Source organism: Bradyrhizobium sp. PSBB068, from assembly GCA_016839165.1.
In the GTDB taxonomy this organism is placed as follows: Bacteria; Pseudomonadota; Alphaproteobacteria; order Rhizobiales; family Xanthobacteraceae; genus Bradyrhizobium.
Map to the genome: position 1 here is coordinate 1878426 of CP069300.1, position 57671 is coordinate 1936096.

Consider the following 57671-nt stretch of genomic DNA (forward strand, 5'->3'; position numbering starts at 1 on the left):
GGACATGCTCGAACGGAGGGGGCCAATATCCGCCGAGCACTGGCTCGGCACCGACGGCCTCGGCCGTGACGAGCTGTCGCGGTTGATCTACGGCGCACGGATCTCGCTGATCGTCGGCCTCTGCGCGCCGATGATCGGGGTCACCATCGGCGGCGCGCTCGGCATCCTCGCCGGCTATTTCCGCGGCCGTTTCGAATCCATCGTGGTCGGCAGCATGGACGTGCTGCTGGCATTCCCGCCGCTGATCCTGGCGCTTGCGGTCACCGCCTATCTCGGCCAGTCGATCTTCAACCTGACCTGCATCCTCGGCGTGCTCGGCATTCCCGCCTTCATGCGGGTGGCGCGGGCAGCGACGCTGACGCTGGCGCGGCGTGAATTCGTCATCGCGGCACAGGCGCTCGGCGCCACGCATGCGCGCATCCTGCTGCGTGAGTTGCTGCCCAATGTGTTGCTGCCGCTGCTTGCCTTCTTCTTGCTCGGCGTCGCCGTCACCATCGTGGTCGAAGGCTCGCTGTCCTTCCTCGGCCTCGGTGTGCCGCCGCCGATCTCGAGTTGGGGCAGCATGATCGGGGAGGGGCGTGAGAGCCTCGATGTGGCGCCAATGCTTGCCTTCATTCCGGCGATCGCGATGTTCCTCACCGTGCTCTCGTTCAACCTGATCGGCGACACCATCCGCGCGTTGACCGACCCCCGGCAAGGTGCACTATGAGCGGCGCGTTGCTGTCGGTCGAGAATGCGGTGGTCGACCTGCCGACGCCGCGCGGCAATTTGCGGGCGGTGGATCATGTCGATCTCACCGTCGGCGCCGGCAGGACGCTCGGCATTGTCGGCGAATCCGGCTGCGGCAAGACCATGCTGTCGCGCGCCGTCCTGCAACTGCTGCCCAAGAAGGCGAAACTGTCCGGCCGGGTGATGTTCGGCGGACAGGATCTGACCAAGCTGTCGGCGGAGAAATTGCGCAAGCTGCGCGGCCGCTCGCTGGCGGTGGTGTTTCAGGATCCGATGACCTCGCTCAACCCGGTGCTGACCATCGGCACCCAGTTGATCGAGACCATTCAGGAACATCTCGAGTTCGATCTCGCCCGGGCGCGGCAGCGCAGCATCGAACTGCTGGCGGCAGTCGGCATTCCCGCGCCCGAGCAGCGGCTGACACAATATCCGCACCAGCTTTCCGGCGGCATGCGCCAGCGCGTCGCGATCGCGGTGGCGCTGTCCTGCGAGCCGCAGCTGCTGATCGCGGACGAGCCGACCACCGCGCTCGATGTCACGATCCAGGCCCAGATCCTCGATCTGCTGGCCCGCGAGCAGCAGCGCCGCCACATGGCGATGATCATCATCACCCATGACCTCGGCGTGGTCGCCGGCCGCACCGACGAGGTCGCGGTGATGTATGCCGGCCGCGTCGTCGAGCGCGCACCGACGCCCGCCTTGTTCAAGCAGATGCGGATGCCCTACACCGAGGCGCTGCTCGCCGCGCTGCCGAAGCTCGACGTCGCGCCGCATACGCCGCTGCCGGCGATCTCGGGGCGGCCGCCCGATCCGACCCGGCCGCTCAAGGGCTGTTCGTTTGCGCCGCGCTGCCGCTATTCGGCCGAGCGCTGCGGCGCGGAGAAGCCGCAGCTGAGCCCGGCGGAGACATCGGAACATCTCTACGCCTGCTTCCATCCGATCACCGCGAGGGTCGGCGCATGATGCTGCAGGCTGCACCCAATCCGCTGATGAAGGTGGAGAACCTCGTCGTCGAATATTCGGTGGGCGGGAAGACCATCCATGCCGTCTCCGACGTCAGCCTCGACATCGCGCGCGGCGAGACGCTGGGGCTGGTCGGCGAATCCGGCTGCGGCAAGTCCACGCTCGGCCGCGCGGTCCTGCAGTTGCGCCAGGCGGTTTCCGGCAAGGTGCTGTTCGACGGCCACGACCTCACCACTTTGAAGGGCGAGGCGCTGCGCCGGATGCGCCGGCGCGTGCAGCTGATCTTTCAGGATCCGATCGCCTCGCTCAATCCGCGGCGGCGGATCGGCGACATCGTCGCCGAGCCGCTGGTGATCGCGGGCGTCAAGGACCCCGAGGAGCGCAAGCGGCGGGTAGCCGAGGTGCTGGCGGCGGTCGGCCTCGATCCTGCGCTGGTGAGCGGACGGCTGCCGCACGAATTCTCCGGCGGACAATGCCAACGCATCTGCATCGCCCGCTCGCTGGTGCTCAATCCGGAATTCGTGATCTGCGACGAGCCGGTGTCCGCGCTCGACGTTTCAATTCGTGCCCAGATCCTCAATCTGCTGGAGGAGATGAAGGCGCGCTACGGCCTGACTCTGCTGTTCATCGCGCACGACCTTGCGGTGGTGAAGGCAGTCTCGGATCGCGTCGCGGTGATGTATCTCGGCCGGCTCTGCGAGGTCGCTCCGTCGGAGCAGCTGTTCGCGCGGCCGGCGCATCCCTATACCGCGCTGCTGATCGAGGCGATCCCGGTGCCTGATCCGGACGTCCGCCCGACCCGGAGCATCCCGGTCGGCGAGCCGCCGTCGCCGATCGCGCCGCCCTCCGGCTGCCGCTTCCGCACCCGCTGCCCGCGCGCCGATGCGCGCTGTGCCAGCGAGGTGCCGGAACTGCGTCTGGTCGCGACCGGCCAATTCGCGGCCTGCCATCATCCACTGATCTGAAGAGTGACGCCCACAGATGGTGCGTCTTGGCCTTCGAGCGGGCTGCATGGCGGCTTGCTCGAAAATGCGGTCATCAGCGTTTGTCCCGGGCGGGCAGGCGTGGCAAGGTCCGCCGCAACAACAAGCTTCGGGAGAACAGCGATGAAGAGTTTCCAGGTCGTCGATTTCAATGCCCCCTTGAAGGAGGTCGACCAGCCGACACCGCAGCCGTCGGGCACGCAGGTGCTGATCAAGGTCAAGGCCGCCGGCGTCTGCCACAGCGACCTGCACATCTGGGAGGGCGGCTATGATCTCGGCCATGGCCGCAAGCCGCTGTCGCTGAAAGATCGCGGCGTCTCGCTGCCGCGCACGATGGGGCATGAGACGGTCGGCGAGATCGTGGCCTTCGGCCCCGACGTCAAGGACGCCGACAAAGGCGGCCTCAAGGTCGGTGATGTCGCGCTGGCCTATCCCTGGCTCGGCTGCGGAAAATGCCCGACCTGCCTCGGCGGCGACGAGAACATGTGCGCGATCAAGCCGAATGCGCTCGGCGTCTATTGTGACGGCGGCTATGCCGATCACATGACCGTGCCGCATCCGAAATATCTGCTCAACCTCAACGGGCTCGATCCGGTCACGGCCGCGCCCTACGCCTGCTCTGGAGTCACCACCTACAGCGCGCTGAAGAAGGTCGAGAAGGACCTCGACACGCCGATCGTAATCTTCGGCGCCGGTGGCCTCGGCCTGATGGCGCTGTCGCTGCTGAAGGCGATGGGCGGCAAGGGCGCGATCGTGGTCGATATCGATGCCAGGAAGCGCGAGGCGGCGGAGGCTGCCGGTGCGCTCGCGACCGTCGACGGCAAGGCCCCCGACGCGCTGGAGCAGCTTATCAAGAAGGCCGGCCAGCCGATCCGCGCCGCGATCGACCTGGTCGGAAACGCGCAGACCTCGCAGCTCGGCTTCGACTGCCTGACCAAGGGCGGCAAGCTCGTGATCGTCGGCCTGTTCGGCGGCGGCGCGACCTGGGCGCTGCCGCTGATCCCGATCAAGGCGGTCACCATCCAGGGCAGCTATGTCGGCAATCTGCGCGAGACCCAGGAGCTGCTCGACCTCGTGCGCGATAAGAAGATTCCAGCGATCCCGGTGACGCCGATGCCGCTCGCGAAGGCGAACGAGGCGCTGACCAATCTGCAGAAGGGCCAGCTCGTCGGACGTGCGGTATTGACGCCGCAATAAACGCCTCCGTCATTGCGAGCAAAGCGTACCAATCCATCTCTCCGATTGCAGCGACGTGGATTGCTTCGTCGCTTCGCTCCTCGCAATGACCGGTCTTCTCTCATTGTCTTGAGGAATCCCCATGTCCGCCAACGACGCCCTTCACATCGCAGTCCTCGGCGGCGACGGCATCGGCCCCGAGGTGATGGCGCCGGCGCTCGAGGTGCTGCGCAAGATCGAGGCCTCGGTGGGCCTCAAATTCCGCTTCACTGAGGCGCCTGCGGGCGCTGGCCATTACAAGGAGACCGGCAGGTCGATGCCGGAAAGCACGATCCGGCTGTGCGAGGAGGCCGATGCGATCCTGCTCGGCGCCTGTGGCCTGCCGTCGGTGCGCTATCCCGACAACACCGAGATCGCGCCGCAGATCGAACTGCGGGTGATCTTCGATCTCTATGCCGGCGTTCGGCCCGCGCGATTGATTCCGGGCGTAAGGAGCACGATCGTCGGCGCAGATCAAAAGGGCATCGACCTCGTCGTGATCAGGGAATCGACCGAGGGCCTGTTCGCCTCGATGGGCAAGGGGGTGGTCACCGACAGCGAGGCGCGCGAGACCATGGTGATCACGCGCCGCACCTCCGAGCGGCTGTTCGAGTTCTCGTTCCGGCTCGCCGAACGTCGCAAGGCGCGCGGCCGCGTCGGAGGCGGGCTGACCTGTGTCGACAAGGCGAACGTGTTCAAGGCGTTCGCGTTCTTCCGCGGCATTTTTGACGAGACCGCCAAGCGCCATCCCGATGTCAGGGCCGATCACCTCTACATCGACGCGACCGCGGCGGCGCTGGTGAAGCGCCCCTGGGACTTCGACGTCATGGTGACCGAGAACATGTTCGGCGACATCCTGTCGGATCTCACAGCCGGCCTGATCGGCGGCATGGGCATGGCGCCGTCAGCCGACATCGGCGACCGCTACGCTGTGTTTCAGCCATGTCACGGCACCGCGCCCGACATCATGGGGCAGGGCAAGGCCAACCCGACCGCGATGATCCTGTCTGCCGCGATGATGCTGGACTGGTTAGCCGACAAGCATGGTCTCGATGGCGCCGCTGAAGCTGCCGAGAACATCGAGCGCGCGGTCGACAAGGTCTATGCCGGCGGTATCAAGCCGTTCGAGTTTGGTGGCAGCAACGGCACCGCCGATGTCGCGCGGGCAGTTCTGGCGTCGCTCTAGAGCATGATCCTTTCGGAAACCGGGTTTCCACTTTTCCGGGTCATGCTCTAGGTCCGGACACCAAGAGCAGACAGTGCTCTCCTCAATCGAATTTGCGTCACGTGCGGATAGGGGCGGTCGGCCGAAATGCTGATGGTCTGTTTGGCCACTCGTTCCAACCCGTCGATGTCCTTGACGCGATATGAAGGATACCGCTCGCGGACTGCGGCCGCCAGTTCAAGCGGTATGTACTTTGCCTCTATTGTTCCGTCTCGCGCTTCGGTGAAGGTGAATGCCTTCTTCAGTATCTGATAATACGGGTCGGACTCCGCCTGGCTCATGTAGCGACTGAGCGAGAACCTTGGATCCACTGCTGATCCCGGCATATCGCCGAGCTCTATCCGCAACTGGATCACAAGAGCTCCGAAGATATGGGTTGATATCACCGATTGGGTGTCAGACTCGGCAAGGGTCAATGCGATCAGGAAGGCGTCGATGCAGATCAGGCGGCGCTGCGGATCGGAAAAGAAGTCCAGCGACGTGCGAATATGATCTACGGCGATCAGCCCGACACGCGTTTCGCCGGCACCGTCGCCTCTGACCGAGGTGAGGAATTGCAGGACGATATCCCACGGACACTGCACCCGTTGTCGTTGTGCTGCTCGCTCGACGGCGGATTTGGCAATGTCGATCAGGAGATGCAGCGGCATTGCGCCGGAGAAGTGAAGCAGGGCTTCGTGCCAGAGTTTGAAAGTCGCCGAACTGTCCGGTGACTCGGCAATGAACTTCAGGACGTCCCGGGTGACTGCGGTCGCCACCAGGTTCATGTCGTCAATCTTGTTCGTGACAACGTAACTTGCGACTAGAAACTCCTGGAATGATCTGTGGGGAAAGAACAAGGTCTTGTTGCCCTTCCGATCCAGGAAGCACGCCGAAACAAGGTCGCGCCTCACGGCATCCAGATCGGCGTCGGACGCCGGCATGAACGGGCGCACGATCTCATCGGGGATGTCGCCCTCATCGACACTCATGGTTTGGGCTGTCATCCAGAGCCACCAGGCGATCGCTTCGGCGAACTTCCGCCGGTCAGCGTAGTCGAATGGCGATCTGGTGCGCTTGTCGATTTCGCGCTCGATGATCCGCGTGACGAATACTTCGTACAGCTCTCCGGTCAAATAGGGCTTTGGTTCGACGAACCGGTCGAGAAACATCTCGCAGAACATTTTGGCTTGGACTGGCCGCGAAAGCAGATCGCCGAAGTCGTTGAGCTCGAGTATCTTGGTGCGTCTTTCCAGCTCAGCACGGTCCACGATGTATTCGTCCGTCGCGCTGTTTTCGGTGCGATACATCGAGTAGCTCTTCACGAACATGATCGACTGCTCGGGGGAGAACGGCAGCAGCCTGGTGGTCTCGTAGGCCGGCCAATCCGGCTCTCGAACCTGACGGCCGGCGAGCGTGCGCACTCCCTTCAACACAAACGTCTCTTCGTCGTCGGACAGGAAGGCGGTCGGTCTGCCGAGAAGCAGCACCTTGGCGTTGGGTGTGACGAGCCGGTTCAGTTCCTTGAAGGTCGCGCGAAAGTCGTCCCAGGTCATCGCATGCTTCATCTCGTCGAAGCCATCGAGGATCACCAGGAAACGCCCGGCTTTGTTGAGCGTCATGAATGTGTCGAAGTGGTAACCTTCGATGGGTGCGCGCGCTGCGAGGACCTTGCCGAGCAGGCCCTCCAGACTTTGCTCTCCAACGATCTCCTGAAGCTGCACATAGATGGGAATTCGAACCTGCTCGCCTTCCAGGTGTGCATTGGCCAGCTCTGCGGCTACTTTTCTGGCTGTCGTCGTCTTCCCCATGCCGTAACTGGCGAGCACGGCCAGGGTCGGGCGTCCTTCGGCGGTCATCCAATCCGATATGTGCGTGACGACCTCGACACCGGCATCGCAGTGCGAGGCTATATAGTAATTCTCGATTCCTTCCTCCGAATAGGAGGCTTCGAGGCTGCGCAGGTAGGCACGGACATTGAGGGTGGCGTCCTGCAACTGTGAGAACGTCATGTACGAAAGAGCACGCATGCCGTTCGCGTAGCCCTTTGCGGTCGCGCTGATATCCTGACTTGTGATCAGCAGGACTTCGTCGATGAGATGTTGATCATAGAGCGCGCTGTAGTCGGCCCAGATGCCGCTAACCTGTTCAAGGCTCAGGGCGCGCGAATACTTTTTGCACTCGATGGCGACGACCCGCGCCTTGTTGCCGAATTCCTGCCTGCGCCAGACGATGTCGACCCGCTTGTGGCCGAGCAGAACTTCGACATCGACGTCTTTTCTGACCGCGCGCAGGAACGCTGCGACCTGATCGCGGAAGCGATCGCCCTCATTGGCTGCCATCTTGCCGCTCCTCAGTTCGTCCGGCGTCGGTAGACGTGGGTCATCGGAGGTTGCGACAAGCTACGCCGCTATCGCTCCGCGATGCAACGCCCTGTTTGGTCGATTTGGCTAGATGACGATGCAGTGACGCCCAGCCTTGTGGCCGGAGATGGACTGGCCGGCCGTCGAACACGCGGTCCATGCCGAAGGTGTCACGCTGCTCGTTTTGACGGCAGCAACGGTACCGGCGAATGTCGGAGGCTGCGCTGGCGGCGCCCTGCTGCAAAAAAGGTGAGGGGGCCGAAGCCCCCTCGCATAATCAGCGGCGGTGTCCGCCGTGATGTCCGTCGCCGCGATGTCTGCCGTGATGACCGCCACCGTGATGACCGCCATGAGGGCGGTATCCGTGGCGATGGTGGAAGTGCGGACGATGATGCCATCCGTGATGGCGCGGTCCGTAGCCGTAACCCGGTTGCCAATAGCAGCGGCCCCAGCGATCGCAGACCTGGCGCACCTTGTCGATATTGGACGTTTCGCCTGCGATGTGGCTGGCCTGCGGAAGCCCGTTCGGCAGCGCCGACGCCGCACCGGACATCAACGTCGCGCTCCCGAGCGCGACCAATCCAATAACGGCAAGCTTGATATTCATCGAAATCTCCTTGGTTGAAGCCTGAAAACGTTCATGCGGCCGCCTGGTTGCTGCGACAAAAAAGACAGGCACGTGCACTTGGTCCTGGCGATGCCGGTTCAACGCAGGAAATGCGGGAGTTGTGAGGTCGCGCGATGCGCGGGCGACAATTGGCCGCGCGACACAATGGCGGGCGGACTCGCGATGTCGCGCTCCGTTCGGAAGCGCGCTACTGCGTGGTCAGCGGATGTTCGGCGGCCTTGTTGAAAAACGCAGCTTCCTCTGCAGTGGCTTCGAGGAGTTGCTGGTCCTGGTCGTAGACGTCGTTGCGGAACTGGATGGTCCGGTCTTTCGTCATCCAGGCCGTGAGGTAGATCCAGGCCACCGGGACCTTCTTGAGCATGCGGATGTCCTGACGCTGCCCGGTGATGATCGCGGCATCGATGGCGGCGCGGGTCCACTGCGGCTGGTCCTTCAGCAGCCATGCCGCGAGATCGCGGACATTGTCGACGCGCGAGCAGCCATGCGAGTCGAAGCGATAGTCGTCGCTGAACAGGCTGTGCTGATTGGTGTCGTGCATGTAGACCGAATAGGCGTTCGGCATGTCGATCTTGACCGCGCCGAGCGCATTCCACGCGCCGCTCTGCTGACGCACCGTGACGTCGGGCACGTGATTGCCCGACCAGTCGACCGCATGCGGATCGATCGGGTTGTCGTGGGCGTCGAGCACGTCCATGTGCATGCGCGACAGATAGGTCGGATCCTTGCGCATATGAGCCGTGATCTCCGTCTTCACGATCGAAGACGGCACCGTCCAGGTCGGATTGAGAATGACGTCGGTGATCTCCGACGTCAGCGTCGGCGAGGGCTTCTCGGTCTTGCCGACGATCACGCGGTAGCGCCGCACGACCTTGTCGTCCTCGACGGCCTCGGCGAAGGTCGCGGGAATGTTGACGACCACGTAGCGCTGCCCGAACTGGAAGTCCATCTGGTCCAGCCGCTCCAGCGAGGCCTCGAGCTGCTTGAGACGCTTCTGCACGGGAACGTTGAGCGCAGCCAGCGTCCGTGGCGTCACCGTGCCGGTTGCCGCGAGCCCGTGGCGTGCCTGGAAGTGCTTCACCGCCTCGGCTACCACCTCATCATAGGCGCCGGTGGTCTTGTCGGCGGCAAGGTCGCCGGTGATGATCAGACGCTTGCGCAACAGCTCGTCATTGGCGCCCTGGACGCCCAACGCGAATTTCGCGTCCGCGGGAATCGTGGGCCAGCCACCGTGGGCGGCGAGATCGGAATAGCTCTTCACCACCTCGCGAATGCGCTGCGCGCTGCCCTGATCGTAGGTCGGTTCGTGCGACAACGCGAGCGCTGCAGCCGATCGCGTTTCCGCGACCGTGGCCGACGCAGCCGGCTTGGCCGAGCTCGGCTGGGTGGCCGCTGGTATCGCAGCCGGCACAGCATGATGAGGTGGGACCGCGGCAGCCGGACCGGGCGCGCCGGCGGTTTGGGCGAATGCCGGCAGCGCCGCAAGCATCGTGGCGACGACGACGAGTGTCTGTCTCTGCATATCGCGTTTCTCCGGACTGCGCCGCTTGCGCGAAAGATCGGAAAACTCGGCCCCGCCGCACGAATCAAAGGGGGCGGTGCGCTTATTCGGAGGTGATGATCTACGCCGAGACCGTTGCGTCTTGATTAAGTTTTGGTTGCCGCCGCTGCATGACCGCGGCCGTCTTGCCGGTATCGCAACGGCCTTACCGTACACATCAGCGCGGAACTCGCTCTCGCGTGGTGCCGAAGAGACAAAAAAGAAAAAGCGCTGCCATCGCGGATGGCAGCGCTTCGACATCTTCCTGGCCCGACCGTGGTGGTCCGATGACCGGCCGCCGGCCAATCCGCTCGCCCTGGTCGATCGCGTTCGCGGCGTCGCGACCGTACCTGCGCAGCCGCTCAGTCTTCGTTGGCGGCGATCGATTCCATCAGCGACACCAGCTGGCGCTGCACGGTCTGATCCTTGATCTTGCTATAGGCGCGCAGCAACCGGAGGCTGAACGCACTGTCGAGGAACAGCAGGCTCTCGACTTCGCGGGCCTTGTTGTCGCCGTCGTAGAAGAAGGTGACCGGCACGTCCAGCGCGCTCGCGATCTGCTGAAGGCGAGCGGCGCCGACGCGGTTCACACCCTTCTCGTACTTCTGAACCTGCTGGAAGCTGACGCCCAGCTTGTCGCCGAGCTCGGCCTGCGAGATCTTCTGCTCGACCCGGCGCAGGCGAATCCGCTTGCCCAACTCAATGTCCGGCTTGCCGGCACTGCGTTGCTTCATCTTCTTTGCTGCTGATCTGTTCATTCTTGTGACCCGTCCTTCAAATCGAGAATCCCTGGCCCGGTCGGGTCAGGGACACATTCATGATGTACCGCGTTAAGCTCGAGTGGATCGTCAGTTCGTCCGAACTACGAAATCCAAGAAGATCGCGGGATGGTATCCAAACGCATTTGCGCGTTGGAAGCACCCTAGTACCGACTCGGCCGACGACCTTAAGTCGACCGCGCCAAGGTGTCTGTCGACACCCCGCCCTCTACATTTGGCAAAATATTGACCAAACCACAACTAGCGCGAGTTTGATCGACACAGATTTTGCGCGCATGCTTACTGGGCGGCAATGCACTGCGCCCGTAGTTCTACGGGCAACTATATTGTACGGGCGTCTTGATATGGATGCAACCCCAGCTAGTGCATCCAGAGGTCGCGGCGAGCTGCTCAGGTTGCTTGACTGAAACGTCGCCAATGCGAAAACTTGACGTAAGTCCAAGTCGGGCTTTCGGAATGTTGCTGGACAATTGCCCAAAAGTTCTGAATCATCTGGAACAATTGTGCGCCTACGAAACGCCGGCGAACTCTGGCAGGAGAGGCCAAATGAAGCGGAAGAGGGGAACACCTCGACTCTACCTCGCGGCTTCGGGAGTGGAAGATATGCCGGTCGCAAATGCGGAAGAACGGTTGCTGGCGCTGCTTGCAACCCTGGAGGAATGTCAGGGGTTCCTGACTGACCGGGCGAATACGGAGACGGCGCGGCTATTGTCCCTTGCGATCCTCGAGCTTCGGATGGAGCTCCACAAGGTGACGGATTCCGAATTGAAGGCGCTGTGCGATATCATCGCGTCGGACGAGCCGGTGCAGGAACCGGCGACCAGGCAGTTGCCGCCGTATCTGCGGCTGATCAAGTAAGCCCGCTCGTGTCCCGCGCGATGCGCGGGACACCGCCGGTCCTCTGCCGTGCGGTTCAGCCCGCGGTCACGTCCACCGCATCGGTGCCTTCGAGCACACGGCGGGCCTTGTCCCGATCCAGGTCGCCTTCCCATGCCGCGACCACGACGGTGGCGACGCAGTTGCCGATCAAATTGCCGACTGCGCGCGCCATGCCGATGAACCAGTCGACCGAAAGCACCAGCACGAGGCCGATCGCCGGGATGCTCGGCACGGCATTGAGCGTCGCCGCCAGGATGACGATCGCGGAACCCGGCACGCCATGCGCGCCCTTCGAGGTGATCAGCGACACGCCGAGCACGAGCAGCAGGTCGCCGAACGAGAGCGGCGTGTTGGTCGCCTGTGCGATGAAGACGACCGCCAGCGTCAGATAGATCGAGAACGCGTCGAGGTTGAAGGAATAGCCGGTCGGAATCACGAGGCCGACCACCGAATCCTTGACGCCGAAACGCTCCAGCTTGCGCATCACCTGCGGCAGCACCGCGTCCGACGAGGCGGTGGCGACCACGATCATCAGTTCCTCGCGCAGGTAGCCGAGGAATTTGAGGATGTTGATGCCGGCGAGCGCCATCACGGCGCCGAGCACGCCGAGCACGAACACGGCGACCGAGACGTAGAACAGCGCCACCAGCGACAGCAGCTGCTTCAGCGAGCCGACGCCGTATTTGCCGACCGTGTAGGCGACGGCGCCGAGCACGCCGATCGGCGCGAAGCGCACGATCAGGCCCATGGCGCGGAACAGCACGGTGGAGACCGCATCGATGAAGGACGAGATCCGCTCGCCCTTCTCGCCGCCGACCAGCGCCAGGCTGACGCCGAAGATGATGGCGAAGAACAGCACCTGGAGTACGTCGTTGCGCGACAGCGCGTCGAATGAGGTGCTCGGGATGATGTTGAGCAGGAAGCTGCCGATGCCTTCGCCCTTCAGCTTCTGCGCGTTGCTGGCGTAGTTGCCGAGCGCCTTGGCATCCAGTGTCGAGGTGTCGATGTTCATGCCGTGACCGGGCCCGAACAGATAGGCCAGGATCAAGCCGACCACGAGCGCCACCGTCGTCATCACCTCGAAATACACCAGCGCCTTGACGCCGACGCGTCCGACCTTCTTGAGGTCGCCGGCGCCCGCAATGCCGTGCACCACCACGCAGAACACGATCGGTGCCACGATCATCGAGATCAGCTTCAGGAAGGCATCGCTGAAGATCTTCAGCCCGATCGCGAAATCGGGCGCGGCCATGCCGATGACGATCCCGAGCAGCAGCGCGACAAGCACCTGCACGAACAGCGATGTGTAGAGCGGCTTGCGTGCCATGGTGGCTTCAGCTGCGATGGTCGACATCAATTCCCCCTGTTTCTTGCCGGTGTTCATGCCGGCCGAACCCGTCCTATCTTAGCAACTTGCGTGCCAAGTTGTCGCAGGTTTGGATGCCGTTGGCCCGGTCAATCGCCGGTTTCGAGGGAGCTGATCACCGTGTAGACGACGCCGTGGGGCAGGAAATCGACCGAGGCTTCGCCTCCTAACTGGTCGCGGGCGCTGCGCTCGATCAGGCGGGAGCCGAAGCCGCGCTGCACTGGCGCTACGACCTCCGGGCCGCCAGCCTCCGTCCAGATCATCCGGAGCTTCGGTGCTGCGCCTTCCTCGAGGATTTCCCAGTCCAGCGTCACCATGCCGGTGTCGTTGGAGAGTGCGCCGTATTTGGCGGCGTTGGTCGCCATCTCATGCAGGATCATCGACAGCACCAAGGCAAGCCGGGGCGACAGCGGCACGCGCGGTCCGAACATCTTGACCCGCTCGGCGGTGTTGTTCAGCAGATAGGGGCGCAGCACGCGGCTGACCACGTCCTGCAGGTCGGAGCCCTGCCATTTGTCGGTCGAGAGCAGATTGTGCGCCTCGACAAGGGCGCCGAGCCGTCCCTCGAATTTCTCGCGCTCGGCGCGGCTCGCGCTGCGAAAGGTCTGCGTGGCGATCGATTGCAGGATCGCCAGCGTGTTCTTGACGCGATGGTTGAGCTCCTCGATCAGCAGATCGTGCAGCAGCTCACCGCGCGCGATCGTGGTCGCCATCCGTACCGCAAAGCCGAGGCCGACCAGGAGCAGGACGCCGCCGATCACGCTGGTGATCGCAAGCGTGCGCCACAGCGGCCCCACTAGCGAGTTCTCGGTGATCCCCGCCGCGACCGTCCAGCCGGTGACGCGCGATCGGGTGAAGCCCGTGATCAGCGGCACGCCTTCCAGCGAGACGGTCGGCAGTGTCGCTTCGTCGCGGCGGAACATCTCGGCAAACAGCGATGGCGCGGCACGCTGGCCGATGGTCGCTTCCGGATTCGGCACCCGCGCCAGGTTGACGCCGTTGCCGTCGAAGATAGAGATGGTCCAGTCCTGGTTCAGGCGCTGCTTCTCGATGATGGCCTGGAAGATCTCGATCGGCGGGCTGAAGGAGATGTCGTAGAGCACCTCGCCGTCGCGGATCACCGGCACCTCGACGGTGATGATCAGGCGCTGCTTCACCTGACCGAAGAACAGGTTGGAGTATTGCGGCTGCCGGGTCGCGAACACCTTCTCGACGATCTCGAGATTGTTGCGCGGCGGCAGGTCCGCGGTGTCCGGCGTCAGCGAGGAGAACGCCTGGCGTCCGCTGCGGTCCGCCACCAGCACCACGCCGTCCTTGCCGTACTGGTCGAGGAAGCCGACCGCGACGCGGCGGAAACTGCCGAAGTCGCTGTTGCGCAGCGAATTGGTCAGCGCCAGCACCTGCAGCCCGCCGGTCATGCGCTGCATTTCCGCATCCAGCAGCAGGCGGATGCTGCGCGCCGTCTCGAGCACGCGCTGCGTGGCGGCCTGACGATCCCGCTGGTAATTGTGGAACACGATCCCGACCGCGAAAACGATCAGCGGCAACATCGTCCCCGCGACCAGAAGCGCGAGACGCACTGGCAATGTCAGTTTCGGCACGATGTCCCCGGGTCGATGCCCGTTTGCGGTGCACTTAGGGGAAGTCGGAAAAGTCAGCCAAAGGAAATGACTGGCAATTGCAAACTCCGCGGCGCATGTCCTGCGCCGCGGAAGAGTCATTGGTCAGAGATTGCTCTCGGTGATCGCGGCGTAGACCATGGTGCGCAGCTCGCGCCGCAGCGGATAGGCGCTCGACGGCAGCACCTGGGTCATGAAGATGGTAATCAGCTCTTCGGCCGGATCGATGAAGAACGACGTCGTCGCGGCGCCGCCCCAGTTGAATTCACCCGGGCTGCCGGCGATCAGCGTCTGCGCCGGATGCATGGTGACGGCGAAGCCGAGCCCGAAGCCGATGCCGTTATAGGCGGCTTCGGCGAACATCGAACGCGACATCGCCGGCAGGTCGACGCCGCCGGGCAGGTGATTGGAGGCCATCAGCTTCAGCGTCTTCGGGCCGAGCAGGCGGACGCCGCCGAGCTCGCCGCCGTTGAGCAGCGCCCGGCAGAAGGTCAGATAGTCGGCCGCGGTCGAACACAGCCCGCCGCCGCCCGAGACCAGCGAAGGCGGCGACAGGAACGAGCTGGTCGTCGGATCGTCCTGCAGCGTCAGTGTGCCCTTGCGCTCGGCGGCGAGCGGGTTGAAGCCGCCCTGCGGATCGGCGGAATAGCAGGCGGCGAAGCGGTGCACCTTGTCGGCGGGCACGAAGAAATCCGTATCGTTCATGCCGAGCGGCTTGAAGATCCGCTCCTTGAGGAACTGCTCGAACGGCATCCCTGCGATCTTGCCGACGAGATAGCCGAGCACGTCGGTCGAGACCGAGTAGTTCCAGGCCTCGCCCGGCGAGAACTCCAGCGGGATCTTCGCCAGGTCCTCGATCATGCTGTCGAGCGTACCGGCCTTGATGACCTCGCCGATCTTCTTCTCGCGATAGGCGGCATCCACATTGGAGCGCTGCTGGAAGCCGTAGGTGAGGCCCGAGGTGTGGCGCAAGAGGTCGACGATCTGCATCGGACGCGTCGGCGCGCGCGTCAGGAAGGCGGGTGCGGTACCGGCAACGAACACGCCGAGGTTCTTCCATTCCGGAATGTACTTCGCGACCGGCTCGTCGAGTGCGACCTTGCCTTCCTCGACCAGCATCATGAAGGCGACTGAGGTGATCGGCTTGGTCATCGAATAGATGCGGAAAATAGTGTCGTCCTTCATCGGCGCCTTGCGCTCGAGGTCGGCAAAGCCCTGGACGGTGGAATGCACGATCTTGCCGCGGCGGTAGATCAGCAGCTGGGTCCCCGGAAAGCGGCCGGATTCGATGTAGCGGCTCTTCAGATGCGCTTCGAGGCGATTGAGGGCTGTGGTCGACATTCCCGCGGATTCGGGCGAGGCAGGCGTGGGGGCTAACATCGGGCGTTTCTCCGGCTGGCGAGGCAGCCTTGATAGCCGAAAAGTGTCGGTTTCACCAATCTGCTGCGACTTACCGGCTCCGGGCCGGTGGTGTAGGCTCGCCGCTGCGATCGCGCCCAAAGGGCCTCAGGGGAAACGCCGAGATGACCCAGTTCAACGAAACCGAGCTCACCGCCGCCGTCATCCGCAGCTTCGACCAGACGCCGGATCCGCGGGCCAAGTTCCTGCTGCAGGAACTGGTGACGTCGTTGCACGACTATGTGCGCAAGACCAATCTCACCTTCGAGGAGTGGGACCACGCGATCGGTTTCCTGACTCGCACTGGGCAGAAATGCACCGACATTCGCCAGGAATTCATCCTGCTGTCCGACGTGCTCGGCGTCTCGATGCTGGTCGATGCGGTGAACCACAGGGATCGCGACGGCGCGACCGAGACCACTGTGCTCGGGCCGTTCTATGTCGGCGAGCACAAGGTGACGCCGCACGGCACCGACATCTCGGCAAGCCTGCCCGGTGAGCGCATGTTCGTGCAGAGCCGCGTCACCGACCTCAAGGGCCGGCCGCTGGCCAATGTCCCGGTCGATGTCTGGCACGCTGACGATGATGGATTCTACGACTCGCAGAAGCCGAGCTTCGCAACGGAAGGCGCCTCTTCGCGGGCGCGCTTCATCACCGATGCCGACGGCCGCTTCTTCTTCCGCACCATCGTGCCGTGCAGCTATCCGATCCCGACCGACGGTCCGGTCGGGCAGATGATCACGCAGACCAACCGTCATCCGATGAGGCCGGCGCATGTGCATTTCCTGGTCAACGCCAAGGGTTACGAGCCGCTGATCACGCATGTGTTCGTCGAAGGCGATGAGTACATCGACTCCGATGTGGTGTTCGGCGTGAAGGACGAGCTGATCGCCAAGGTCGAACGGCGCACCGATCCCGTGATGCCCGACGGCCAGCGCTCGGACGGTCCGTGGAGCTTGATGAGCTACGAATTCCATGTGAAGCCCGGCGGCGGCATGGCGCCCGCGCCACTTGGCACCAAGCTCGCCGAAGACGCCTGATAGCTATCGTCAAATCGACTGCTCGATTTATGTGCACCGCACAAGAATTGAGCTGATCGCAATTTTTGGCAGCGCGCGGCACGTTGGCGCGCGCTGCGACAAGTTGCGCAAAACATTGCAATAAAATCCATTTCTGCCCTGCGGTAGCTTGGCACGAGGCTTGAATAGTCAGCTGCCGACGCCATTGAAGCCGTCCCTCGAGGCCACCCCATCGGATTTCTGACGCCGCCAGTCCGGGGCCTCCCCGGTGCATGCCCTGTTGCGCCCTGCGCGCGTCGCCACCCGACGGGAGGTTGCTCGACGCACAGACGCAACACCGCAACGCAAAGGACGACCGATGACCAAGCCCAGCAACACGCCGCCGAGCCGCGCGATCAGCCGTCGCCGGCTGCTGAAGGCAAGCGGTGGCGCCGCCGCGCTGCTCGCCGCGGCCAAGCTCAACTTTCCCGCCGGCGCGTTCGCGCAGGGCGCCGGTCCGGAGGTGAAAGGCGCCAAGCTCGGCTTCATCGCGCTGACCGATGCGTCGCCGCTGTTCGTCGCCAAGGAGAAGGGCATCTTCGCCAAATACGGCATGCCCGATGTCGAGGTGCAGAAGCAGGCCTCGTGGGGCACTACGCGCGACAATCTCGTGCTCGGCTCCGAGGGTAGCGGCATCGACGGCGCGCACATCCTCACCCCGATGCCGTACCTGATCTCGGCCGGCAAGGTGACGCAGAACAATCAGCCGACGCCGATGTACATCATGGCGCGGCTCAACCTGAACGGCCAATGCATCTCGGTCGCCAAGGAATATGCCGATCTCAAGGTCGGCATCGACACTGCGCCCTTCAAGGCTGCGTTGGAGAAGAAGAAGGCCTCCGGCAAGGCAGTGAAGGCCGCGATGACCTTCCCGGGCGGCACCCATGATCTCTGGATCCGCTATTGGCTCGCTGCCGGTGGCATCGATCCCGACAAGGACATCGAGACCATCGTGGTGCCGCCGCCGCAGATGGTGGCCAACATGAAAGTCGGCACCATGGATTGCTTCTGCGTCTGCGAGCCGTGGAATCTGCAGCTGATCCATCAGGAGATCGGCTACACCGCGATCACGACCGGCGAGCTCTGGGACAAGCATCCGGAGAAATCGTTCGGGCTGCGCGCCGCCTGGGTCGACAAGAACCCGAAGGCCGCCAAGGCGCTGCTGATGGCTGTCATGGAAGCCCAGCAGTGGTGCGAGAAGGCGGAGAACCGCGAGGAGACCGCGGCGATCTGCGCCAAGCGGCAGTGGATCAACTGTCCGGTGGAAGACATCACCGACCGCATGAAGGGCAAGTTCGACTACGGCACCGGCCGTGTGGTCGAGAACTCGCCGCAGCAGATGCGGTTCTGGAAGGACAACGCCTCCTATCCCTATCAAAGCCACGACCTCTGGTTCCTGACCGAGGATATCCGGTGGGGCAAGTATGAGGCGGGCTTCGACACCAGGGCGCTGATCGCCAAGGTCAACCGCGAGGATCTCTGGAAGGAGGCCGCCAAGGAGCTCGGCGTGTCCGACATTCCGACCTCGACCTCGCGCGGCAAGGAGACCTTCTTCGACGGCAAGATCTTCGATCCGGAGAATCCCGCCGCCTATCTGAAGTCGCTGTCCATCAAGCGCGTCGACGTCTGAGCCGAGCCCCCGTCAGGGCCGCGCTTTTCTGCGCGGCCCGTCGCCGACCACGGAGATCCTTTGTCAATGTCGATGATTGCCATGAAGACCGAGACCTCGGAGGTCGCGACGCCGCCGGCCACTGCCGCGGCGCCGGTCGTGACCATGACGCCGAAGCGCGCACCGCGCGCCGAGACCTACGCCAGGTTGGCGAAGGAGACCGCGGCGCGGGTGGTGCCGCCGCTGATCGTGGTCGCGCTGCTGCTGGTGGTGTGGGAGTTGATCTGCCGGCGCGCCGGCTCCAGCCTGCCGCCGCCGACAAAAGTGTTCAAGGACACCAAGGAGCTGATCCTCGATCCGTTCTTCGACCATGGCGGCATCGACAAGGGGCTGTTCTGGCATCTCTCCGCCAGCCTGCAGCGCGTTGCCTACGGCTACTCGCTGGCGGCGATCGCGGGCATCGCGCTCGGCACGCTGGTCGGCCAGTCGGTCTGGGCGATGCGCGGGCTCGATCCACTATTCCAGGTGCTGCGCACGATTCCGCCGCTCGCCTGGCTGCCGCTGTCGCTCGCCGCGTTCCGCGACGGCCAGCCCTCGGCGATCTTCGTCATCTTCATCACGTCGGTATGGCCGATCATCATCAACACCGCGGTCGGCATCCGCAACATCCCGCAGGATTACCGCAACGTCGCCGCGGTGGTGCAGCTCAATCCGCTGGAGTTCTTCACCAAGATCATGATCCCGGCGGCTGCGCCCTACATGTTCACCGGCCTGCGCATCGGCATCGGCCTGTCCTGGCTCGCGATCGTCGCGGCGGAAATGCTGATCGGCGGCGTCGGCATCGGCTTCTTCATCTGGGATGCGTGGAATTCCTCGCATATCAGCGAAATCATCCTGGCGCTGTTCTATGTCGGCATCATCGGCTTCGTGCTCGATCGCCTCATTGCGGGCCTCGGCAAGGCCGTGACCCGCGGCACGGCGGCGAACTGAGGGGGACAAGTCATGCAGGCCTATCTGAAGCTCGATCACATCGACAAGACCTTTGCCCGCGGCAATGTCACCACGGAGGTCCTGAAGGACATCAACCTGACCATCGATCAGGGCGAATATGTCTCGATCATCGGCCATTCCGGCTGCGGCAAGTCGACCTTGCTCAACATCGTTGCCGGCCTTACCGGCGCCACCAATGGTGGTGTGCTGCTGGAGAACCGAGAGGTCAATTCGCCGGGGCCGGATCGCGCCGTCGTGTTCCAGAACCACAGCCTGCTGCCGTGGCTGACCGTGTACGAGAACGTCAAGCTCGGCGTCGACAAGGTGTTTGCCCGAACCAAGAGCCGGGCCGAGCGCGACGCCTGGGTGATGCACAATCTCGGCCTGGTGCAGATGGCGCATGCCAGGGACAAGCGGCCGAGCGAGATCTCCGGCGGCATGAAGCAGCGCGTCGGCATTGCGCGGGCGCTCGCGATGGAGCCCAAGGTGCTGCTGCTCGACGAGCCATTCGGCGCGCTCGACGCGCTGACCCGGGCGCATCTGCAGGATTCGGTGATGGCGCTGCACCAGAAGCTCGGCAACACCATCCTGATGATCACCCACGACGTCGACGAGGCCGTGCTGCTGTCGGACCGCATCGTGATGATGACCAACGGCCCGGCCGCGCGGATCGGCGAGGTGCTCGAGGTGCCCTTGGCGCGTCCGCGCAAGCGGCTCGAGCTCGCGACCAACGCCGGCTACCTGAAGTGCCGGCAGCGCGTGCTCGAATTCCTCTATGAGCGCCACAGCTTCGTCGAGGCGGCATGAGCGGGACCCATAACCCCAAATCTACGTTGTTGCACGACGTTGTGGCCGCAGTCGCTTTTCATATCCGACCTCTTTGGTAGTGGATTCCGGCCTGCGCCGGGACGACGATGGGGAGACACCGTCGGGCGGTGTGCAGACACGATCCCTTGTTTCCTCTATCCTCGTGGGTGAGACACCAGCCACGCAGAACGAGGCGATCGTGCAGACAAGAAAATTCGGCAACAACGGCCCGCAGGTTTCGGTGATCGGGCAGGGCACCTGGTATCTCGATCGCGGTGACCGCAAGGCGGCCGTCGCGGCGTTGAAGCGCGGCATCGATGCCGGCATGACCCATATCGACACCGCCGAAATGTATGGCGACGCCGAGCTCGTGATCGCGGATGCGATCGGCGGCCGGCGCGACGAGTTGTTCCTGGTCTCGAAGGTCCTGCCGAGCAACGCTTCGCGGCGCGGCGCCATCACCGCCTGCGAGCGCTCGCTGAAGCGGTTGAAGACCGATCGGCTCGATTGTTACCTGCTGCATTGGCGCGGAACCTATCCGCTCGCCGAGACAGTCGCGGCGTTTGACGAATTGATCGCCGCGGGCAAGATCCGCTCCTGGGGCGTCAGCAATTTCGACGCTGATGATCTCGACGAACTGCTCGAGGTCGCAGGCGAGGGGAATATCGCCTGCAACCAGGTGCTTTACCATCTGCGGGAGCGCGCTATCGAGCATGCCGTGATCCCGTGGTGCGAGCAGCACGGCGTGGCCGTTGTCGCCTACTCGCCGTTCGGCCACAATGATTTTCCGTCAGCATCGAGCAAGGCCGGCGTGGTGCTGCAATCGATCGCGCAGGTGCGCAAGGCGACGCCGCGCCAGGTGGCGCTGAGCTTCCTGACGCGGCTGCCGTCGGTGCTCGCGATTCCGAAGGCGTCGAACGTGGACCACGCGGCGGAGAACGCGGCAGCTGGTACGCTCAAGCTCAGCGGTGACGAACTCGCCGCGCTCGACGCGGCGTTCCCGCGCGGGCCGAAACCGCGCTCGTTGCCGATGCTCTGAACTGAGCGCGTCACACAACAATCCAGCGTTCCCGCAAGTTCGCGGGATTCACGACGCCCGCTCCACACGTGAGTTAACAAACTGTTGCAGGTGCGGCCGTATTGCGGCTGCGGCGGGCGGTCGCGCCTGCTGACGCATATCGGAGTCCCGTTTTCGGGCATTGTTCTCGCAGCGGAATTGGCGTTCTGTAGGGCAGCAGATTCCCCTTATTTCGCCTTCGAGATTGCCGTGACACCGCCCCCCGCCGTAGCCGCCAGGCTGGACAGCGTTCCCCTTTCATTGCCTGCAAGGACGTCCGCAACGCGCAAAGCGCCTGCGCGCACCGACCGGCCGTTCAAGGGCATTGCGCTGATCCTGCTGTCGACGGTGTTTCTCGGCACCTCCGACGTCACCGCAAAATATCTCTCGTCCTCGCTGCCTTCGATCGAGATCGCCTGGATCCGCTTCCTGGTGTTCGCGCTGATCATGACGCCGGCCATGCTGCCGGGCACGCCGCTGTTCGCATTGCGCAGCAGCCGTCCCGGCTTGCATGTGCTGCGCGGCGCCGCGCTGCTCGGCTCCTCCCTGATCTTCATCACGGGGCTGGGCTTCCTGCCGATCGCCGAGGCCTCGGCGACGAGCTTCGTCTCGCCGCTGTTCGTCACCGCGCTGTCAATCGCCTTTCTCGGCGAGAGGGTCGGGATGCGGCGCTGGATCGCGACCGCGGTGGGCCTCGCCGGCGTGTTCATCATCCTGCGGCCGGGCACCAGCGCCTTCCATCCCGCCGCGGTCTTCCCGATCGTCTCGGCGCTGGCCTGGGCCGGCACGCTGATCCTGACGCGTATGATGAGCGGCAGCGAGCGTCCGGTCACCGTGATGACCTATTCGTCCATCGTCGGCGTCGCCATCGTCAGCGCGCTGGTGCCGTTCGTCTGGGTCACGCCGAGCTGGCACGACATCATGTTCGGTATCCTGATCGGCGTTGCCTCCACGGTCGGACAGTGGATCGTGGTGCTGGCGTTCCGCTATGGCGACGCGTCGGTGCTCGCGCCGTTCTCCTACACGCAGTTGCTCTGGGTCAGCGTCCTCGGCTTCCTGATCTTCGGCGAGGTGCCCGACCGCTGGACCATCCTCGGCGCCGGCTTCATCGTCGCCTCCGGCCTCTACACCGCGCATCGCGAGCGCATCCGCCGCTCGCAATTGCTGGATGTGGCCAGCGAGCCGTCGCCGAACGCCTGACAATACGTATCTATTTTACAACAGCTGCGCTTTATCGTTGCGAACACGGGCTGAGCGCCACGGTCGTGCACGGCCTGAGAAGACGCGTCCGCCGCGAATTGCAACATAGCCCATTCAGGTTAAGCCGCGTCCGCGCGGCGCTATCGATTTGGGGCTGGGGCAATGCCGGAGTGGGGCTGCGCGCGAATCCGTCTGCAAGGCTGGTTGATGGCCGCGGTCATCCTCTCAGCGGGTCTATTGGCCGTGCCAGCCCTCGCACAGAATGGCGGCGTTGGCGGCGAGGGTGATTTTCAGTCGACGGGACAATATGGCGGTGCCGGCGGCGCTCCGGGCGTCAACGGCGGGGTTGGCGGCGACGGCGGCGCGCCGAACCGGTCATGCGTATGCACCGGGGGTGGCGGTGGTGGTGGCGCTGCGGGGGCCGCCGGAGGTGCCGGCGGCCCTGGCGGCAATAACGCCTCTCCCGCCGGAGGTGCCGGTGGCGCGGCCGGGCAGGACGGCGTTGCGGGAACGAGCGGCGGATCCACAGCCAGCGGCGGCGGCGGTGGCGGCGGCGGTCTCAACGGAGCGTCCAGCGCGGCGCTGAACAACGCCGGGATATTGACCGGCGGCAACGGCGGCAAGGGCGGTGACGGTGGCGTCAACGCCTCGATGCCTTCAAATCAAGTCGCTGGCGGTGGCGGCGGTGGTGGCGCGGGTGGCGCCGCGGTCGTCATCACCGGCGCCGGGACCCATTCGAACAGCGGCAGCATCACGGGTGGCAATGGCGGCGCGGGCGGCGCAGGGGACGTCGGTGGCAGCGGCGGCGACGGCGGCACCGGCATCGTCGTCACGTCGCCGGGCGTAACGATCAGGAATTCCGGCTCGATCTCCGGTGGCGCCGGCGGTAGCGGCGGCGCACAGGTGTCCGATGTCTACTCGAATCAAGGCGAGCCGTCCACCGGCGGCACGCGGGGGAGGCCCGGTGCAGCAGGCACGGGCGGTTCCGGGATCGTCGGTGGCGGCTTGACCATCATCAACAGCGGAACGATTACCGGCGGCGGTGGCCCGGGCGTGCAGGGCAACGCGATCGGCTTCACCGGCGGTGCCAATACGCTGACGTCGAGCGGCGGAGCGCTGTCCGGCAATCTCGGCATTGCCAATGGCGTCGGCGCCAGCCTGACCTTCCTGCAGACCAGCGCGGCCGGCGCCACCGGCGATGTAACCATCTCTCGCATCACCGGCCTCACGGGCGGCGCCACTGACGCCTCGGTTGCGGTCAAGCTGGACGGCGGGCGCTCGCTGATCATCACCGGCGCCAGTACCTACACCGGCGGCACCTCGGTGAGCGACGGATCGAGACTCGTCCTCCGTAACAGCAATGCGCTTGGCAGCGGCACGCTGACGATGGGCGAGACGCTTGCCGGGCTCACCAAACTGATGCTGGACGGCAACGGCATCAACATCGCCAACCGCGTCGTCATCAACAGCGATCCTGTCATCACCGTCGCGACCGGCACCACCAACACGATGTCGGGGCCGATCAGCGGCGCCGGCGACATCGTGCTCAACGGGGGCGGCACGCTGGTGCTGTCCGGCGCCAATACATACACCGGCGGCACCACGATCTGCGGCACTGCGTGCGGCATTGCCGGCGGCAGCAGCGTGCTGCAAGTCGGCGTCGACACCGTGGGTACGCCGGGCGCGATCGTCTCGTCGGCGATCGGCACCGGCCTGCTCACCTTCGATGGCGGGACGCTGCAGGCCGGCGGCAATTACACGATCGCGAACAACGCACAGATCAATGCCACCGGCGGCACCATCGATGCCAACGGATACACCTTCACTTACTCGGGCAACATTAGCGGCGCCGGTGGACTGTCAGTGCTGGGCGCTTCGGCCTTCCTCGGCCGCGTGGTCTTGACAGGCTCCAACACCTATGCCGGCGGCACCACGATCTGCAGTTGCGCAACGCTGCAACTCGGCGACGCCAGCCACACCGCCTCGATCGTCGGCGAAGTCACTGTCAATGGCAGGTTCGAGATCGTGAACGCCAACACGGCGGGCATCACCAAGATCGTCAACGACGGCTCCATCGGGTTCGGCAGCACGACGTTCCACAATTCCACGACGGCGTCGACGGCTGTGATTGTCAACCGGAATTACGGCGCCACGGTGTTTCGCGACAGCAGCACTGCGGGCAATTCCACCATTACCAATGGTAACAACGGCGGTTCGCAGTTCTTCGAATTTTCGTCGGCGGCGTCGGCGAAGATAACGACGTCCGCCACCGGCTATCTTGCGTTCTTCCAGAACAGCACCGCGGCGAACGCGGCCATCGACAACAGCGGCCTGACCTATTTCGGCACGTCGAACTTCAGCTCGACCGAGGCGCCGACCGCGGGCAACGCGACGATCACCAACCGATCCGGCGGTTCGCTGATCTTTGACGCCTATGCAACGGCCGGCAACGCGACGATCACCAACCGATCCGGCGGTTCGCTGATCTTTGACGCCTACGCGACGGCCGGCAACGCCACGATCACCACCGCGAGCGGCGCCAGCGTCAAGTTCTTCGGTAATTCGACCGGCGGCAACGCGCAATTCATCACCCAGGGAACTGGCTATGTGGACTTTGGCGGCAGCCTTGGACCGAACGGCGACGGCCGCATCACGGCAGGCTCGATCGCGGGCTCGGGCATCTACTATATCGGCGGCGGCAATACACTCACGGTCGGCGGCAACAATCTCTCGACCAATGTCAGCGGCGTGATCGCCGATGTGGATCCCTGCGGCTGCGGCCCGGCCGGCCCCGCCAATCTGGAGAAGACCGGCAGCGGCACGCTGACCTTGTCGGGCGTTACCACCTATACCGGCACTACCGTCGTCAACGGCGGCGTCCTGCAGATCGACGGCTCGATCGTGTCGTCGAGCTCGGTGACGGTGAATTCAGGTGGTGCGCTCACAGGCATCGGTACCGTCGGCAATACGACGATTGCAAGCGGCGGCATCCTGCTGCCCGGCAATGCAGTGCCGGGCACGTTCCTCAACGTGGCAGGTAATCTCGCCTTCCAATCCGGTGCGCTTTATCTTGTCGGGCTCAATTCCACCGCGTCGACATCAGCCAGGGTGACCGGCACCGCGACGCTGGCCGGCTCGGTCGGCGCCAGCGTTGCCGCCGGCAGCACGATCGCCAGGCAATACACCATCCTGTCGGCGGCCGGCGGCCGCAGCGGCACCTTCGCCGGCGTCGATTCGACCGGGCTGCCGTCGGGTCTGGTCGCAACGCTCGGCTATGACGCGAACAATGCCTATCTCAACTTCGCGCTCGATTACGGCGCAACATCGAAGCTCAACGTCAATCAGGGCAATGTCGCCACCACGCTGCAGAATTTCTTCAATGCCAATGGCGGGATCAACTTGATGTATGCCGGGCTGTCGCCGAATGGCCTGACGCAGGCCTCGGGCGAGGGTGCGACCGGATCGCAACAAGCGACGTTCAACGCAATGAACCTGTTCCTCGGGCTGCTGGCCGATCCGTTCGTCGCTGGGCGCGATGGCGGTGTCGGTGGGGGCGCCGTGCCGTTCGCCGAGGAGAGCGCAACGTTGGCCTATGCGGCGCGCAGCACCGAGCCGCGCGATGCGCTGGCCGCCATCTATGCCAAGGCGCCGCCGCCGCAACTCGATTTCGCGCAGCGCTGGAGCGTCTGGGCGGCCGGCTATGGCGGCTCGCAGAGCACCAGCGGCAATGCGGTGCTGGGTTCCAACAACACGACGAGCAGCGTCTATGGCACCGCGGTCGGCGCCGACTATCGCTTCTCGCCGAACACGATCGCCGGTGTTGCTCTCGCCGGCGGCGGCACCAGCTTCGCCACCAACGGTCTCGGCTGGGGCCGCTCCGACCTGTTCCAGGCTGGCGCCTTCCTGCGCCACAACATCGGTGCCGCCTATCTCAGTGCGGCACTCGCCTATGGCTGGCAGGACATCACGACCGACCGCGTCGTCACTGCCGCGGGCACCGATCGTCTGCGCGCCAACTTCAATGCCAATGCGTGGTCGGGCCGGCTCGAAGGCGGCTATCGGTACGTGACGCCGTGGCTGGGGCTGACGCCGTACGCGGCCGCCCAGTTCACCAGCTTCGAGCTGCCGGCCTATGCGGAGAGTGTGGTCTCCGGCGGCGGCGCCTTCGCGCTGAACTATGCGGGCAAGAGCGTCACCGATGTCAGGAGCGAGCTCGGCCTGCGCACCGACAAATCCTTCGCGGTGGATGGCGGCCTCATGACGCTGCGCGGCCGCGTCGCCTGGGCGCACGACTTCAACCCGAGCCGCAGCGCCGCGGCCGTGTTCCAGGCGCTGCCCGGCTCGGCGTTTGTGGTCAACGGCGCGGCGCAGGCCAGCGAGGCCGCGCTGACCACGGCTGCGCTCGAGATGCGGTGGCGCAACGGCTGGTCGGTGGGGGCGACCTTCGAAGGCGAGTTCTCCAGCGTGACCCAGTCCTACGCCGGCAAGGGTGTTATGCGCTATACGTGGTGACCCTCCATGCTATAGCGTCCTGCAACGAAAGCCTGATGCGGATTTGATCCGCGTCAGCGCATTTCGCGGGACGAAATACGCATCAAAATGAGTGGGACAAAACCCACGCGGAGGAAACATGCGCGCAGCGATCTTCAGAAACGGCGAGATTGTCGTCGATCAGATGCCGGAGCCGAAGCCGGGCGCCGGCCAGGTGCTGGTCAAATCGCTCGCCTGCGGCATCTGCGGTTCCGATCTGCACGCGCGCAAGCATGCCCACCGCATGGTGGAGCTGAGCAAGTTCCTGCCCGGCCGCACGCCGATGGACCTGTCCCGGGACGTCGTGTTCGGCCACGAGTTCTGCTGCGAGATTCTCGATTATGGTCCGGGCACCACGCGCAAGCTGAAGCCCGGCACGCGGGTCTGCTCGCTGCCGGCGCTGCTGACGCCGGAGGGCCCGAAGGGCGTCGGCTATTCCAACGATTATCCTGGGGCCTATGCCGAGCAGATGCTGCTCAGCGAGCCGCTGCTGCTTGAAGTGCCGAACGGGCTTGCCGCCGAGCACGCCGCGCTCACCGAGCCACTGGCGGTCGGTGTGCATGCGGTGGCGATGGCCGGCATCAAGGGCGGCGAGGTGCCGCTGGTGATCGGCTGCGGGCCGGTTGGGCTCGCAGTGATCGCGGCGTTGAAGATCAGGGGGCTCGGCCCGATCGTCGCTGCGGATTATTCGCCGGCGCGGCGGCTGCTTGCCGAGAAGATGGGCGCCGATGTCGTGGTCGATCCGGCGAAGACGCAGCCCTATGCGAGCTGGGCCGAGCACGCCCAGATGTCCGAAGCCGAGAAGGCCGCGCGGCCGCCGATGCAGGCGCTGCTGCCGCCGCTGAAGCCCGCGCTGATCTTCGAATGCGTCGGCGTGCCCGGCGTGCTGCAGCAGGTGTTCGAGGGCGCGCCGCGCAGCGCCCGCGTCGTCGTGGTCGGCGTCTGCATGGAGACCGACAAGTCCGAACCGATGCTCGGCATCATCAAGGAGCTCAACGTCCAGTACGTGCTCGGCTACACGCCCGAGGAGTTCGCCTATTCGCTGCGCCTGATCGCTGAAGGCCAGGTCGATGCCGCCTCGCTGGTCACCGGCCGCGTCGGCATCGACGGCGTCGCGCAGGCCTTTGCCGATCTCGCCAATCCCGAGGCCCATACCAAGATCCTGGTCGAGCCGTGGCGTTGAACTGAAGGTGGCGGCGCGGTTTGCATTTCGCGGCACCGAACCTATAGTTCGCTGTCCTCGGAAGTACTGACAGCACCTATCTCATGCGCGTTTCAATCATCACGGGAGGCGGCTCCGGCATCGGTGCTGCGGTCGCGCGCCGGCTCGCCGGCCCCGATCAATCCCTGATGCTGCACGGCCAAGGCGCTGACGCCGCTGGCCTTGCCCGGCTGAATGCGGTTGCCGAGCAATGCCGCGCCAAAGGCGCCAAGGTCGAGATCCAGACCGGCGATCTCGCCGCGGCCGGTGCCGGCGCCGCGCTGGTCGAGGCAGCGCGCGCCGCGTTCGGGCCGATCGACAGCATCGTGCACGCCGCGGGCTTTGCCGACCGCCGCGAATTCGCTAGCCTGCCGCGCGCGGCGCTGGAGCGCGCCTTCGCCGTGATGGCAGCGGCCTTCCACGAGATCGCTGCCGCCGCGCTGGCCGACCTCACGCGCAGCGCGCAAGGCCGCGTCGTCGCGGTCTCCAGTTTCGGGCCGCATCGCTTCGTGCCGGGAGCCACCTATCCGGGATCGGCCGCGGCGAAGGCCGCGCTCGAAGTGCTGGTGAAGTCCCTGGCGATCGAACTCGCTGTATCAGGCGCCACATCCAATGCCGTGATGCCCGGCTATACGCGCAAGGACCCCGGCCTGCTCGGCGCGCTCGATACCGCGACCTGGGATCGCGTCGCGAAAGCCAATCCGATGCAGCGGCTGGCCGAGCCCGACGAGGTCGCCGCCGTCGTCGCCTTCCTGCTGTCGTCGGACGCTGCCCACGTCACCGGCGCGACGCTGCCGGTCGATGGCGGGCTCACCCTGATGTAACGGCACAATGGTCGGCGTCGTCGTGCCGGCATATCGCGTGACTCGCGCGAGGCCGCCTGCGATGCTGGGGCCGCAAGGTCAGCACACGCCGCGCGGCAACAGAGGGGCAGGATGAACTACGTCTGGGATTTCGGGATCCTCGCCAAGTACAGCCATCTGTTCTGGCTCGGGCTCGGCTGGACCATTGCTTACACGATCGGCACCATCATCCTGGGCACCTTGATCGGTCTGATCGTCGGCATGCTGCGGCTGCGGCGCATTCCCGTGATCGACTGGCTGCTGATCGCCTATATCGAATTGTTCCGTTGCACGCCGCTGCTGGTGCAGATCATCTGGTTCTACTACGCCTTTCCGGTCGTGATCGGCGTCAACATCCCGGCGCATGTCGCGGCCGTCAGCGTGCTGTCGCTCTATGGCGGCGCATTCTATGCCGAGATCGTGCGCGGCTCGATCGAGAGCGTGCCGGTCGGGCAGTGGGACGCGGCGAAGGCGCTCGGCTTTCGCGGCTGGCGCCTGATGCGGCTCGTGATCCTGCCGCAGGCGCTGAAGCCGATGATGGCGCCCTATGTCAACCAGTCGGTGACGCAGCTCAAGAACACCTCGCTGGTCTCGATCATTGCGGTGCCCGATCTGGTCTACAACGCGACGCTGATCAACGCCGACACCTATCGGCCGCTCGAGGTCTACACCATCGTCGCGCTGATCTACTTTGCGATCCTGTTCCCGTCGACGCTGGTGGCGCGCCGGCTGGAGCGCGGGCTGACCTACGACAAGGTGTGATCTGTCTTACCTCTCCCCCTGTGGGAGAGGTCGGATCGCATGCAGCGAAGCGGAATGCGATCCGGGTGAGGGGGCACGCTCTCTCGTAGGACCTGAGACCCCTCACCCGGCGCTTCGCGCCGACCTCTCCCGTAGGGAGAGGTGAAGGGACCGAGCCCCAAACCGAACCACGCCAGAGCCTCAGATATTCAGCTCCACCGGGACGTCCTCCGCCTTGACGCCGGCAAGTCCAAGGCCCTTGACGAACCATTCGCGCATCTGGCCGATGCCGCGGTTGTAGTCGATCCACACCGAGAGGAAATCGCGCCAGCGCTTGTCCTGCTCGCGCCGCACCGCCGTGCCGCTCGCGATCGTCACCGACGGTGAGGTCAGGATCTTGTAGGTGCCCAGGTTCGGGTTCTTGGCGATCGCGGTCAGCCCGAGCACCAGCGCGTTGACTACGCAATCGACGCGGCCCGACGACATTTCCAGCATCACCTCGTCGCGCGACTTCAGCGACTTGATGGTGGCGTTCGGCGCAAAGCGCCGCGCCACCGCCTCATTGGCCGAGCCGACGTCGACTGCGATCTTGACCTCCGGCTTGTTGATGTCGGCCCAGGTTTTTGCCTCCAGCCCCTTCTTCAGCATCGCGCCGAACGGATGCGGGAACACCAGGTTGGTGAAATCGACCACCAGTGCGCGCTGCGGCGTCGGGTTGAGCGCGAAGCCGAGGTCGATCTTGTTGGCCTGCAGATCCAGAATCGAATTGCCGTAGGTCGACTCGACATATTCCAGCTTGACGTCGAGCAGTTTCGCGAGGTCGTTGGCCATCTCGATCGAGAAGCCGGACCAGGTGCCGGTGGCGAGATCCTTGTTGAAATAGGGCAGCTCGCCGGGCAGCACCGCGATCCGCAGCACCTTGGTGGCGCGGATGCGATCCAGCGTGTTGTCGGCTTGGGCTTGCGCTGCGGCCGGGGTTGCCATCGCGGCCGCGAGCGCCACGCCGCTGCCGATCCCGAGCGCATAGCGCAGCGCGTCGCGGCGATCTTCGGAAATCTTCACATCGTCGGATTGAGTCAAGCGGGCCTCCCTGCACCAGGTCGCCGAAGCCTAGCGTCGGGTTCCTGTGCCAGCAAGGGCGCGCGCCTGCACCATTGGTAGGCGTGGCGAAGAGGAGATGCCCATCTCTTCACCTCCCCGTTTGCGGCCTGGCTATCGCACATCGCCTGCCCTCGCCGGGGCGCACCGTCAAAAACTCGAAAACAACCCCATGCAAAGGAGCCGGCCGCGTGCCGGCAGTCGACACGTCAACTTGACATGTCGGGCAAATCAGAGGCATTATTCTATTATTCCGAAAATGCGCGATGTGCCTCCCCCCGCAAGAACGGGGAGAGGGGAAACAACGGGATCAATACCGTCCCGGCACGAACATCTCCGGCGGGATCGGACCGCGGTGATAGTCGGGGTTGCGCACCCGCGGCGGCAGCACCACCGGTTGGTGGGCGACGTGCTGATAGGGGATCTGGCTCAACAGATGCGAGATGCAGTTGAGCCGGGCGCGCTTCTTGTCGACGGCATCGACGATCCACCACGGCGAGTCCGGCAGGTGGGTGCGCTCCAGCATCGTCTCCTTGGCCTTGGTGTAGAGCTCCCAGCGGGTCCTCGCCTCGACGTCCATCGGGCTCAGCTTCCATTGCTTCAGCGGATCCTGGATCCGCATCGAGAAGCGGAATGCCTGCTCCTCGTCGGTGATCGAGAACCAGTATTTCAGCAGGATGGTTCCGGAGCGGATCAGCATGCGCTCGAAGTCCGGCACCGAGTTGAAGAACTCCTCATACTGCTCGTCGGTGCAGAATCCCATCACCTTCTCGACGCCGGCGCGGTTGTACCAGCTGCGGTCGAACAGCACGATCTCGCCGCCGGCCGGCAGGTGCGAGACATAGCGCTGGAAGTACCATTGCGTGCGCTCGCGCTCGTTCGGCGCCGGCAGCGCCGCGATGCGGCAGACGCGCGGGTTGAGCCGCTGGGTGATGCGCTTGATGACGCCGCCCTTGCCGGCGGAATCGCGGCCCTCAAACAGCACGACGACCTTCTTCTTCTCGTGCTGCACCCAGTCCTGCAGCTTGACCAGCTCGCCCTGCAGCCGCAGCAATTCGCGGAAGTAGAACTTGCGGTCGATCGACGGCTTTCCGGCTTCCCCGTCATGGTCGAGCTCGTCGAGCCTGATGTCGTCGAGTTCGAGCTCGAGTTCCTCGTCGAGATTGTCGGCCATCTCCTGATGGATGCGGGCGCGCAAGGCTTCCTCACGCAGTGCTTCCTCGTGGGCGGCTTCGTCGGTGAGGTGGGGAGCGGTCATGAAGGTCCGTCTTTCAGTGTGTTAGATGGATCGACGGGAGCATTGACGGGCGATGTTACCCCTCTATGACAATGCCATGACCGCTGTCTCACGCCGGCGCCGCGGCTGTGCTAACAAGCGCCAACAACACGAAAATGGGAGATGCCGATGATTTCGCTCACGCCAAAAGACGTCCTGCCGGAGGACGGCACCGCCGGCGCGCTGGTCGGACGGGTCTGGCTGCCGCAGGCGGGCGGACCGGCCGTGGTTGCGGTGCGGGCGGACGGCGTGTTCGACGTCACCGCGCGTTTCCCCACCGTGAGCGCGCTCTGCGAGGAAGCCGATCCCGCTGCCGCATTGCGCGCCACGCGCGGCGAGCGGATCGGCGATTTCGAGACGATCCTCGCCAACACGCCGCCCGACCGCCGCGACGCGACCAAGCCGCATCTGCTCGCGCCGGTCGACCTGCAGGTGCTGAAGGCCGCCGGCGTCACCTTTGCGATCTCGATGCTGGAGCGCGTGATCGAGGAGCGGGCGCGCGGCAATCCGTCCTCGGCGGAGGCGATCCGCAAGGAAGTGGTGCGCCTCGTCGGTGACGATCTCTCCAAGCTGAAGCCCGGCTCCGAGCAGGCGATGCGGCTGAAGCAGGTGCTGATCGATCAGAATGCCTGGAGCCAGTATCTGGAGGTCGGCATCGGTCCCGATGCCGAAGTGTTCACCAAGGCGCCGACACTGTCCTCGGTCGGCACCGGCATGGATGCCGGGCTGCATCCGAAGTCGACCTGGAACAATCCCGAGCCGGAGGTCGTGCTCGTCGTCTCCGGCGCCGGCAAGATCGTCGGCGCCGCGCTCGGCAACGACGTCAATCTGCGCGACTTCGAGGGCCGCTCGGCGCTGCTGCTGTCGAAGGCCAAGGACAACAATGCCTCCTGCGCCATCGGTCCGCTGCTGCGGCTGTTCGATCAGACGTTCTCGCTCGACGACGTCAGGAAGATGGATGTCGGCCTGACCGTGACCGGCACCGATGGCTTCGTGCTCGAGGGCCATTCCTCGATCTCCAAGATCAGCCGCGACCCGACCGATCTGGTCGCGCAAACCATCGGCCCCGTGCATCAATATCCCGACGGCTTTGCGCTGTTCCTCGGCACGATGTTCGCGCCGGTGAAGGACCGCGACGCCAAGGGCGAGGGCTTCACCCACAAGCGCGACGACATCGTCACCATCGCGGCGCCTCAGCTCGGCAAGCTCGTCAACCGCATGCGCGGCAGCGACGAATGCGAGCCGTGGACGTTCGGCGTCGGTGCGTTGATGAAGAACCTGGCGCAGCGCAAGGTGCTGTGATGCCGCTGTAGCTGCGTAGGATGAGTTTCGCTGCGCTCTACACATCTTACGCACTGCGGATGTGCGCGAACTGCGGCCCGATCACGGGCTTCTGGGTGTGATCCGCCTTGTCATGTGGTACCCCGCGCCGGTCGATAACGTGCTAGCGTTAGCCGCAGCCGCCGGCGTTCTCGAACATGTTCAGAAACCTGTGCGGCAGAACGATCGCGCGCCGCAACTTCAGCGCGCGCAGATGCGCGAAATTCAGAGCGACCGCTTGTCGCGCCCTTATGTGATCCAGTTCATCCTCGTTCGCGCTGATCCGCTTCAGCATGGTGGCTCGACGCGAACAGAAGGAGTCGCGGACATGAGCAAGCAGCCAGCAAGTGGAATGCCGGAGTGGCTCACGACCGACGTGCTCGTGATTGCCGTCTCATTGGCGATCATCCTGATCGGCGTCTGGATCGCGCCGTAGCCCGGTGAGCGCAGAGGCAGCGGACCGCGGTAAGCGATCCTGGGATGGCGTTGCCGCCAACCGCGCGCGGCGGCGATGACGAGCCCTACAGGCCGATCATCCGGAAGATCATGCCGCCGATATTGGGACCGTGATGGCGGTGGCGGCGATGACGGCTTCGCGGCGGTTCGTCGTTGGCTGCGGCCATTGCGGTCCTGCCGCCGTCCTGCCCGGGGCCGACCGCGTCGAACGCCGCCTTCTGCTCGTCGCTGAGCGCGCCGTAGAAGGTGTCGAGGGCCGGGCGTACCGTCCCGATCGCCTGGAGCATGGAATCGAGCCGTGCTCCGACTGCCGCAAGGCGCGCCGGCGGCGTGCGCGCATCGCTGGGCGGACAGGACGATTTCAATGCGTCCTCGGCCTTTGTTGCCGCGTCCCGCAAGGCATCGAGGCTCGCCCGCTGCGCGTCGGTGGGTTTGACGTCGCGTTCGATGATCTCGCTGGGCCATGCGATGGCGGCAGGTTGCGCCGCGTTGCAATTGCCGTTGTCTCGCGTCGCCTCGCGTCTGCTGCGTTGCTGATCCGCTGCCAGCGCGGTCACCTTGGCTTTCTGATCGTCGCTGAGCAGCCCGTAGAACTTCTCCAGCGCCGGTTGCAGGGTGCCGACCGCGTCGCGCATGGCCTGGAGGCGCTGCTGCATCGAGGCGAGGCGGCTCGGCGCGGTCAACGGGATGTCCTTGGGACATGAACTGAGAATGGTTTCGGACGCCTTCTGCGATGCAGTGGCGAGTTCGTCGAGCGCCGCGCTCTGCTCCGCATTGGGCTGGATCGCGCTGCGGAATTGTTCGATCGGGAAGCCCGCGATATCGCTTCTGTCGCTACCGCACATGTCGGCGAGGGTCGCAGTTTGAGCGGGCGCACCGGAGCGGCCCGCGACCGGCGGCCGCGGACCGGTACGGCCGGGCAGGTAGTCGGCATAGCCGCTCAAGGCATCGTAGTCATAGGGGCCGAACAGGCCGGTATAGATGTCGTTGTAGCCATAGTCCCAGAAGTACGGGTCGTAGTCGTCGCCCCACCAGGCGTAGTCGTAGAGATCGTAATAGGCATAGGGCCAGAACACCGGACCGACCCAGCCGAAACCGCCATGCGGATGGCGCCACCACCAGCCGCCATTGTGGTTGTGATAGCCCCAGGCGGCGCCGGCGGCGGCCGTCATGATCGCGGCGCGCGCCGCCGGGTTGCGCAAGCCGCCCGGGCTGCGCAGGGCGGCCGTGACCGGACGCGAGGACAAAGTGCGACCGATGGCGCTGGCGTTGCGCCGCATCGCGGCGGCCGACGGCGCCTGGCGGCTCGCAGCTACGCCGTGCGAGAACGCCGGATTGCGGCTGACGGCCGGGCTGTGGGCCATGGCCGGATTGTGGACGGCATGGAATTGCCGCGCGCCGCCGCTGCGTCCCATTCTTGTCGCGGCATGGGGCGCCGTATGGATGGTATGGAAACCGCCCGCGCGGGCGCCGCCACCGTGAAAGCCTCCTCCGTGGAAGCCACCCGCACGAAGCCCGCCGCCGTGGAAACCGCCACCACCGCCATGGAAGCCACCACCGCCACGGAAGCCGCCGCCACCGTGGAAACCGCCGCCACCGTGACCGCCGCCGCGGGCTGCCTGTGCGGGATCGGCGAACAGCGTCACCGGTGCCGCGGTCGCGAGCACCGCGATGAGCGCCAACCAGACGTGTCTGCGGCGAGCCATGTTCGTTCTCACTTGTGTCAAAACACTCAATAATGCTCGATACCAACACGCCACGCTGCCGCTCGGTTCCCGCCGCAACCTGAATTGCGTGCGACTCTTTGCGGGCCGGTTGTTGCGCAGCGGCGATGACACCGCGTTGTTTGACGGCTTAAAGCGAGAGCCATCCACGCCGTCGTGCTGGCGAAAGCCAGGACCCATTATCCCGAATGTCTGTTGTTGCGCGACGCCGGGGCCACGATCCCGTTCATCACCGAATGTGGTGGTTATGGGTCCTGGCCTTCGCCAGGACGACACTGTGGGGTGACGCGGTTCGGCTCACCAACCACACACCTACACCGGCAGCGCCGTTGAATATTTCACCTGGCTCAGCGCAAAACTCGACTCGATCGAGGCGATGCCGTCGAGCCGGGTCAGCTTGTTCTTCAGGAACGCTTCATAGGAGGAGAGGTCGGCGGCGACGACGCGCAAGAGATAGTCGCGGTTGCCGGTCATCAAATAGCATTCGAGCACCTCGTCCCATTTCGAGATCGCGCGCGCGAAGCGGTTGAGGTCCTCCTCCTTCTGCCGTGCGAGCTTGATCGAGATGAACACCGAGACATGCAGCCCGATCGACTTCTGGTCGACGGTTGCGATGTAGCGGGAGATCACGCCGCGCTCCTCGAGCAGCTTGACCCGGCGGTGGCAGGGCGAGACCGACAGCCCGACCTTGTCGGCGAGCTCCTGCATGGTCATGCGGCTGTCGGTCTGGAGCAGGGCCAGGATCTTGCGGTCGATGGCATCGAGGGCAGGCATTGGGATGAACTCGTTGATTGAGGCGGGATCGTGGGAATTTATCCCAATTTTTCCTGTGCTGTCGCGTGGAATTGAGATTTTCGACGGTGCCAGCGGCAGTAACATCGGCAATATCGCTGGGAGCATTGCCATGGGAATCGCGCCGGAACGTCTCGACATGCTCACGGCCCTGGCCCGCAAGGTGCTGTGGCTGTCGTCATGGACCATCCATCACGCCAACCATGTGCGGCCCTCGACCGACGGGCTGAAGGTCGGCGGCCACCAGGCCTCGTCGGCCTCGCTCGCCAACATCATGTCGGCGCTTTACTTCTCGGTGCTGCGTCCACAGGACCGCGTCGCGGTGAAGCCGCATGCGAGCCCGGTGTTCCACGCGATCCAGTATCTGTTCGGCCACCAGACCCGCGACAAGCTGGAGAATTTCCGCGGCTACAAGGGCGCGCAGTCCTATCCGTCGCGCACCAAGGACACCGACGACGTCGACTTCTCCACCGGCTCGGTCGGCCTCGGCGTGGCGCAGACGCTGTTCGCCTCGCTGGTGCAGGACTACGTCAAGGCGCATGGCTGGTTGGGGGGCCGGCCCGAAGGCCGCATGATCGCGCTGGTCGGCGACGCCGAGATGGACGAGGGCAACATCTTCGAGGCGCTGCTCGAAGGCTGGAAGCACGGCCTGCGCAACACCTGGTGGGTGGTCGACTACAACAGGCAGTCGCTCGACGCCGTGGTGCGCGAGGGGCTGTGGGCCAAGTTCGAAACCATGTTCCGCAATTTCGGCTGGGACGTGGTGATCGTGAAATACGGCAAGCTGATGCTGGAGGCGTTCGCCGAGCCCGGCGGCGAAGCGCTGAGGCGCTGGATCGACAATTGCCCGAACCAGATGTACGCGGCGCTGTGCTTCCAGGGCGGGGCGGCGTTCCGCAAGCACCTGCGCGACGATATCGGCGACCAGGGCGAGGTGTCGGCCCTGATCGATCGGCGCAGCGACGACGAGTTGCTGGCGTTGATGTCGAATCTCGGCGGCCACGACATGGCGAGCATGATCGAGGCCTTCGAGGCGATCGACCATGACCGTCCGGTCTGCTTCATCGCCTACACCATCAAGGGCGTCGGCCTGCCGATGCAGGGCCACAAGGACAACCACGCCGGCCTGATGACGGTGGCGCAGATGGAGAAATGGCGCACCGCGCAGAACATCCGCACCGGCCACGAATGGGACAAGTTCGAGGGCCTGTCGCAGGAACCTGCCAAGCTCGAGGCGTTCCTGGCCCATGCGCCGTTCAATCGCGAGGGCCGCCGCCGGCTCTCGGCGCCCGTCGTCGATGTGCCGGAGCGGCTGGCGTTCAAGGCTTCAGCCCAGATGTCGACCCAGCAGGGCTTTGGCCTCGTGCTGCACGAACTGGCGCGCGGCGATAGCGAGCTCGCATCGCGCATCGTCACCGCATCGCCCGACGTCACCGTGTCGACCAATCTCGGCGCCTGGGTCAACCGCCGCGGCCTGTTCGCCAAGGCGGAGAACCACGACCTGTTCCGGCAGGAGAAGATCCCGTCTGCCTACACCTGGGAGTATTCGCCGAAGGGCCAGCACCTCGAGCTCGGTATCGCCGAGATGAATCTGTTCATCATGCTCTCGGCGCTCGGCCTGTCGCACCAGATCAACGGTGCGCGGCTGCTGCCGGTCGGCACGCTGTACGATCCCTTCATCGAGCGCGGCCTCGATGCGTTGAACTATGCCTGCTATCAGGATGCGCGCTTCATGGTGGCGGCGACGCCGTCCGGCATCTCGCTGGCGCCGGAAGGCGGCGCGCACCAGTCGATCAAGACGCCCTTGATCGGAATCGGGCAGGACGGACTCGCCTCGTTCGATCCGGCCTTCGTCGATGAACTTGCCGTGATCATGGGCTGGGGCTTCGGCCACATGCAGCGCGAGGGCGCCGAGGGTGGTTCGGTTTACTTGCGACTCTCGACCCGAATGCTGGAGCAGCCGCAACGGATCATGACGCCGGACCTGCAGCGCGACATTACCGACGGCGCCTACTGGATGCGCAAGCCGGGCCCGAACTGCGACATCGTCATCGCGTATACCGGCACTGTCGCGCCTGAGGCGATCGAGGCGGTCGGCCTGATCGGCGAGAGCCACCGCGACGTCGGTCTCCTGGCGGTAACCTCGGCCGATCGGCTCTATGCGGGTTGGTCCGCCGCGCGGAATTTGCGCCGCGACCGCCGCGGCGTGCAGCATTTGAGTCATATCGAGCAGTTGCTGGCGCCGCTCGGCCGCGACTGCGGCATTGTGACCGTGATCGACGGCCATCCGGCCACGCTCGGCTGGCTCGGCAGCGTGCGCGGCCACCGCCTCGAGGCGCTCGGCGTCGAGCATTTCGGCCAGACCGGCACCATCGCCGACCTCTACCGGCACTACGGCATCGACGCCAACGCCATCATCGATGCTGCGGAAAGCGTCTCGGCCGGCGCCCCGGTGCGGCATCGCAAGATGGCGGTGTAGCCACACACGCGAGTCGTCATTCCGGGGCGGCGCGAAGCGACGAGCCCGGAATCCATCGGGCCGCAAATTTCGTGGTGAAATGGATTCCGGGCCTGCGCCAAACGGCGCATCCCGGAATGACGGGGAGAGAGCCTTGCCAGCCTCTTGCCTCGACCCTTATATGCGCCGTGCGTGCACGAGCCGCGCCCCGCATATGGCGGGTTCAATTCGCCCTGCTTTCGTGCAAGGATGCCTGCCGAACGCTTTCCGTTCCCAATTCCATACGCCCCCTACAAGAGGTTTCCGATGGTCAATCGCATGCAATTCTACATCGACGGCGCCTGGGTCGATCCCGTCGTCAAAGGCAAGTCCACCCCCGTCGTCAATCCGGCGACCGAAGAAGCGATGTATGAGATTGCGCTCGGCTCCAAGGCCGATGTCGACAAGGCAGTCGCCGCCGCCAAGCGCGCGTTCGAGACCTATTCCAAGACCAGCCGCGAAGAGCGCATCGCGCTGCTCACCAGGATCGTCGAGGTCTACAAGGGCCGCATGAAGGAGATCGGCGCTGCCGTCTCCGACGAGATGGGCGCGCCGCTGCCGATGGCGGAGAAGCTGCAGGCCGGCGCTGGGCTCGGCCACCTCATGAACACCCTCGAAGTGCTGAAGAAGTACGAGTTCGAGGAGACCATGGGCACCGCCGTGATCGTGCGAGAGCCGGTCGGCGTCGTCGGCATGATCACGCCTTGGAACTGGCCGCTCAACCAGATCGCCTGCAAGGTCGCGCCCGCGCTCGCCGCCGGCTGCACCATGATCCTCAAGCCGTCGGAGTTCACCCCGACCTCGGCGCTGATCTTCGCGGAAATCCTCCATGAAGCCGGCGTGCCGAAGGGCGTGTTCAACCTGCTCAACGGCCTCGGCCCGGAGGTGGGTGCTGCGATGAGCGAGCACCCGGACATCGACATGATCTCGTTCACCGGCTCGACCCGCGCCGGCGTCGACGTCGCCAAGCGTGCGGCGCCGACCGTCAAGCGTGTCAGCCAGGAGCTCGGCGGCAAGTCGCCGAACGTGATCCTCGAGGGTGCAGACCTCGCCAAGGCGGTGACCGGCGGCGTGATGCACATGTTCAACAACTCGGGCCAGTCCTGCAACGCGCCGTCGCGCATGATCGTGCCGCTCTCCAGGATGAAGGAAGTGGCTGCGATCGCGAAGGGCGTCGCCGACAAGACCAAGGCCGGCGATCCGCGTGCCGACGGCACCACGATCGGTCCGGTGGTCAACCGCGGCCAGTGGGACAAGATCCAGGCGCTGATCCAGAAGGGCATCGACGAGGGCGCAACGCTCGTCGCCGGCGGCCCGGGCCTGCCCGAAGGCGTCAACAAGGGCTTCTATGTCCGCCCGACCATCTTCGCCGACGTCACCAACGACATGACGATCGCCCGCGAGGAGATCTTCGGGCCGGTGCTGACGATCATCGGCGCCAAGGACGAAGCGGAAGCCGTGAAGATCGCCAACGACACGCCGTATGGTCTTGCCGGCTACGTCTCGGCCGACACCGTGGAGACCGCGCGCCGCGTCGGCCGCCAGATCCGCGCCGGCAACGTCAACCTGCAGGGCGTGCCGAACGAGCGCACCGCGCCGTTCGGTGGCTACAAGCAGTCGGGCAACGGCCGCGAGTGGGGCCGTTACGGGCTGGAAGAATACCTCGAGGCCAAGGCTGTCGCCGGCTACAACGCCGCGTAAGCCGAACGCACGAGAGACGACATTCTGGCGCCGGGGCAGGCAACTGCTCCGGCGTCAGACGTTTTGGGATGCCGCATATTCATTGTCGTCCCGGCGAAGGCCGGGACCCATAACCACAGGGAGAGGTTTGGCGAAGATTTGGCCGTGCCGTGGTACTGCGACTTTCTTGCTCGATAGATCACGCGGTATGGGTCCCGGCTCCCGTGCGCAATTGCGCATTAGGCCGGGACGACCAAGAACTACTACCCGCCGAGTGCGCCCTGGGTGTTGACGTAGAGCGCATAGATCGACTGGCTCGCGGCCATGAACAGGCGGTTGCGCTTGACGCCGCCGAAGCAGAGATTGGCGCAGCGCTCCGGCAGCGCGATGCGACCGATCATGACGCCGTCGGGCGCGAACACCACGACGCCGTCGAGCTCGGGGTCGCCCATGCCCCAGCCGCACCACAGATTGCCGTCGATGTCGCAGCGCATACCGTCCGGCGTGCCCGGGCCGGCATCGATGAAGACGCGCTTGTTGGAGATCGTCGTGCCGTCGGCGGAAACGTCATAGGCCAGGATCTTGCGGTTCGGCACGCCGCGGGATTCCACGACGTAGAGGATTGTCTCGTCCGGCGAGAAGCACAGCCCGTTGGGGCCGAGCACGCCTTCGGCGACGATGGTGGCCTTGCCGGTTTCCGGATCGAGCCGGTAGACATTGGCGTCGATCTCGGGCTCGGCCTTGTAGCCCTCGTAATTGCCGAGCAGGCCGAAGGTCGGATCGGTGAACCAGATCGCGCCGTCGGATTTCACCACGACGTCGTTCGGTGAGTTCAGCCGCTTGCCGCCGAAGCTATCGATCAGTACCGTGATCGATCCGTCATATTCGGTGCGCACCACGCGGCGGCCGCCGTGCTCGCAGGTGATCAGCCGGCCCTGGCGGTCGCGGGTGTTGCCGTTGGCGAAGTTCGACGGCTTGCGGAAGACGCTGACCGCGCCGGTCTCCTCCTCCCATTTCAGGATGCGCTGGTTCGGGATGTCGCTGCACAACAGATAGCGGCCGTCGCCGAACCACACCGGGCCTTCGGCCCAGCGCAGGCCGGTCGCGATGCGTTCGACCGCGGAGAGTTTTAGCCAGTATTTCTCGAAGCGCGGGTCGAGCGCGTGGATCGCGGGATCGGGATAGTACGTCGCGGGACGCCAGCCGGCGGAATGAACATCGGACATTTGCTGTTCTCGTTGTTGTGTTTCGATGGTGTTTCCTTGAGCGCTTGGTTTGCTATCATTGTCGGCCTGCGATCGCAATTTGCTCCAGGGATTGCGCTGATCAATCAGGAAAGACGAGGGACGGCATGCCACGCATATTGATGACCGGCGCATCGGGGGGAATCGGAACGAGCCTGCGCAAGCTGCTGCCGCCGATCTATCCCGACCTCCTGCTCAGCGACATCAAGCAGCCCTCCGATCTCGGCGGACACGAGAAATTCAAGGCCGCCGATCTCGCCGACCTCGCACAGGTCGAGGCGGTCTGCGAGGGCGTCGACGGCATCCTGCATTTCGGCGGCTATTCGGTCGAAGGGTCCTGGGATGCGATCCTGCAGGCCAACATCATCGGCGGCTACAATCTGTTCGAGGCCGCGCGCAAGCAGGGCGTCAAGCGCGTGATCTTCGCCTCGTCAAATCACGCGGTCGGCTTCTACCCGCGGCATCATCGCATCGGCACCGACGTCACCGCGCGCCCGGACAGCCGCTACGGCGTCAGCAAGGTGTTCGGCGAGGGCGTCGGCGCGCTCTATGCCGACAAGCACGGCATCAAGGTGACCTGCATCCGGATCGGCAATTTCGGCGAGGCGCCGCTCGATCACCGCAGGCTGTCGATCTGGCTCAAGCCGGAAGATCTGGTGCAGCTCTGCCGGATCGGGCTCGAACATCCCGATATCCATTTCGAGGTGCTGTACGGCGCGTCGTACAATGAGCGCTCGTGGTGGGACAATCACCGCGCCTATGATCTCGGCTATCGTCCGACCGGCCGCGGCGAAGATTTTCGCGAGCACGCGATGGCCGAGCAGGCCAAGCTGCCGCCCGATCCGGTCGGCGACTACTACCAGGGCGGCGCGTTCTGCAGCATGGAATTCGACGGCGACAGGACAGCGGTGATCGACTGGAAGAAGTGATCAATCCTCGCACTGCGGCAGCTGCTTCACCGCCTCGGTGTGCTCCCGCTGCGGCTCGTTGGCACCTTTCCCGGAGGTCGCCTTGGGGGCGCTTCCGGGCCCATCATAGGTCTGGGAGAAGTGCGCGAGCGGGAAGTTGAGGCTGATCTTCTGTCCGGTCAGGTTCTTGGCTTCCACCACGATCGTCTGCGCATGCTTCAGCCGTTCGATCAGTTCGCCATTGGCCTCCCGCCGCAGCCCAGCGTGTAGCAGTGCGTCCGCGCGATCTGCATCGGCTCGTCCTGGTCGATCCGCAGGCTGATCGTGCCTTCCAGCATGGTCCGCGTGCCGACATTGGCAGTGAGCAGCGCGCGCGTCGGGCTCTGCGGCGAGATGCTGATGGTGCCGCCCGAGGGCGCGCACTGGCCGCGTGCGGCAGCGGCAACGAAGCAGCTCGCCTCGGTCAGGCAGGTCTTGGCCCAGGGCTCGTAGGTGAGTTCGGTCGCGCGCGGGTCGGCCGCCTCCGCAATTCCGCCGAGCGAAAGCTGCACGGCGAACGATCCCATCAACAAAGCCACGTAGCGCATCGCCGTCTCCCCTTCACGAGGAGGCCGCGTATCGCGCTATTGCGGCTTTTTGTCGTTGGAGATGCGGACCAGATAATCCGCCTTGCTGTACTGCATGTGATCGACGCAGAGCTGCGCCAGCGCCCAGCTGTCGCGGCCCTTCAGGAGCTCGATCATCAATTCGTGCTGGCGGCGCGACAGCGCGAGGCCTTCGCTGTCGGCGAGGTTCTTGGCGCGCATCGGCAGTGTCAGGTTCATGTAGTCCTGCAGTGAGCGCACCAGATAGGGATTGCCGCAGGCCGAGAACAGCGCGAGGTGGAATGCGTCGTTGGTCTCATGGATGCCGCGCATGTCCTGCGTGTCGGCCTTGAGGCAGTAGTGCCGCTGCAGCTCGCTCAGCTGGTCGATCAGGCTGTCCGGCGCGGGCAGGGCGATCATCAGCGCGGCCTGCCGCGTCAGCATCTCGCGCACCTCGTAGATCTGCCGCACCTCCTCGGCCGAATAGAACCGCACCGTGGCGCCGACATTCTTCTCGCGCAGCACGATGCCCTGGCGCTCGAGCTGGAACAGCGCCTGGCGGACGAAATGCCGGCTCGCGCCGTAGCGCTGCATCAGCGTATCCTCGACCAGCCGCAGGCCAGGCGCGAAGCGGCCGAAGATGATGTCCTCCTCCAGCCGGCGGATAACTTCCGCCTGTTCCTCCTCGCGCGAGGGGGCCAGGAGTTCGGGCGGGACGGGCTCGGCTTTCATGGGCTCTGGGCTTCGGGGGCGATGCCCTGAGGTCAGCATGATGCTCTGGCCATTGTCAATAATGAGAGCAATTTTGCCGCGGAGCAGCCACCCGCTGCCGCCGGATTATCTCATATTGACAATAATTCCGGCCGCTCCTTAAGTGCGACCTGATAACCACGGGACGAGAAGAAAATGGCCGACGGACTTCGCAAGGGACTGACCAGCTACGGTGACGCCGGCTTCTCGCTGTTCCTGCGCAAGGCCTTCATCAAGGCGATGGGCTATTCCGACGACGCGCTCAATCGCCCGATCGTCGGCATCACCAACACCTACAGCGACTACAATCCCTGCCACGGCAACGTGCCGCAGATCATCGAGGCGGTGAAGCGCGGCGTGATGCTGTCGGGCGCGATGCCGTTCGTGTTCCCGACCATCTCGATCGCCGAGAGCTTTGCGCATCCGACCTCGATGTATCTGCGCAACCTGATGGCGATGGATACCGAGGAGATGATCCGCGCCCAGCCGATGGATGCGGTGATCGTGATCGGCGGCTGCGACAAGACCCTGCCGGCACAGCTCATGGCCGCGATCAGCGCCGACCTGCCGACGGTGGTGATTCCAGTCGGGCCGATGGTGGTCGGCCATCACAAGGGCGAGGTGCTCGGCGCCTGCACCGACTGCCGAAGGCTGTGGGGCAAGTATCGCGCCGGCGAGATCGACGACAACGAGATCGAGGCGGTGAACGGGCGCCTTGCGCCCTCCGTGGGCACTTGCATGGTGATGGGCACGGCTTCCACGATGGCCTGCATCACCGAGGCGCTCGGCCTGTCGCTGCCGATGAGCGCGACGATCCCGGCGCCGCATGCCGAACGCTTCCGCTCCGCCGAGGCCAGCGGCCGCGTCGCCGCCGAGATGGCGAAGACCAAGGGACCGAAGCCGAGCGAGATCCTGACGCCGGCCTCGTTCCGCAACGCCCAGGTTGTCATGCAGGCGATCGGCGGCTCGACCAACGGGCTGATCCACCTCACCGCCATCGCCAACCGCTCGCCGCACAAGATCGACCTCGAGGCGTTCGACAGACTGGGCCGCGAGGTGCCGGTGCTGGTCGACCTCAAGCCGTCGGGCGAGCATTACATGGAACACTTCCATCATGCCGGTGGTGTGCCGAAGCTGATGGCGCAACTCGGCGACCTCATCGATCTCGACGCGAGGACCATCACCGGTCAGACCTTGCGCGAGGTCGTGGCTAATGCAGAGGACGTGCCGGGGCAGGATGCCATCCGCTCCAAGGCAAACCCGATCAAGTCCGAAGGTGCGATGGCGATCCTGCACGGCAATCTCGCGCCGCGCGGCGCCGTGATCAAGCAGTCGGCGGCGAGCCCAAAGCTGTTGCAGCACACCGGCCGCGCCGTGGTGTTCGAGTCGGTCGAAGACATGACGCTGCGGGTCGATGATCCCGCGCTCGACGTGACCGCTGACGACGTGCTGGTGCTGCGCAATGCCGGCCCGAAGGGCGCGCCGGGCATGCCGGAGGCGGGCTACCTGCCGATCCCGAAGAAGCTGGCGCGCGCCGGGGTGAAGGACATGGTCCGGATCTCTGATGCGCGCATGAGCGGCACCGCGTTCGGCACCATCGTGCTGCACATCACGCCGGAGTCCGCCGTCGGCGGTCCGCTCGGACTGGTGCGCAACGGCGACATGATCCGGCTCGATGTCGCCAAGCGCAGCATCGATCTGCTGGTCGATGAGGCCGAACTTGAGAAGCGTCGCGCAGCGCTCGCGCCGGCCGGCACGCCGGACTGGGCGAAGCGCGGCTACGCGCATCTCTTCAACGAGACCATCCTGCAGGCCGACGAAGGCTGCGATTTCGACTTCATGAGCGCCAAGGGGAAGTAAGGGGAAGTAACGCGCGCCAAGTTCGGCTATTTGCTGAATTGTCGATAATTTCTGTAATGCGGCGCTCGTTCGCGCCTACGATGAGCTGATTACCTCTGTTTTATTGACAATCCCGCGAGACTGGTGGGATGATCGCGTCAAGCAAAAACAGGGGGAGCGTCGCGATGGGCACTTCAGCCGGGATCGTCGGGATAGCCATGGCCGCGGCAGCGCTGCTGCTGCCGTCGAGCGCCGGCGCACAGGAGGTCAAGCACTTCCGTTTCGCCTATGACCAGCCGCGCAACACCGGCTATTCGGTCGCCGGTGATCTGTTCGCCGAGAAGCTCAAGGAGTTGAGCAAGGGGACTCTGGTCGTCGATCAATATCCCGGCGCGCAGCTCGGCCAGGAGCCCCAGCTGCTGCAGCTCGTGAAGTCAGGGGATATCGAGTTCGCGATCATCTCCTCCGCCAACACCGCGACGATCTCGCCGCAGGCGGGCGTGATGTCGCTGCACTTCCTGTTCCGCAACGAGGCCCATGTCATCAAGGCGCTGGCCGACCCAAAGGTGTTCGACGCCATCAAGACCATGATCGACGACACCGCCCAGGGCCTGCATGTGATCGGCACCGGCTCGCAGGGCGTGCGTCACATCTACAGCAAGAGGGAAGTCCACAACGTCGGCGACATCAAGGGCATGAAGGTCCGGGTGCAGGCGACCGCGACCGAGGATACCATGTTCCCGGCCTATGGCGCGCAGACGGTGCACATGCCGTTCGGCAGCGTCTACACCTCGCTGCAGACCGGCGTGGTCGACGCCGCCGAGAACAGCATCAATGTCTATCTGGTCAACAAGCATTACGAGGTCGCGCCGGTGCTCTCGATCACCGAGCACGAGGCCAACAATGCGCTGCTGTTCGTCTCCGACAAGCTGTGGCAGAGCCTCTCCGCCGAGCAAAAGCAGTGGGTGCAGGCTGCCGCCAACGAGGTCAGCGCCAAGGAGCCGCAGAAGGCGTTCGAGCTCGAGCGCAATGCGCTGACCAAGCTGAAATCGTTCGGCGTCAAGGTGGTCGAGGATGTCGACAAGAAGAGCTTTACGGCGATCGCCGATCCCTATCTCGACAAGCTCGCCAGGGAGCTCGGCCCGCATGCCGAGAAGATCAAGAACCTGATCCGCGCGATCAACTAGACGAGCGTCGTCCCGGCGAAAGCCGGGACCCATACGCCGCGGCCTTTAATTAAGCAATTGGGTTGCCGACTTTTCTGCACAACTCGAGCCGGGGTTATGGGTCCCGGCCTTCGCCGGGACGACGAGGAATTTCGAGCCATGGCCATCGCCGACAGACTGGTGCTGCAACGGCAGCGGCATCTGAAGTGGCGGGCGCTCGATCGGCTCGAGTTGGTCCTGATGATGCTGTGCGGGCTGTTGTGCTTCGGCTTCTCGCTCTCGGTCACCGCCGACATCGTCACCCGCACCATCGGCCACCCCTGGCTGTGGCTGCAGGAGGTGACCTCGACGCTGTTCATATACGCGATCTTCATCGGGGCCGCGGTCGCGACCAGGCGCAATGATCATCTCTATCTCACCGCGCTCTCGGAGGCGATGCATGGCCGGTCGCGGCTGGTCGTCGAGATCATCATTCGGCTGGTCGTGCTGGGCGTCGCCTTCTGCCTGGTCTGGTATGGCTATCAGAACTACCTGCGCGGCTTCGGCAGCTTCCGCCTGCCGTCGGGTACGCCGATCGCCTCGCTCTATGCGGTGATCCCGCTGTCGGGAATCCTGATCGGCCTGTTCACGATCGAGCAACTCGTCAACGGCATCCGCAACGGCTTTGACCATCCGGAGCCGCCGGACGAGGACCTCGCGATCCCTTCGACCACGGGGGCGCAGCCGTGAGCGCGCCGGTGGTGCTCGTGCTGATGTCGTCCTGCTTCCTGTTCTTCGGCTATCTCGGCGTGCCGGTGCCGTTCTCGCTGATGGCCGGCGTGTTCGTCGGCGCCATGCTGTCGGACGTCTCGCTGGCGGCGATCATCCAGAAGATCTTCGACGGCGTCGATTCCGAGGCGCTGCTTGCGATCCCGTTCTTCCTCCTGGTCGGCGAGCTCATGAGCTCCGCGAATGTCGTGGTCCGCATCGCCAACCTGTCGGTCTCGCTGGTCGGGCATATCAGGGGCGGGCTGTCGCAGGTCGTCGTCGTGTTCAGCATGTTCTTCTCGGAGATGTCGGGCTCGACCACCGCCGATGTCGCGGTCATGAGCCGCGCGCTCGGCGGACCGATGAAGCGGGAGGGCTATGAGCCGGCCTTCATCGCCGCGATCATCGCCTCGGCCTCGACGATTGCGGCGCTGGTGCCGCCGAGCATCACGGCGGTGGTCTATGGCGCGGTCGGCAATGTCTCGATCGCCGGCCTGTTCATGGCAGGCGTGGTCCCCGGCCTCATGATCGGCTTCGGGCTGATGATCTACTGTTATTTCTTCGGGCCGTCAGGCCTGCGCAAGCCCCGCGCGCCGCTGCGCCAGGTCGTGTTCGCCGCCGGTGACGCCGCGCTGCCGCTGATGATCCCGGTGATCCTGCTCGGCGGCATCCTGACCGGCTGGTTCACGCCGACCGAAGCCGGCGTAGTCGCGGTCGCCTACATCATCATCTTGGTGATCCCGGCGCTGAACCGCGGTCACCTGAAGAAGATTCCGTACGATTTCTGCCTCGCCGGCCTGATCTTCTCGCTGCCGCTGATCACGATCGGCGCCGCGAATGCATTCGGCTGGATGCTCGCCTATCTGCGCGGCGCGATCTACATCGCCGACTGGATCACCTCGATCGCCGGCAACGATCCGCACCTCATCATGCTCTTGATGGTGCTGCTGTTCACGGTGGTCGGCGACTTCATCGAGCCGGTGCCGACCATCATCATCTTCATGCCGCTGGTCAACGCGCTGACCCAAGCCGGCGACATCAACGGCGTGCACATGGGCGTGGTGCTGATCGCAACGCTGGCATTCGGCCTGATCACGCCGCCCTACGGGCTCGTGCTGCTGATGGCCTCGAAATTCGTCGGCATCAGCTTTGCAAAAGCGCTGCGGGCGGCGCTGCCGATCTATGTCGTGTTCCTGGTCACGATCTGTTTCACCATCTATTTCCCGAAGGTCGTGCTGTGGCTGCCCAAGCAGGTAATCCCGGAGTCTGTCGGCTGTTTCAAGGCGCCCGGCGGTACCGGATACATCTGCCCGAACTAGCCGGACCGCTACTTCGACTTGCTGGTGAACTTCTTCACGGCGACGCGGAAGTCCTCGGTGTGCATCGACGTGATGATCTTGTGCTCCTCGGCGTCCAGCTGCTGCCTGGTCGGTGTGGTGACCGCCTGATAGACCAGTGATTTGGTCCCAGCGATCGCGGCCGGCGGATTTTTCGCCAGGCGCTCGGCGAGTTGCCTTGTGGCCGCCTTCAGCTCGGCCGCGGGGACGGTTTTGACGACCAGCCCCCATTCATAGGCCTGTTGCGCGGTGAAGCCGTCCTCGGCAAGGAAAATCTGCAGCGCGCGACGGGTGCCGACCGTGCCCACGATGCCGACCGTGCTGCCGCCGTCCGGCGACACGCCGATCTTGGCATAGGCCGGCGTGAAGCGGGCATCGTCGGCGGCGATGCACAGATCGGTCACGAAGGCGAGGCCCATGCCGGCGCCGGCCGCCGAACCATGCACGCTCGACAGCACGATCTTCGGCATCCGCCGCACCGTCTCGATGAAGGCATGGTAGTGGCGCAGCATCTCGCTGACCACCGGGGTGACATTGTTGGTCTCGGCGGCGGCGCCGATCGTCTGCAGATCGCCGCCGGCGCAGAAGGCGCGGCCTTCGCCTTCGATGACCAGGACGCGGACGTCCGTGTTGGTCTCGACCTCGGCGCTGAGCTGCTCCAGCTTTTTGGCGATCGTCAGGTCGATCGCGTTGAATGCGGCCGGCCGGTTCAGCGTGATGGTCGCGATGGCGCCGTCGATGCGGAGCAGAGCGGGGTCGTTGGCGGAGGCGGGATCGGGCATTTTGAAGACCTTGGGCTTGTTGGTTCGGGCCATTTAAGGCCCTGGCGCGAGCCGTGGCAATCCGCCTCCGTATCGGAGGCGGTTCTGCGGTGCCTGGATTTGCTGGAGACCCCCTTGCGTCCGCGCCGGCCATCAGGCCAAATGGCCGTCAGCCTTCGGTACGCAGACACGAGCGCTGTGGGGACGGGGCAAGCAAGCTAACATCGACAAGAGGAAACAGCATGGGTCACTCCTGCTCGCGCGAATTTGGGTTGTTCCGATGACAGGCTCGGTCATCATCGTCGGCGCCGGACATGCCGGCTTCCAACTCGCGGCGTCGCTGCGCCAGGCGGGTTTTGCGGAGCGCATCGCCCTGATCAATGACGAAGGCCATTTGCCGTATCAGCGGCCGCCTTTGTCGAAGGCCTATCTGAAGGGGACCGGCGGGCCCGAGACCTTGATGTTCCGGCCCGAGAAATTCTACCACGACAACAAGATCGAGCTGATCACCGATCGGGCGCACGCGATCGACCGCAATGCGCGGAAGGTGGCGCTCGCCTCCGGCGCGTCGCTCGACTACGGCCACCTGGTGTTCGCGACCGGCGCGCGGAACCGGCTGCTCGATATTCCGAACGCCAGGCTGGACGCGGTCCGCTACCTGCGCATCCTCGATGAGAGCCATGCGCTGCGCGAATTGCTTGCGCCCGGCATGCGCGTCGTCGTGATCGGCGCGGGCTTCATCGGGCTCGAATTCGCCGCCACCGCACGGGCCAAGGGTCTCGAGGTCGATGTGGTCGAGCTCGCATCTCGGGTGATGGCGCGCGCGGTGACCGCGGAGATTTCCGAGTTCTCGCAGGCGCGCCACGCCGCGGCCGGCATCCGGATTCACCTCGGGGTGCAGGTCACGGCGATCGAGGCCGATGGTGCCAAGGTCACCGGCGTCAGCCTGAGCAACGGCACGCACATCCCGGCCGATCTCGTCGTGGTCGGCGTCGGCGTGCTGCCGAATGTCGAGCTTGCCGCCGAGGCAGGCCTGCCGGTCGCATCGGGCATCATCGTCGACGAGCATCTTCTGACCGCCGATCCCAATGTCTCCGCGATCGGCGATTGCGCGCTCTACACCAGCAAGCGGTTCGGCGGATCGCTGCGGCTGGAATCGGTGCAGAACGCGACCGACCATGCGCGTTGCGTGGCGTCGCGGCTGACCGGGAAGACCGAGGTCTATGACGGCCTGCCGTGGTTCTGGAGCGACCAGGGCCCCGACAAGCTGCAGATGGCGGGGCTCGCCACCGGCTACGACCGCGTGGTGGTGCGCGGTGACCGCGCGCAGGGCGCGTTCTCGGCATTCTGCTATCGCGGTGACAGGCTGCTCGGCATCGAGTCGGTCAATCGCGCCGGCGATCACATGTTCGGCCGCCGGCTGCTCGGCGCCGGCGGCTCGATCACGCCGGAGCAGGCCGCGGATGCGAGCTTTGATTTGAAGAGCGCGCTGGCGTAGTTGGATCGTCGTCCCGGCGAAGGCCGGGACCCATACGCCGCGGCCTCTCGATTTGAGGCGGTGCGGGTTGACGTCAGTTCAAGACAATGGAAGCCGGTGGTTATGGGTCCCGGCCTTCGCCGGGACGACCCGTGGAAAGAACGGCGCTAACCTCCTGCGCCGTCGGCATCGACGGCGCAGCGCCCATCCGTTGCACGCAAATCGAGGCGGCGGCGTTGGCATAGGCCAGGGCGTCGCCGAGCGGCTTGCCGCCCGCGAGCTGCGAGGCGAGGGCGCCGACGAAGCAGTCGCCGGCGCCTGTCGTATCGACGGCCTTGACCTCGCGTCCCGGCACCAGCAGCGGCTGGCCTTCGACCAGCGCCAGAACGCCGCGTTTGCCGAGCGTGACGCAGACGGTCTTGCCTTGCCCCAAGCTTCGCGCCGCCTCGGCAAGGCGGGCGGGTGCGTCGCTGTCGCGCAGCTCAGTTCCCGTGAGGAATCCAAGCTCGGTCTCGTTCAGGATCAGGATATCGACCAGATCCAGCAGCGCCTTGTCGGCCTGTTTCGCCGGTGCCGGATTGAGGATCGTGGTGGCGCCGGCGGCGCGGGCGCGCTGGAAGAATGCGGCGATCGTCGGCAGCGGGATCTCGAACTGGCTGACCGCGACGTCACCCTTCACCATGGCAGGCACCGCGACATCACGAGCATCGACGAGCCCGTTGGCGCCTGGCACGACCACGATGGTGTTGTCGGCATTGGCAATGGTGATGATCGCCGTGCCGGAATGCGCACCAGCGGTGGTCTTGACGAGGCTGAGATCGACGCCTTGCGCGACGAGGAACGCTCTCAGCTCCTTGCCGAACGCATCGGTGCCGAGCCTGCCGATGAGTGTGGTCGCAACGCCGAGTTTTGCCGATGCCACGGCCTGATTGGCGCCCTTGCCACCGGGAAAATAGAGCACGGCCTCGCCGGCCACGGTTTCGCCGACCCGCGGATGGCGCTCGGCGGTCGCCACCACGTCCATATTGATGCTGCCGGCGACAAAAACGTGCCTCATGGCCTAGCCTCGATCCGCCCGATCAGGCCTCGGCGCGGAACTCCTGCTTGACGGCCGCGATATCGGCCAGCGTCGGCAGGCCGGCCTCGTTGCCGAGCTTCTGGATCTTGTAGGTCGACGCCGCACGCGCGAACTTGAAATGCTCATGCCAGCCCTTGCTCGGATTTGAGAGGTAGGAATAGATGTAGGCGCCGTGGAAGACATCGCCCGCGCCGTTGGTGTCGATCACCCGTTCCCGCGGTATCGGAAAGGCCGGCAAGGTGCGCACCACGCCCGCTTCGTCGTACCAGAGCAGGCCGCGCTCGCCCATGGTGACGCCGCCGACCGTGCAGCCGCGGCTCTTGAGATAGTCGAGCATCTGCTCCGGCGTCTTGTCCATCTGCTCGCACAGCCGCTCGGCGACGATCGCAATATCGATGAAGGCGAGCAGCTCGTGGGTGTTGGTGCGCAGGCCGCCGCCGTCAAGCGAGGTCAGGATGCCGGCTTCGCGGCACAGCTTCGCGTAATGGATCGCGGCGTCCGGTTGATGGCCATCGATGTGCAGCGCGCGGCAGCCATCGATGTTCAGCAGCGGAAAGGGGTGGATGTGCTGGTCGTCGCGGCAGCGCACGATGGCGCGCTTGCCATCGTGGGGCATGATGAAGGACAGTGAGGAGGAGTTGACCTTGCGGGGGTGGAACGAGATGCCGTACCTGTCGGCCATGTCCCAGAACATCCGCCCCAGCCAGTCATTGGCCATGGTCGCGATCAGGTCCGGCTGGATGCCGAGCTTGGCGCAGCAGAACGCTGCGGTTACGGCGTTGCCGCCGAACGACACGGCATAGGCGTCGGCGACGTGCTTCTCGTCGCCGACCGGCATGTGATCCGTGATGAAGGTGACGTCGATATAGGTCTGTCCGATGAAGAGAGCCTGCATTCGCTTTCCGTCGTGGCTTGGTGTGGTCCCGGCCGGCACGGCAGACTAGCACCGCTGCTCGGCCGATTTCGCTGAAATTATTCGCAACTTTGGCTGGTTGTGGCTAGAGATGTGGGCAGCCGCGCGGCGCTGGCATTCGGCATAATGGCGGCCCGCTGCTCGCGGTTCCGAGGTTGCGTGAGGGAGAAGCATCATGACGGCAGATTCGGGGAGGCCCGTGCCATGATTACCGGTCTTGACCACATCGTCGTCCTGACCGGCGACATCAGCGCTGCCAGTGCCGCCTACGAGACGCTGTTCGCGCGGGCGCCGGCCTGGCGCAACAGCGGCGACGGCGCCGACCGCGTGCTGTTCACGCTCGATAACACCACGCTGGAATTGATGGCGCCGCGCGGCGACGATGCCGCCGCGCAACGCGTCCGCGGCGCGCTCGTCACCCAGGGCGAGGGGCTTGCGAGCCTCTGTTTTCGCACCAGCGATATCAAGAGGACGCATCGCAGGCTCGACCGGCTGACGCTGAAGCCCGAGCCGGTCGCCGAGGTCGAGAGCCGCGACGATGTCAGCGGTGCCACGCTGTCGTGGAAGCGCACGCGCGCTGCGACCGACACGACGCGCGGCGTGCGGATGTTCTTCCTGGAGCGGGAGCAGGAGCGGCCGCTCTCGGTGCGCACCACGCCGGCCTCGATCACGGCGATGGATCATGTGGTGGTCTCGACCGCCGATCCGGAACGCGCCGCCGCGCTTTACGGCGCGCGGCTCGGGCTCGACATGGCGCTCGACCGCTCGCATCCCGAGTGGGGCCGGCTGATGTTCTTCCGCTGCGGCGATCTCGTCGTCGAGGTCACGCACCGGCCGGGCAAGCAGAGCAACAAGGTGGAGGCCGACGCGCCGGACCGGCTGCGCGGGATCTGCTGGCGCGTCGCCGATATCGATGCCACGCATGCGCGGCTGGTTGCCGCCGGCGTCGACGTCTCGGAGATCCGCGCCGGCCGCAAGCCCGGCACGCGGGTGATGACGGTGCGCAACGGCACGTGCGGTGTGCCGACGCTCCTGGTGCAGCCCTCGCAGGGGAAGCCAGACTAGGGCGCAGGTTGTGCGTGCGTCGTCACGGCAGCGTGCGTGGCGCTTTCGTCATTCCGGGGCGTGCGAAGCACGAACCCGGAATCCATCTAGCCGCAAGCTCCGTGGATGGATGGATTCCGGGCTCTCGCTTCGCGAGCCCCGGAATGACGAAGGGACAAGAAATATTCCCGCACGCCCGTCGCGACAACATTCGTTCTCAAACGTCGCGCGTCATGCTACGTTCATCAATCCAGCATCACCGGGCGATTGATTTTGGCGAAGGCAAAGCGAATACAGAGATGGCAGCGCGACCCGGAAGGGATGCGGCTGCGGATTCTCGAGGCGGCCAAGCAGGAATTCGCCACCCATGGCCTCGCCGGCGCGCGGGTCGATCGCATCGCGGCCAATGCCGGCGCCAACAAGCGCATGCTGTACTACCATGTCGGCAACAAGGAGGATCTCTATCTCGAGGTGCTGGAAGGCGCCTATGAGAAGATCCGTGCCGAAGAGCGCACGCTCGACCTCGAGCATCTCGATCCGCCCGAGGCGATCGGGCGCCTGATCGCCTTCACCTGGAACTATTTTCTGCGCAATCCCGAGTTCCTGGCGTTGCTGAACACGGAAAACCTCGCCAAGGCAAAGCACCTGAAGCGCTCGACCAAGGTCAAGTCGATGCACTCGCCGTTCGTCGAGATGATTCGCACGGTGGTGACGCGCGGCGTCGAGAGCGGCGATTTCCGCGTCACGGTCGATCCGGTGCAGCTCTATATCTCGATCGCGGGGCTTGCGTTCTTCTATCTCTCCAACAGCGCCACCTTGAGCGTGATCTTCGGCCGCGACCTCCTGAAGAAGGACGCCCGCGACGAACGTCTCGAGCATATGATTGCGCTGGTGCTGGCGGCGTTGACGGGTAAGTCCACCGCCGCGTTCGGGGTGATGCCGGTGCGGCACGCCGCGGAACACCGCGTGGTGTGACGGCTCGCGGTTCGTCCGCAGCCCGTATCCAGAAAGTCTCGTCTGGCGAAAGTATGGGATTCCAGCGCGATTTCGTCGCGTGCCGGGGGCTGGACAGTAATTATCCAACAGGTTAATTTCTAACCGAACGAGAGAAACTGCAAGGGAGTGTGACGTGGCGGAGGCAAGGAGCCCTTCGGGCCTGTCGAAGGTGCTGAATGCGGCGTGGGTGCGCCCGTTCCTGTTCCTGATCGTCATCGTGGCGGCCTGGGATCTCTCGATCCGCCTGTTCCACATCCCCGCCTATCAGATCCCGTCGCCCGGTGACGTCGTTACGGTGCTGATCAGCGACTGGCCGGAACTGCTGCGGCAGTCCTGGCCGACCACCTATGCGACGCTCTGCGGCTTCCTGCTCTCGGCGCTGTTCGGCATTCCCACAGCGATGCTGATCGCGGGCTCGAAGACGGTGGAGAGCTACGTTTATCCGCTCCTGGTGTTCTCGCAATCGGTGCCGAAGATCGCGATCGCGCCGCTGTTCGTGGTCTGGTTCGGCTTCGGCATCGTCCCCAAGGTGATCTCCGCGTTCCTGCTCGGCTTCTTCCCCGTCGTGGTCTCGGCGGTGCAGGGCTTCAAGTCGGTCGATCCCGACATGGTCGATCTGGCGCGCGCAATGCAGGGCAGCCGCTTCAAGGTGTTCTGCGCGGTCAACCTGCCGCACGCGATGCCGGCGATATTCTCCGGCCTGAAAGTGTCGGTGACACTCGCGGTGGTCGGCGCCGTGGTCGGCGAGTTCGTCGGCTCCAATTCCGGCATCGGTTATGTGATGCAGCGCTCGATCGGCACCTTCGACCTGCCGACGATGTTCGCCGCGCTGGTGATCCTGGCGCTGCTCGGCGTCATCCTGTTCTGGATCGTCGACCGCATCGAGCGGCTGGTGATCCCCTGGCACGTCAGCCAGCGTGACGACATCAGTTTTGCGTCATAGCGCAGCAATCGGACAAGCGGCCCATCCAAGGGCCGCGGACAATAGAGGGAGAGCATCCATGAAGCGTTTGATTGCGGTCGCCGGCGCCGCATTGGCCTGGACCGCACTGGCGATGGCACCAGCGTCCGCGGCCGACAAGGTCGTGCTGATGCTGAACTGGTACGTCTATGGCGAGCACGCGCCGTTCTACTACGGCAAGGCCAAGGGCATCTACGCCGCCGAGGGCATCGACCTCGAGATCCAGGAAGGCCGCGGCTCGGCCGCGACCACACAGGCGGTGGCGGCCAAGACCGCCGATTTCGGCTATGTCGACGTACCTACCATGATGCGCGCCGCGGTGAAAGGCGCGCCTGTGATCGCAACCGGCGTGCTGTTGCAGACCAGCCCGATGTCGGCGATGGGCTTCGTCGACAAGAACATCAAAAAGCCGGAGGACATCAAGGGCAGGACGGTCGCGATCACGCCCGCGGATTCGATGACGCAGATCTGGCCGCTGTTCCTGAAGAAGACCGGGCTGAAGGAAAGCGACTTCAACACGGTTGCCGGCGACGGCCAGACCAAGCTCAACGCCGTCATCAACGGCCAGGCCGATCTCCTGCTCGGCTATGTCATGGACCAGTCGATGAAGATCAAGGACGCCACCGGCAAGGACGTCTATCCGATCAAGTTCGCCGACTACGGCATCAACATGGTGTCGTCGGGCATCATCGCGAATTCGGACTATGTGAAGGCCAATGCCGACCTGGTCCGCCGCTTCATGTCGGCGACGACAAAAGCGGTGGAGGCTGCGGAGAAGGACCCGAAGGCGGCCGCGCAGTCGATCCTCGATGCCAACCCGAAGGGCGGCAAGATCGAGACGCTGACGCAGGGTTTTGAGCTCACAATCCCGCTCTATCGCACGCCGGCGACCAAGGACAAGCGGCCGTTCCAGGTCACCGACCAGAACATGACCGAGTCGGTCGATTTGATGGTCGAATATGGTGGCCTCGACGCCAAGGCGAAGGCCAATCCGAAGGCGTTCTACACCAACGACTATCTGCCGAAGGGTAATTCGTAAGCCATGAAATCGGCGATCAAGAGCGCTGCCGAGCAGCCCGCCGCGCATCTGCGCCTGGTGTCCGACCGCGCGCCCGGCGCCGCGCCGGGCATCAAGCTGTCGGGCGTGTCGAAGACCTACCGGTCGCGCGACGGCGACGTGCCGTCGCTGCGGCCGCTCGACTTCACCATCAATGACGGCGAGTTCTTTGTCGTGGTCGGGCCCTCCGGCTGCGGCAAGTCCACGCTGCTGAAGATGATCTCGGGCCTGCTGCCGCCGACGACGGGGCAGGTGCTGGTGGACGGCG

At 64.9% G+C, this 57671-nt stretch carries 47 protein-coding genes and 2 pseudogenes (2 of these 49 cut by a window edge); 31 read left to right on the top strand and 18 right to left on the bottom strand.

Going from position 1 to position 57671, the window contains the following annotated elements:
* From JQ507_08785 to JQ507_08805, 5 genes are all read left to right on the top strand, one after another.
* A protein-coding gene (locus JQ507_08785; protein ID QRI71551.1) for an ABC transporter permease crosses the window boundary here: on the top strand, window positions 1-709 show its 3' portion. The gene continues 161 nt to the left of window position 1, outside the view; 709 of the gene's 870 nt are visible here — the last part of the coding sequence; the start codon falls outside the window, past its left edge; it ends in the stop codon at window positions 707-709.
* Window positions 706-1692 carry an ABC transporter ATP-binding protein gene (locus JQ507_08790; GenBank protein ID QRI71552.1) on the top strand — a complete coding sequence of 329 codons (987 nt, stop codon included), beginning with the start codon at window positions 706-708 and terminating at the stop codon, window positions 1690-1692. The genes JQ507_08785 and JQ507_08790 overlap by 4 nt, the downstream gene beginning before the upstream one ends.
* Complete coding sequence (locus tag JQ507_08795) at window positions 1689-2657, top strand: ATP-binding cassette domain-containing protein (protein QRI71553.1); 969 nt, start codon at window positions 1689-1691, stop codon at window positions 2655-2657. The genes JQ507_08790 and JQ507_08795 overlap by 4 nt, the downstream gene beginning before the upstream one ends.
* Window positions 2658-2798: 141 nt before the next feature.
* The gene (locus JQ507_08800) at window positions 2799-3872 is read left to right on the top strand and encodes an alcohol dehydrogenase catalytic domain-containing protein (protein QRI71554.1); all 1074 of its coding nucleotides are present in this window, start codon (window positions 2799-2801) and stop codon (window positions 3870-3872) included.
* Window positions 3873-3993: 121 nt separating this feature from the next.
* Window positions 3994-5076, top strand: coding sequence for an isocitrate/isopropylmalate dehydrogenase family protein (locus JQ507_08805; protein QRI71555.1), 1083 nt, complete (start codon window positions 3994-3996; stop codon window positions 5074-5076).
* 47 nt (window positions 5077-5123) lie between these two features.
* On the opposite strand, the gene JQ507_08810 is transcribed toward JQ507_08805, so the two are convergent.
* The 4 genes and pseudogenes from JQ507_08810 to JQ507_08825 all read right to left on the bottom strand — a co-directional run bounded on the left by JQ507_08810 (window position 5124) and on the right by JQ507_08825 (window position 10380).
* Window positions 5124-7436: an NACHT domain-containing protein gene (locus tag JQ507_08810; protein QRI71556.1), complete on the bottom strand. Its 2313-nt coding sequence runs from the start codon at window positions 7434-7436 to the stop codon at window positions 5124-5126.
* Window positions 7437-7833: 397 nt separating this feature from the next.
* A pseudogene (locus JQ507_08815) lies at window positions 7834-8064 on the bottom strand (hypothetical protein).
* Between the two features lie 208 nt (window positions 8065-8272).
* Window positions 8273-9604 (bottom strand): L,D-transpeptidase family protein, encoded by a 1332-nt coding sequence (locus tag JQ507_08820; GenBank protein ID QRI71557.1) that lies wholly within the window; start codon window positions 9602-9604, stop codon window positions 8273-8275.
* A 380-nt stretch (window positions 9605-9984) separates the two neighbouring features.
* Window positions 9985-10380, bottom strand: a complete 396-nt coding sequence (locus JQ507_08825; protein QRI71558.1) for a helix-turn-helix transcriptional regulator — start codon at window positions 10378-10380, stop codon at window positions 9985-9987.
* A gap of 567 nt (window positions 10381-10947) precedes the next feature.
* On the opposite strand from JQ507_08825, the gene JQ507_08830 reads away from it, so the two are divergent.
* Window positions 10948-11259: a hypothetical protein gene (locus tag JQ507_08830; protein ID QRI71559.1), complete on the top strand. Its 312-nt coding sequence runs from the start codon at window positions 10948-10950 to the stop codon at window positions 11257-11259.
* 55 nt (window positions 11260-11314) lie between these two features.
* Here the strand turns inward: JQ507_08830 and JQ507_08835 are convergent, their stop codons facing one another.
* The 3 genes from JQ507_08835 to JQ507_08845 all read right to left on the bottom strand — a co-directional run bounded on the left by JQ507_08835 (window position 11315) and on the right by JQ507_08845 (window position 15645).
* Window positions 11315-12634 carry a dicarboxylate/amino acid:cation symporter gene (locus JQ507_08835; GenBank protein ID QRI71560.1) on the bottom strand — a complete coding sequence of 440 codons (1320 nt, stop codon included), beginning with the start codon at window positions 12632-12634 and terminating at the stop codon, window positions 11315-11317.
* 101 nt (window positions 12635-12735) lie between these two features.
* Window positions 12736-14196, bottom strand: coding sequence for a sensor histidine kinase (locus tag JQ507_08840; protein QRI73261.1), 1461 nt, complete (start codon window positions 14194-14196; stop codon window positions 12736-12738).
* A 174-nt stretch (window positions 14197-14370) separates the two neighbouring features.
* A complete protein-coding gene (locus tag JQ507_08845; GenBank protein QRI71561.1) occupies window positions 14371-15645 on the bottom strand; it encodes a beta-lactamase family protein in 1275 nt (424 codons plus the stop codon).
* 143 nt (window positions 15646-15788) lie between these two features.
* Here JQ507_08845 and JQ507_08850 point away from each other — a divergent pair, with 143 nt between their 5' ends.
* The 10 genes from JQ507_08850 to JQ507_08895 all read left to right on the top strand — a co-directional run bounded on the left by JQ507_08850 (window position 15789) and on the right by JQ507_08895 (window position 29719).
* The gene (locus tag JQ507_08850) at window positions 15789-16703 is read left to right on the top strand and encodes an intradiol ring-cleavage dioxygenase (protein ID QRI71562.1); all 915 of its coding nucleotides are present in this window, start codon (window positions 15789-15791) and stop codon (window positions 16701-16703) included.
* A gap of 337 nt (window positions 16704-17040) precedes the next feature.
* The gene (locus JQ507_08855) at window positions 17041-18351 is read left to right on the top strand and encodes an ABC transporter substrate-binding protein (protein QRI71563.1); all 1311 of its coding nucleotides are present in this window, start codon (window positions 17041-17043) and stop codon (window positions 18349-18351) included.
* A gap of 66 nt (window positions 18352-18417) precedes the next feature.
* Window positions 18418-19320, top strand: coding sequence for a nitrate ABC transporter permease (gene ntrB / locus JQ507_08860; protein ID QRI71564.1), 903 nt, complete (start codon window positions 18418-18420; stop codon window positions 19318-19320).
* Between the two features lie 12 nt (window positions 19321-19332).
* Entirely contained in the window at window positions 19333-20127 is a 795-nt protein-coding gene (locus JQ507_08865; GenBank protein ID QRI71565.1) for an ABC transporter ATP-binding protein, read from the top strand.
* A gap of 199 nt (window positions 20128-20326) precedes the next feature.
* Window positions 20327-21166, top strand: coding sequence for an aldo/keto reductase (locus JQ507_08870; GenBank protein QRI71566.1), 840 nt, complete (start codon window positions 20327-20329; stop codon window positions 21164-21166).
* A gap of 258 nt (window positions 21167-21424) precedes the next feature.
* Window positions 21425-22384: a DMT family transporter gene (locus JQ507_08875; protein ID QRI73262.1), complete on the top strand. Its 960-nt coding sequence runs from the start codon at window positions 21425-21427 to the stop codon at window positions 22382-22384.
* Between the two features lie 822 nt (window positions 22385-23206).
* Entirely contained in the window at window positions 23207-26896 is a 3690-nt protein-coding gene (locus tag JQ507_08880) for an autotransporter domain-containing protein (protein ID QRI73263.1), read from the top strand.
* 118 nt (window positions 26897-27014) lie between these two features.
* Window positions 27015-28097 (top strand): zinc-binding dehydrogenase, encoded by a 1083-nt coding sequence (locus tag JQ507_08885; GenBank protein ID QRI71567.1) that lies wholly within the window; start codon window positions 27015-27017, stop codon window positions 28095-28097.
* An 83-nt stretch (window positions 28098-28180) separates the two neighbouring features.
* Entirely contained in the window at window positions 28181-28939 is a 759-nt protein-coding gene (locus tag JQ507_08890) for an SDR family oxidoreductase (protein ID QRI71568.1), read from the top strand.
* A gap of 111 nt (window positions 28940-29050) precedes the next feature.
* The gene (locus JQ507_08895) at window positions 29051-29719 is read left to right on the top strand and encodes an amino acid ABC transporter permease (protein QRI71569.1); all 669 of its coding nucleotides are present in this window, start codon (window positions 29051-29053) and stop codon (window positions 29717-29719) included.
* Window positions 29720-29899: 180 nt separating this feature from the next.
* On the opposite strand, the gene JQ507_08900 is transcribed toward JQ507_08895, so the two are convergent.
* Together JQ507_08900 and ppk2 are read right to left on the bottom strand one after the other, a co-directional pair.
* Window positions 29900-30778, bottom strand: a complete 879-nt coding sequence (locus JQ507_08900) for a transporter substrate-binding domain-containing protein (GenBank protein QRI71570.1) — start codon at window positions 30776-30778, stop codon at window positions 29900-29902.
* Window positions 30779-31106: 328 nt separating this feature from the next.
* A complete protein-coding gene (gene ppk2 / locus JQ507_08905) occupies window positions 31107-32054 on the bottom strand; it encodes a polyphosphate kinase 2 (GenBank protein QRI71571.1) in 948 nt (315 codons plus the stop codon).
* A gap of 147 nt (window positions 32055-32201) precedes the next feature.
* Between ppk2 and JQ507_08910 the strand changes: the two genes are divergently transcribed.
* Both JQ507_08910 and JQ507_08915 read left to right on the top strand, forming a co-directional pair.
* Complete coding sequence (locus tag JQ507_08910; protein ID QRI71572.1) at window positions 32202-33374, top strand: fumarylacetoacetate hydrolase family protein; 1173 nt, start codon at window positions 32202-32204, stop codon at window positions 33372-33374.
* 176 nt (window positions 33375-33550) lie between these two features.
* A pseudogene (locus tag JQ507_08915) lies at window positions 33551-33828 on the top strand (hypothetical protein).
* Between the two features lie 85 nt (window positions 33829-33913).
* On the opposite strand, the gene JQ507_08920 reads toward JQ507_08915, so the two are convergent.
* Both JQ507_08920 and JQ507_08925 read right to left on the bottom strand, forming a co-directional pair.
* A complete protein-coding gene (locus JQ507_08920; protein ID QRI71573.1) occupies window positions 33914-35554 on the bottom strand; it encodes a Spy/CpxP family protein refolding chaperone in 1641 nt (546 codons plus the stop codon).
* Between the two features lie 330 nt (window positions 35555-35884).
* Window positions 35885-36346: an Lrp/AsnC family transcriptional regulator gene (locus JQ507_08925; GenBank protein QRI71574.1), complete on the bottom strand. Its 462-nt coding sequence runs from the start codon at window positions 36344-36346 to the stop codon at window positions 35885-35887.
* Between the two features lie 130 nt (window positions 36347-36476).
* Between JQ507_08925 and JQ507_08930 the strand changes: the two genes are divergently transcribed.
* Both JQ507_08930 and JQ507_08935 read left to right on the top strand, forming a co-directional pair.
* Entirely contained in the window at window positions 36477-38843 is a 2367-nt protein-coding gene (locus JQ507_08930) for a transketolase (protein ID QRI71575.1), read from the top strand.
* A gap of 285 nt (window positions 38844-39128) precedes the next feature.
* Window positions 39129-40562, top strand: a complete 1434-nt coding sequence (locus JQ507_08935; GenBank protein ID QRI71576.1) for an aldehyde dehydrogenase family protein — start codon at window positions 39129-39131, stop codon at window positions 40560-40562.
* Between the two features lie 242 nt (window positions 40563-40804).
* Here JQ507_08935 and JQ507_08940 read toward each other — a convergent pair whose 3' ends face one another.
* On the bottom strand, window positions 40805-41767 hold the full coding sequence (locus tag JQ507_08940; GenBank protein QRI71577.1) for an SMP-30/gluconolactonase/LRE family protein: 963 nt from the start codon (window positions 41765-41767) through the stop codon (window positions 40805-40807).
* Window positions 41768-41892: 125 nt separating this feature from the next.
* Here JQ507_08940 and JQ507_08945 point away from each other — a divergent pair, with 125 nt between their 5' ends.
* Complete coding sequence (locus JQ507_08945; GenBank protein ID QRI71578.1) at window positions 41893-42714, top strand: NAD(P)-dependent oxidoreductase; 822 nt, start codon at window positions 41893-41895, stop codon at window positions 42712-42714.
* Here the strand turns inward: JQ507_08945 and JQ507_08950 are convergent, their stop codons facing one another.
* From JQ507_08950 to JQ507_08960, 3 genes are read right to left on the bottom strand one after another with little or no spacing between them, the layout of a single operon-like run.
* Window positions 42715-42894 carry a hypothetical protein gene (locus JQ507_08950; GenBank protein QRI71579.1) on the bottom strand — a complete coding sequence of 60 codons (180 nt, stop codon included), beginning with the start codon at window positions 42892-42894 and terminating at the stop codon, window positions 42715-42717.
* A 29-nt stretch (window positions 42895-42923) separates the two neighbouring features.
* Window positions 42924-43280, bottom strand: a complete 357-nt coding sequence (locus JQ507_08955) for a hypothetical protein (protein QRI71580.1) — start codon at window positions 43278-43280, stop codon at window positions 42924-42926.
* 36 nt (window positions 43281-43316) lie between these two features.
* Entirely contained in the window at window positions 43317-44009 is a 693-nt protein-coding gene (locus tag JQ507_08960) for a GntR family transcriptional regulator (protein QRI71581.1), read from the bottom strand.
* A gap of 174 nt (window positions 44010-44183) precedes the next feature.
* On the opposite strand from JQ507_08960, the gene JQ507_08965 reads away from it, so the two are divergent.
* From JQ507_08965 to JQ507_08980, 4 genes are all read left to right on the top strand, one after another.
* The gene (locus JQ507_08965; GenBank protein QRI71582.1) at window positions 44184-45887 is read left to right on the top strand and encodes a dihydroxy-acid dehydratase; all 1704 of its coding nucleotides are present in this window, start codon (window positions 44184-44186) and stop codon (window positions 45885-45887) included.
* Between the two features lie 128 nt (window positions 45888-46015).
* The gene (locus JQ507_08970) at window positions 46016-47053 is read left to right on the top strand and encodes a TRAP transporter substrate-binding protein (GenBank protein QRI71583.1); all 1038 of its coding nucleotides are present in this window, start codon (window positions 46016-46018) and stop codon (window positions 47051-47053) included.
* Window positions 47054-47191: 138 nt separating this feature from the next.
* On the top strand, window positions 47192-47761 hold the full coding sequence (locus JQ507_08975; protein QRI71584.1) for a TRAP transporter small permease: 570 nt from the start codon (window positions 47192-47194) through the stop codon (window positions 47759-47761).
* Window positions 47758-49098 (top strand): TRAP transporter large permease, encoded by a 1341-nt coding sequence (locus JQ507_08980; GenBank protein ID QRI71585.1) that lies wholly within the window; start codon window positions 47758-47760, stop codon window positions 49096-49098. Before JQ507_08975 ends, JQ507_08980 begins: the two co-directional genes overlap by 4 nt.
* 8 nt (window positions 49099-49106) lie before the next feature.
* Here JQ507_08980 and JQ507_08985 read toward each other — a convergent pair whose 3' ends face one another.
* The gene (locus JQ507_08985; protein QRI73264.1) at window positions 49107-49898 is read right to left on the bottom strand and encodes an enoyl-CoA hydratase/isomerase family protein; all 792 of its coding nucleotides are present in this window, start codon (window positions 49896-49898) and stop codon (window positions 49107-49109) included.
* Between the two features lie 259 nt (window positions 49899-50157).
* Here JQ507_08985 and JQ507_08990 point away from each other — a divergent pair, with 259 nt between their 5' ends.
* Window positions 50158-51375, top strand: coding sequence for an FAD-dependent oxidoreductase (locus JQ507_08990; protein QRI71586.1), 1218 nt, complete (start codon window positions 50158-50160; stop codon window positions 51373-51375).
* A 100-nt stretch (window positions 51376-51475) separates the two neighbouring features.
* Here JQ507_08990 and rbsK read toward each other — a convergent pair whose 3' ends face one another.
* Together rbsK and JQ507_09000 are read right to left on the bottom strand one after the other, a co-directional pair.
* Window positions 51476-52411 carry a ribokinase gene (gene rbsK / locus JQ507_08995; GenBank protein ID QRI71587.1) on the bottom strand — a complete coding sequence of 312 codons (936 nt, stop codon included), beginning with the start codon at window positions 52409-52411 and terminating at the stop codon, window positions 51476-51478.
* A gap of 22 nt (window positions 52412-52433) precedes the next feature.
* Entirely contained in the window at window positions 52434-53327 is an 894-nt protein-coding gene (locus tag JQ507_09000; GenBank protein ID QRI71588.1) for a sugar kinase, read from the bottom strand.
* A gap of 222 nt (window positions 53328-53549) precedes the next feature.
* Between JQ507_09000 and JQ507_09005 the strand changes: the two genes are divergently transcribed.
* The 5 genes from JQ507_09005 to JQ507_09025 all read left to right on the top strand — a co-directional run.
* The gene (locus JQ507_09005) at window positions 53550-54410 is read left to right on the top strand and encodes a VOC family protein (protein ID QRI71589.1); all 861 of its coding nucleotides are present in this window, start codon (window positions 53550-53552) and stop codon (window positions 54408-54410) included.
* A gap of 252 nt (window positions 54411-54662) precedes the next feature.
* On the top strand, window positions 54663-55364 hold the full coding sequence (locus JQ507_09010; protein QRI71590.1) for a TetR family transcriptional regulator: 702 nt from the start codon (window positions 54663-54665) through the stop codon (window positions 55362-55364).
* A 154-nt stretch (window positions 55365-55518) separates the two neighbouring features.
* Window positions 55519-56328 (top strand): ABC transporter permease, encoded by an 810-nt coding sequence (locus JQ507_09015; protein QRI71591.1) that lies wholly within the window; start codon window positions 55519-55521, stop codon window positions 56326-56328.
* A gap of 58 nt (window positions 56329-56386) precedes the next feature.
* Complete coding sequence (locus JQ507_09020; protein QRI71592.1) at window positions 56387-57385, top strand: ABC transporter substrate-binding protein; 999 nt, start codon at window positions 56387-56389, stop codon at window positions 57383-57385.
* Window positions 57386-57388: 3 nt separating this feature from the next.
* Window positions 57389-57671: the beginning of an ABC transporter ATP-binding protein gene (locus JQ507_09025; protein QRI71593.1), read on the top strand. The gene runs 563 nt beyond the window's last position; only the first 283 of its 846 coding nucleotides appear in the window; it begins with the start codon at window positions 57389-57391; its stop codon lies off the right edge, out of view.

Coding starts and splice junctions, on each gene's coding strand:
- JQ507_08845 (QRI71561.1), bottom strand. CDS start 15,645: ATGTTAGCCCCCACGCCTGCCTCGCCCGAATCCGCGGGAATGTCGACC.
- JQ507_08890 (QRI71568.1), top strand. CDS start 28,181: ATGCGCGTTTCAATCATCACGGGAGGCGGCTCCGGCATCGGTGCTGCG.
- JQ507_08930 (QRI71575.1), top strand. CDS start 36,477: ATGGGAATCGCGCCGGAACGTCTCGACATGCTCACGGCCCTGGCCCGC.
- JQ507_08825 (QRI71558.1), bottom strand. CDS start 10,380: ATGAACAGATCAGCAGCAAAGAAGATGAAGCAACGCAGTGCCGGCAAG.
- JQ507_08940 (QRI71577.1), bottom strand. CDS start 41,767: ATGTCCGATGTTCATTCCGCCGGCTGGCGTCCCGCGACGTACTATCCC.
- JQ507_08955 (QRI71580.1), bottom strand. CDS start 43,280: ATGCGCTACGTGGCTTTGTTGATGGGATCGTTCGCCGTGCAGCTTTCG.
- JQ507_08810 (QRI71556.1), bottom strand. CDS start 7,436: ATGGCAGCCAATGAGGGCGATCGCTTCCGCGATCAGGTCGCAGCGTTC.
- JQ507_08795 (QRI71553.1), top strand. CDS start 1,689: ATGATGCTGCAGGCTGCACCCAATCCGCTGATGAAGGTGGAGAACCTC.
- JQ507_08885 (QRI71567.1), top strand. CDS start 27,015: ATGCGCGCAGCGATCTTCAGAAACGGCGAGATTGTCGTCGATCAGATG.
- JQ507_08990 (QRI71586.1), top strand. CDS start 50,158: ATGACAGGCTCGGTCATCATCGTCGGCGCCGGACATGCCGGCTTCCAA.
- JQ507_09005 (QRI71589.1), top strand. CDS start 53,550: ATGATTACCGGTCTTGACCACATCGTCGTCCTGACCGGCGACATCAGC.
- rbsK (QRI71587.1), bottom strand. CDS start 52,411: ATGAGGCACGTTTTTGTCGCCGGCAGCATCAATATGGACGTGGTGGCG.
- JQ507_08840 (QRI73261.1), bottom strand. CDS start 14,196: ATGTTGCCGCTGATCGTTTTCGCGGTCGGGATCGTGTTCCACAATTAC.
- JQ507_08865 (QRI71565.1), top strand. CDS start 19,333: ATGCAGGCCTATCTGAAGCTCGATCACATCGACAAGACCTTTGCCCGC.
- JQ507_08835 (QRI71560.1), bottom strand. CDS start 12,634: ATGTCGACCATCGCAGCTGAAGCCACCATGGCACGCAAGCCGCTCTAC.
- JQ507_08985 (QRI73264.1), bottom strand. CDS start 49,898: ATGCCCGATCCCGCCTCCGCCAACGACCCCGCTCTGCTCCGCATCGAC.
- JQ507_08830 (QRI71559.1), top strand. CDS start 10,948: ATGAAGCGGAAGAGGGGAACACCTCGACTCTACCTCGCGGCTTCGGGA.
- JQ507_09000 (QRI71588.1), bottom strand. CDS start 53,327: ATGCAGGCTCTCTTCATCGGACAGACCTATATCGACGTCACCTTCATC.
- JQ507_08805 (QRI71555.1), top strand. CDS start 3,994: ATGTCCGCCAACGACGCCCTTCACATCGCAGTCCTCGGCGGCGACGGC.
- JQ507_08895 (QRI71569.1), top strand. CDS start 29,051: ATGAACTACGTCTGGGATTTCGGGATCCTCGCCAAGTACAGCCATCTG.
- JQ507_08925 (QRI71574.1), bottom strand. CDS start 36,346: ATGCCTGCCCTCGATGCCATCGACCGCAAGATCCTGGCCCTGCTCCAG.
- ntrB (QRI71564.1), top strand. CDS start 18,418: ATGTCGATGATTGCCATGAAGACCGAGACCTCGGAGGTCGCGACGCCG.
- JQ507_08970 (QRI71583.1), top strand. CDS start 46,016: ATGATCGCGTCAAGCAAAAACAGGGGGAGCGTCGCGATGGGCACTTCA.
- JQ507_08965 (QRI71582.1), top strand. CDS start 44,184: ATGGCCGACGGACTTCGCAAGGGACTGACCAGCTACGGTGACGCCGGC.
- JQ507_08920 (QRI71573.1), bottom strand. CDS start 35,554: ATGGCTCGCCGCAGACACGTCTGGTTGGCGCTCATCGCGGTGCTCGCG.
- JQ507_08910 (QRI71572.1), top strand. CDS start 32,202: ATGATTTCGCTCACGCCAAAAGACGTCCTGCCGGAGGACGGCACCGCC.
- JQ507_08855 (QRI71563.1), top strand. CDS start 17,041: ATGACCAAGCCCAGCAACACGCCGCCGAGCCGCGCGATCAGCCGTCGC.
- JQ507_08800 (QRI71554.1), top strand. CDS start 2,799: ATGAAGAGTTTCCAGGTCGTCGATTTCAATGCCCCCTTGAAGGAGGTC.
- JQ507_08850 (QRI71562.1), top strand. CDS start 15,789: ATGACCCAGTTCAACGAAACCGAGCTCACCGCCGCCGTCATCCGCAGC.
- JQ507_08960 (QRI71581.1), bottom strand. CDS start 44,009: ATGAAAGCCGAGCCCGTCCCGCCCGAACTCCTGGCCCCCTCGCGCGAG.
- JQ507_08820 (QRI71557.1), bottom strand. CDS start 9,604: ATGCAGAGACAGACACTCGTCGTCGTCGCCACGATGCTTGCGGCGCTG.
- JQ507_08945 (QRI71578.1), top strand. CDS start 41,893: ATGCCACGCATATTGATGACCGGCGCATCGGGGGGAATCGGAACGAGC.
- JQ507_08790 (QRI71552.1), top strand. CDS start 706: ATGAGCGGCGCGTTGCTGTCGGTCGAGAATGCGGTGGTCGACCTGCCG.
- JQ507_08975 (QRI71584.1), top strand. CDS start 47,192: ATGGCCATCGCCGACAGACTGGTGCTGCAACGGCAGCGGCATCTGAAG.
- JQ507_09020 (QRI71592.1), top strand. CDS start 56,387: ATGAAGCGTTTGATTGCGGTCGCCGGCGCCGCATTGGCCTGGACCGCA.
- JQ507_08935 (QRI71576.1), top strand. CDS start 39,129: ATGGTCAATCGCATGCAATTCTACATCGACGGCGCCTGGGTCGATCCC.
- ppk2 (QRI71571.1), bottom strand. CDS start 32,054: ATGACCGCTCCCCACCTCACCGACGAAGCCGCCCACGAGGAAGCACTG.